We start from the raw sequence: 57671 nt of genomic DNA, 5'->3' as shown, positions 1-57671 counted from the left end.
TTCTTTTTTGAGCATGTTGAATTTGGCTTAAGGGTAGACCAACGGCCTACACAAGCTGCTTTGATGTTATTGAATGCTTTGCATGAGCCAGATGAAAATAAGGCCTGGAATATCATTGCAGATGCTGCGGTACCGCTAGAAAAATTAGAAGTGGAGATCTTAAGAGCTGAACGACCACCATTCGACAAATGGTATATACCAACTTGGATTAAAACGCCCGCAGCTCCGTTTAACATACACCGTTCTTATACACAAATACGAGAATTTATAAGTTGCAACGGCACGCAAACTCCTATAAACCCTAAACCCAATCTAGGGCATAATATTGAAGGCGCTAAGCTTTGGACTGAATATTTAGAGGCGTCTGATCGTATAAAGGCTACTTACTAATAAATCAAAAAAGGCTTATTCAAATGAATAAGCCTTTTTTGATTGTGATTAGGTAGGTAGAAAGTCAAGTATTAGCTTATGGATTTAGCAGAACCAATGCTACTGAGTTGCCCTCCAGCTTCAAAGGCATATTAAGAGTTGCCGCATAGTTATACGCCTGGTCTGAAGAGGATTTAAGCGAAGTTTGCGTAGGATTGCTGTAAATGTTATTATTCTTAGAATCGATCATATAAACTTTTGCATTTACCTTACCATTAAAAGCACTTTGTGGTATGTTGTTTATTTGCACATTAACCTCTTGGTCGCCAACAAACGAGGTATAGTTGTAATTCCATACCAAAACAGCAATGCCCTTGTTGTTGCCCATTGCGGCCAACGCGTTAATACCCAAGCCCTGGGCATTAAGTTTACTCGCGGTTGCTTTCACCCTCGTGCCTCTCGCTGTAACTTCCCGGCCAAACACCATTGCATAACCATAGGGATTGGGATAGGCATTGGTCAAATCGGCCAGTTCGCTTTTGTGCAAAATATCGGCATGATTGATACACCAGTTAAATACACGGTCAGCTCCTCCCTCGTATAAATAAAATGCTTTCGCTATTTGTGCGGGAGCCCATGCTGTCATGATTTGGGCCTGGTTCCATACGGTTGGAATAAAGTTGCCTCCGGCCAGGCCATACTCGGTTACAAACACCTGTCTGGCATTTATTCCTTTGGAGGCCATAGCTGCAATAATTTGTGGCTTTGCAGTTTCAAAAAGCTTAGGATTACTTTGTTCTGTGTAGCAATTCATGCTAAAAAAATCTAACCTTTTACTGGCGTCAGCATCAGCCGCATAAAACGTTAAAAATTGGTTAGTGTATGACACCAACTCACTAAAAGTAGTTGTACTGGTAAATGCGCCGTTACTAAGCATAATACGGTTGGCACCCGTTAAGCCTAACTCAATGTTGGCAGCGTTAATAGCTTTGTAATAATCTTTGTACACTTCATAATAGTCGGCCGCGCTCTCGCCGTTATAATCTGGCTCGTTACCTGCCTGTATGTATTTTATTTTAGGAAATTTGTTCTTGTAATAGATTACCGTTTGCTTAATAAAGTTTTGAAATGCGGTCCCCTTGCCATTACCTGGCAGCGGAAAAGTTGCAGACGGCGTATAAGCCGTTAAGGCAATAAGCAGTGAGTCGGCACAGGTTGAATAATAAGCCAACGAAGTTTCGGCGCCAACGTTTCCATCGTATTTGTAATTATACCCTTCTTTGTTTATAGTTCTCAAAGCCAACCAAGTACGTATAGTTTTGTGATTTAACGCTTGCAGCCAAATGCGTGCTTTCTCGCCCGGCAGCGCCGATGTAGTTGAGTGCACATTAGCCTGTTCCAATCGCATTACATCGCCCTGGGTTTGGCTACAATCAACCGTTATAGCTGTATTCAAATTACTTGCGGGAGCATTACTGCTGGTTTCTACAGGTGTTGGCGGCATAATTCCCGGCCGTTTGGAGCAGGCCGAAATTATCCCAACCATCAAAAAAATAATAAGGAGGTTATTCAATTTCTTCATAACAAGGGTTGTTTCTAATTAGCACTGTATTTTTTAGCATCAAATAATGCTTTCTGCACACCATAATATGCCGGTTTCCGGTTATAGCTCTCGTCGTATAAAAGCGGATACTGCCCAAAACGCCATCCTGGATCGTTGTTATCTCTTACACCCCAAAGTGAAATCAAGCTAACGCCGGCCTCAACTGCGGCTTTAACAGCATTGTAGTAATCAGTCTTTTGTTGGTCGGCAAGGGCAAGGGTCCAGGGCTGTAAGGCATTATTAATTTTAGGGGCTATAATATCCAGCTCCGTTAAATGTACTTGTACATTGGTAGCTTTAAACTTCTCAATAGTTTTCTTAAACAGCTCATAACCACCGCCAATTCCACTGCCTAAGTTGTAATGCGCTTGTATGCCCACAACATCTACCGGATAGCCTTTGGCCTTTAGGTGTCTCAATAATTGGTAATACGCTTTGTGCTTGGTATAATAGGCTGATGCAGAAGTATTGTATTCGAAATCATGATCACGCAGTTCGAGCAAAGCTTGGGTCATTTGCCTGCTGTACATAAAAGCTTTACCAATAAAAACCGGATGCTTTAGGTTAATCTTATCTGTACCGGTTAAGCCCGATGCATCGTCTTCCCAGCCCATGTCGTTCCATTTCATATTTACGTAGGTACCATCATTACTAAATACTTCATTGGCTACCCCCCATACATCCACTTTTGATTTGTTATCATTGGTTTCCATAAACTCCTTTACTAATCCTTTCAGAAGGCCATCCATTTCAGCGGGTGTAAAAGTTCCGTTCTTAAACCAATCGGGCATATAGCCGTTAGGACCAACTATTAATTGTGCAAAAACCTTATTGTAGTGCGCCTTACTCCAATTTATTACTGCATTAACGTCGTTAAAATCCGATCCTCCATCTCGTTTCCAGCGAGTGCCTCCCCATGAGGCCTGACCAAAATTGAATTCATTATCGCAAATTTGCTTGTATATGCCGTTTGGCGAGCCATCATTAACCACACCGTGCGTAATACCATTACCATAGCTAATTAAACTACCGAATAAGACATTCTTAGCTTTGGCTAAATCCTTAAGACTGCCCGTTGTAATCGCTTCAGACCTTGTGTCAGCATAAAAAGTATCAATAGCCGTTGCCGGTATGTAAGCGGTGCGGTATTGTAATGCAGTAGCCAATTCACCAGGTTTCACATTCAATAACTTGCTGGTGTCCTTTCCCTGAGCAGCCTTTACACGCCGTTGCACGTTATTATTGTCAGTATAAATCACCTCGTTAAAAAGTTCGGCGCCTGCGCTACCCCAATAAATGGTTGCATTGCCGTTTTCATAAAATATATCCTTTATTGGCCGGTTGGCCAAGGTATGCGCATAATTTGGTCCTAACGCAGTTGCTGTAATTTTTATAGGCACTGAAGTGTTGGCCTTATTGTCGTAAGTAATTACTTCAAAACTGTAAGTACCTTCTTCAAGCGGACCGATGATCGTACTTACAGTATCGTTAGCCGAAGCAACATGAATTGGTATTTCTATGAAATTGCTACGGTTGTTCCAGTAGATTTTAGCTCTAACGGCGGCCGTGTTGGAAACGTTGAACTTTAACTGCAGCCTTTTGTACCCAGAGTAGGCATTTACGCTGTTAGCAGCACTTATGTATTCTCTTTTATCGCTCGCATCAAACATCTCTTTATCCTTACAGGCATAAATACCTGATATAATTATACTTATGACGAGTACGCGAACTAAAGTATTATGTAATGTCTTCATTGTGATTAATTAATGGTTATAGTCCTAATGCGCCTTTCCAGGTAGTGGCTACTCTGATACCGTCAACAGTGGCACTTAAAACACCATCCGATTGCCTGATAACCACATCGTTTAAGCTGGTTGGTGCAGTGCCGGTTGCAGAAAGTATAGTTGGAGAGGCAGGCTCTACATCTGTTACAGCACCGTCTACCACATACATAGCAGTAGTTTTGGCGGCGAAATCATATTTAATGACTACCAAATAAGTGTTGTTATATTTATAACTTCCGGTGCCGTACTGAACCGTGGTGTTCTTGCCCACGCCAAACACCAGTTTCCCTGTGCCATCATCCTTAGCATAAAAACGATTAAAAAAGCCACCGGCTGCATCTCTAAGCGCAAAAAAGAAATCACCAGCACCGGCCTCAGTAACGTTGACTAACAACGCAGCATATAAGTTGCCGCTGTTTTTAGGCGCAAATGTTCGGGCAATGTCTTCTCTCGAAAAATCTCCGTGTTGAATGGTTACCGCGCCACCAATATTAGAACTGCCATAACCTGTGTACGAAAGGCCTTGAGGCACATAAATAACTGGGATTGCCGCCGGTGCAGAATAAGCTACCCAATCTCCAGTTAAACGGGCTATAAAGTCGGATGCCCCACCGTAATTGAAGTTTTCATTCAACAAAGGCACTTCGGGCACGTAAGGTATGTTACCGTCTTCAGCACCGCTTACGTTAATGCTAACATCATTCATGCCGGCTAAACTGTGCACAATGGCACCTGTAATACTTTGATTTTGGCCCATTGCCGGGCTAAACTTCACATAAACAGTCACCGATTTGTTGTTCACGTCGGCCGTTAAAAAGGAACTATAAGTAGTGTTATCGGTAGATATTTTAAAGCCGGCGGGTGCTGTAATGGAAACAACTCCACTTAAATTTTTACCAGAAAGTGTATAAGACTTTGCATCAGATAGCGTATTCACTTTAACAGAACCAAAGTTGCCAAGTGTAGCAACCGAAGTAGTCATTTCAGGGGTAACCCAGTTATTGCCTCTCATAGTTAAGGTGGTACTTAAGTTGAGATCGTTTAGCACAGCACTACCGGTGGCCGACATAATTCTGAATACTATTGTCTTGCTATCATCAAAATTATGTGCGGACTGCACAGTAAACGATGCTGTTGTAGCGCCTTGTGGTAAATCTAAGGTTATGAGTCCCTCTTTAGCAGAAGGACTGGTATTGTAAGTTGTATTAGCTGCTGTACCGCTTGCCTCAACCTTTATAACCAGGGAGCTTGCTTTATCAAGAGGACGTGCAATTTTAACTGTTACAGGAAACGGATCTGCATTATCTTTCTCAATGGTAAACGCGGTACTGCTAAAGCTTGCACGTGATGGTATTTTGAGCTCGTCCTGCTCCTTTTTTTTACACGAGCTTATTATCATGAAGCAGGTAAGCAAGCATATTCCAAACAAGGCTGTTAAACACCTGCCGGCTCGTATAGTGAGTATTGTACTCATACTTTTTATCGGTTTAGATGAATGTGATCTTATAAATTATCTGTGTCAGATACATTAATATTAAAGGCCTACGGCTTGCTTCCACGATGTGGCTACACGTATACCGTCCATTGTTGTGGTTAAAACGCCGGTATTTTGTCTGATAATAATGTTGATTAGCGATGCCGGGCCAGCACCAACATTTGTAGTGGCATCAGCAACCGCAGGTTCGATTAAAGGTGGTGCAGACGACAAGATGTACAGTGACGATATGCCTGAAGCAAAGTCATATTTAGTAACCAACAGGTAGGTTTGGCCATATTCATAAGCCGTGGTTGAATAAGAAGTGGTAGCTGATGATTTTGCTATACCTAAGTTTAGCTTACCGCCGTTATCCTTTACATAAATACGGTTGAAATAAGCCGCAGCAGGATCACGCCATGAAGTATAAAAATCTCCTGCAGCCGGCGAAGATGCAAAATTAACCAGTTGGCTTGTATACAGTACGCCGTCGCTTTGAGCCGTAAAGCTACGGCTGTAATCTTCTCTTGAACCGGCACCATTTTCAGATATTACAGCACCGCCCTTTCCAGAGCCAACGTAACCCGGAAAGGTTAAGCCAGCGGTAATATACCTGGCCGGATTAACCGTGCCCGAAAATAAAGTCCAATTACCGCTGCTCAAATCCTTTAGGTTACCGGCGGTTGAACCATATTCAAAATCATCTTTCATAATCAGCACACCTGCCGCCGCATTGCCATATTCGACCCCAATTACGTTAACTACCACGTCTGGCAGCGTGCCTGATGAATGCGTTATTGTACCTGATATACCTTGGTTGCTGCCTGTATTGGGTACAAATCTGGCGTACACGGGCACAGGGCTGGCATTGGCTGTTGCAAACGGAATGGAAACCGTATTAGTGAATGTTATATTGTTTAAGGACACCTGGAAGTTGGCAGACGCTGTAATTGTAACATCAGCACTTAGCTTGACGCCAGAAACAGTGTACATAGACGAAGCAGAGGCTGTTGTGGTAATTACATTACCAAAGCTTGGCAGATCTGTAACCGAAGTACCAATAGACGGCAGTATAATAGGCTTGCCCTTAATATTAATTACAGCAGAAGCATTCGTGCTTGAAACTATGACACCACCCTTTGCAGAGGTTATTTTGAACACTAATGTCCGGTCGCCTTCAAAATTGTCGGCGGATGCTACCTGAAAGGTTGCCTCTGTAGCACCCTTTGCTAACTTCATTTCTATACCAGTGGCAGCAAGAGAGGGCGTTACAACATATTCAGAAGCGTCAGCAGTGCTGGAATTGTCTACGGTAATAACTGCCGTTGCATCCTCTTCTAAAGGTAATGACAACGGTAATCTCACGGTTAACGGCTCCAAAGCGTTGCGCTCAATCGTATAGGCGCTCTCACTAAATCTTATAGTGGCGGTATTTACAGGTACGTCGAACTTGTTTTTTTGGCAGCCCGAAAAGAGTATGCAGATTAACGCTATCATGCAAACAGTAGCATATTCAAGCTTCATCAACTTAAAGTTTTTTAAACTCATGGTTTTAATGTTTTATGATTGGCCCTTTGTTACCAACCAGGGTTTTGAGTTAGATCAACTGATTTGTTAACTTCTGATTGCGGTATGGGCCATAAGTACCATTTCGGCGCAACAAATACCGGCGTACGTATGTCAATCCGCTCATAAGTATATCCATTGCCAACCTTTGTTATCCTCATGCCGTGCAGGGTTTTGTTCGAGATGTTCTCTGCAATTTTCCAACGCCTTACGTCCCAGTAGCGGTGTTCTTCAATAGCCAGCTCAACCCTTCTTTCATTTTGGATGAGCACACGCATATCTTCTTTACTCATTCCGGCAGTTAATCCATACATACCGTCGGCACCTGCATTAATACCGGCTCGGCGACGGATGGCCACAATTTGCGTATAGGCCGTATTGATATCACCGCTTTCGTTAGCGGCTTCGGCATAATTAAGCAGTATTTCGGCGTAACGTATTAGCGGAAAGCAACGCTCAGTGGTAGACGATGTGGCACTTGCAATAGTGTTTTCATCCAAAAATTTGCGTAAAAAATAGCCCGTTTTAGTAAGTGGAAAGCCATCCTGTGCTGCATTTACATAGGTATTTACCGGTGATATGGCTTTGTTTGTACCCAATCTTAGCCCCTGATTAAACAGTATGGTGTAATTTAATCGTGGATCACGGTTGGCATAGGGGTCAGCCGGATTGTAAGTTGGATCGGTTGCAATAGGTTTACCATTTTTGGTTCCGAATGCATCAACTAATTCCTGGTAAGGGTAAGCACTGCCGCTGCCCGCTCTTGAAGGCGGATCCCAAATGGCCTCAAGCGTGCGGTTGTTTCCGGCCATAGCAGCTAATATGTATTCTGTGTTTTTACGGAGCGTAAACACCTTTTGAAAGCCGTAACCAGGGGCCGGTGTAGATAATTCTAAAAGCTGGTACTGGTTTAAGTTAATTACATCTAAAGCGGCCTGTGCGGCTTTATTCCAGCGCTGGGCATCAAACGTTGTGTAACCCAATACACCGTCCATCTCTGGGCGGGCATTAAATAAAGGACTTGCCGCATATAATAATAGCCTCGATTTAAGCGCCAAGCAAGCACCACGGGTAATACGTCCGTAGTCTAAGCCATTTTGCGTAAGCGGCAACTGGTTTGCTGCAGCGTTGCACTCCGATTCGATATAGTTTACACAAGCTTCAAAAGTTGCTCGTTTGCCTGGTACATCATCTGTTGCTTCATAAACGGCATCTCCTATCAACGGAACACCGCCATAATGTTTAAGCATGATGAAATAATACCAGGCACGCAGAAAGCGCGCTTCACCGGCCAGCTTGTTACGCAAGCCTGGCGATAGTGGTGTTTCGGGCAGGTGTTTTAAAAACACATTTACCCGTCTTATATTGGCGTAGCTGGTTACCCAAGCATCGGTAGGTATGTTAATCGCACTTACCGCACCGGTTTGAAAGATAACGTTATAAGCAGTGGCTGCCAGTAAAGAGCCTTCAACCTCATCTGTTATGCTGTATACTCCCACACTACTGCCAAACCTCCTAGGGTCTGCGCTGAACCCGATATCACTATAAATCCGTGTAAGGAATTGTATGGTACGCGTACTGTCAGAAAACGTTTTTTCTTCGTTCAGATCGGTTGTTTTAACCTGATCTAACACACCGCCTTTTTTACAAGAGGCTATAGCTAACACGGCAAATAGTGTAAGCAAAATCGTGTACTTATTTTTCATTTCCATAAGTTTTGAGGGATTAAAAGCCAATCTGCAGTCCGAGGTTAAATACTTTTTGTACAGGATATGTTCCGGCGCTGCCGTTACTGGCTACCTCCGGATCCTGAGAGTACAAGTCGAAATTTGCCCATGTAATGAGATCATATCCGCTCAGGTAAAGCCGTGCTGTGCTCACGCGTAACTTTGTTAGCCATCTTTTTGGAATCGTGTATCCCAAATCAACCGACTTTAGCCGAACGTATTTAGCATTCACCAGCCAGAACGACGAAAGGTTGGATGGACTGCTCGGGCCAGCCAAATTACTGCTTAGCCTGGGGTACGTAGCAGTTGTTGCTGTTGCAGGCGTCCACCTTCCTAAAGCCGATTCCTGCAAATTTCCCTGAAACGGTATAACACCGGCTGTTGCTATACGGTAGCTATAGTCGAAACTTCCCTGAAAGAGTACATTTACGCTAAAGCCGCCGTAGCCTAAGCCAAACGTTGCACCCAGCACAGTTTGCGGAAGATTAGGTTTACCTATAGCCCTGTAATCTTGCTGGTCTATCACGCCGTCGTTGTTCATGTCTTCATATTTCAAATCGCCGGGCTGGGTATCAGCAAGGTGTGCGTAATTATTAATTTCATCCTGAGTTTGGAAGAAGCCCAACGCATTATAACCAAACCCCTGTCCTATGGGCAAACCGGTTTTGGCCAGGTATGCGTACCTTGGAGGCGCTTCGCCCTGATCGATAATCTTGTTTTTTGAGAATGAGAAAGTAAATGAGGTGGAATAATCAAATTTGCCGGCTTTATCGCTATACCTGATCTGTCCGTCATACCCTCTTTTTTCGGTGACAGCAGAATTGGTGTAAGGGAGTTTTACGCCTATAACCTGCAATACATTCTCTCTCTGGTACAACTGATCGTACCTGCGTTCAAAGAAATAATCGGCAGTTATAGAGAGCTTGCTTCGCAAAAACTGTGCATCGAAACCGATGTCCGTTTGACGGGCTTTTTCCCAGGTAATGTTTAGGTTACCCAACGTGCCTTCCTCTATACCTATGGCTGTGTTTGATGTTTCGCCAAAATTATATCCAGTGCCGGTTACATATATCTGCTCGGTTTTGTATGTACGGTCGCGGGTAATGTCAGATCCTACCAACCCTACAGATCCCCTGATTTTCAGCAGGTCTAAGAATTTAATGTGCTTTTTGATAAAAGGCTCTTCTGAAATATTCCACCCAACCGAAACGGCCGGAAAAAAGCCCATCGACTTATCGCCAACAAACTCGCTGGTACCGTTATATGCACCGCTAAAGTCAATCAGGTAACGTTGTTTATAGTTGTAATCGGCTCTAAAAGTTAAACCTTGTGATGAAACCGGAGCATATTCTTGCACAGCTGTAATACCTGTGGCACTATTATAAGATGCTGCCGTGGCTGAATTTAAATTATAAAGCACCAACCCGCTAATGCGATGGTCTCCAAAGGACCTGTTGTAGTCTAGCCGGGCAAGGGTATTAATAGTTTTGTTGGATATGCTGTTGTTAGCCGTACTAGCCAGCGTTAATGGTTCTAAACGGTATAGGCCGTTACTATGTATGGTGTAAGTGTTGTTAACCGGATTGTAATAAGACGCCGGTATATTGCTGCGATAAAGGCTCCGGTCGTAAGAAACGTCGCCAGCATAAGCTATACGCCCGGTTACCGACAAACCCTTGGTTAAAAAATCGAGCTTATGGCTGGCATTCACTAATATGTTAAATTCATTGCGATAGGTTTTATCGTAGCCTTGCAAAGCCAAACGACCAATTAAACTGGTTTCATAAAACGACGGCCTTGATCGGAATGCCCATGGATAACTGCCGTCAGGGTTCAGTAAAGGTTCGGCATAAGGCGGCAGGCGTTGAAAGCTGTATATAGTGCTTAATGGTGCAGTAGTAATGTGGGGCTCGGTTATGGTTCCAATACGGCCGCTTACGTCTAAACGTAACGTCAGGTCCTTAGTGGCCTGCATATCTAAATTCGACCGGAAATTGTACCGCTGATATTTATAATTATTTTGCGGCGCATCGGTTCCCTTACTGAAATCTCTCAGCAAGCCGTTTTGCGTTAATTGCCCGGCAGACAAGAAATACTTCACACGCTCGTTCCCGCCCGAAACGTCTACGTTATTACGCATTTGGTAAGCACTATTCTTAAAAACAGCGTTGTACCAGTCGACATCGGGATGCCCGTAAGGATCGTCACCAACGCGCCAATGTTCAAGGTCTTCGTCGGTAAATTCGGTTGCAAGTCCGTCATTTCTTAATGCCTCATTCCTTAAGAGTGCCACGCTGTAAGCATTTAGGAATTTAGGGTTGTTTACCGCCTGCTGCAACCCCGATTCGGTATTAAAGTTTACGCGTGCTTTGCCAATTTTACCCCGGCGGGTTGTAATTACCAATACGCCGTTTGCACCTTTTATACCGAACACAGCTGTGGTTGATGCATCTTTTAACACAGTGAACGATTCAATTTCATTAGCATCTAATTGCGCCACCTGGTCATAAGTGTATTCTACGTCATCAACCATAATCAGCGGCTTTTGCGATTCTGAGGACAACGAGTTTACACCTCTGATAAAAAATTCGGCCCCGGTGCGCCCTGGCTGCCCAGACCGTTGCTGAGACACAAAACCAGGCGCACGGCCGGCCAGCGTATTCTGAATATTGGCGGTGGGTGTATTGCGAATATCAGCGGCAGATACGCTACTGGCCGCGCCTGTGTTGGTTAATTTGGTTTTAGTGCCGTAGCCTACAACTACTACATCCTCCAGGCCTTTGGCGTCATCTTTGAGCGTTATAGTAACATTTGTACGTCCGGCTAAATTTAGCTCCTGAGTAACGTAGCCAATTGAAGTAAAGATTAATATTTTGGAATTGCCTCTTAAAGTGATTTGAAAAAGGCCACGCTCATTGGTAGTGGTACCGTTTCCTTTTGAATCTTTTTCCAATACTGTTACGCCGGGTACAGGCCCTAAATTATCTTTCACCGTTCCGCGAACGATTGTTTGTGCGTATAACAGGCACGGAGACAAGCCTAATACAAGCAGAAATATTTGTAGTATTTTCTTCATATCAATATGATTTAATCATCTGTTACCAGATCATTATTTAATATCCTTCGTTTTGAGTTAGGTTAGTGTTTTTTACTACTTCGCTGTATGGTATGGCGTAGCGATACATGCGGGGTGCAAAAAACTGGAAAGGTGTGTTTAGCTGTTCAACCTTATAATTCAACACATTACCAGCTTTTGTTATGCGTATACCGTGCAGGGGCTTGTTGTATATCGATTCAGCTATTTTCCAGCGGCGTATATCCCAAAATCGCTGCTCCTCAAAAGCCATTTCAACACGGCGTTCGTTGCGAATAGTGTTACGCATGTCCGCTACGCTCATACCCGCTGTAAGGCCGTATGTATTTTGGCCGCTACCTGCTTGTATACCGGCCCGCCTCCTGATGTCTCTAACAAAGTTGTAAACAGAATCGGTAGCTGCGCCGGGCCCATCCACTTCGTTCTTGGCTTCGGCAAACATCAAAAGAACATCTGCGTATCTAAAAATTGGAAAATTGTGCGTTTGGTTAGAGTAAGCCGTACTTGAAGCCAGCTCACCCAAAAACTTGCGCATATAATACCCGGTTTTGGTTTGGATTACGGAACCTCCGGGCCGGTCTCTGCCCCCATCAAAGGTTTCAACACCACGGCTTAGCCAGGGCAAGCCGTTGTAAAACACAGTTTTGTCCAGGCGTGGATCGCGGTTGGCATATGGATTTGCTGCATCATATCCGGTTAAATTTGAAGCTGATTTAATATCAGCAGTTATGGGCAAACCTTTAATTGTAGTAAAAGCGTCTACCAGTTCTTGAGTTGGGCTGGTGCGCCCCCGGCTTGTGGTACTGCCACTCACGTAACCTATAGGTGCATTATTGGTCTCCAGATCGGTAGTTACATTGCGCTGGTAGGCCAGTATAACTTCACTGTTCTTCCTGGTCAGAAACACGTTCGAAAAACTGGGCTCGAGCGAAAATACTCCAAGTCGAATCACATCAGCAGCCGCATTTTTAGCTCTACGCCAGCGAGCTATATCGTTCGACGGATTATTTAGCGGACTTGCAGCAAGCAGTAAAGCCTTTGCCTTTAGCGTAAGCGCAACGGCTTTAGTTATGCGACCGTAATCTGAAGCTGGTACAGGGTCGGCCCGCAAGCTGTCCTTTATGGCATCGCACTCACTTGCTATGTAATTTATGCACTCATCAAAACTATTACGCGGCAATTTAAGGTCATCATCCAGGGAAAGCACCTTATCGCCCAGCAGCGGAACGCCGCCGTAACGTTTTGCGAGTTCATAATAAAATATGGCTCTCAAAAAGCGATTTTCTGCCCGCCAGTACTGGCCTTGTATAAAAATTGTCGGGTCCTTTTTAAAGTGAACCTTGTTAAAGTTCTGTACAAATAAATTGCATTTACGAATGCTGGCATAATTGGACTGCCATGAATTATCTGCGTTTGAGATTGCACTGTAACCACCGTTTGTAAACGAAGCAATGGTTGTTCCATCCTCAGTAGGCACGGCATCATCTGTGGCAGCATCCAGCACATTGCCACCAATACGGTTATAACCAGTTGGCAGATCTGCGTAAATGCTGTTTAGAAAGTAACCTGCGTTAGTGCCTAATGAGTCTTTAGAATCCCAAAGAAACTCTTCTGTTACCAGTTCAAGCGGCCTGTCTTCTAACTTTTGGCATGCAGTAAACAGTATAGCAGTACCAATTAGTGTAAACAGCGTATTTATATACTTTGTCATGAGTCGTACGTTTTTAGAATTTGACATTCAGGCCGGCGTTAAAAGTTCTGCGAAGTGGAAAAACCGAGTTGTTGTTTTCCGGATCATTATGATCGAGCGAATCAAACGAGTAAAGGTTAAAGCCATTGGCAAAAACACGTATACTGCTTAATTTCATTTTATTGGCAATTGATACCGGCAACGTATAGCCTAAATCAACATTTTGCAACCGCAGGTACGCTGACGAGTGAATCCAGAATGTTGAATTACGTTGATTTAAATTATTTGCCTGCGCCGCAAGTGATAGCCTCGGATAAGTGGCATTAGTAGCGTTAGATGGTGTCCAACGGTTAAGTTGATGCTGAAATATCTGGCCATTACCGCCTGTTTGAAATTCATACTCCTGGGTACCCGACAGCAGAATATCTCTGTTAGCCACACCCTGAACAGACACACTCAAGTCGAAACCTTTAATGTTAAAGCCGGTGGTTAAGCCGTAAAAAATTAAAGGCTTTTGCGTACCAATTGCAGTCTGGTCAAACTGATTAATGACACCATCATCGTTTAAGTCGCGGTACTTTAAGTCGCCCGGTACAGGCGTAAACCCGTCAACACGCGGACTAACATTAATTTCGGCCTGCGATTGGTAAAAACCATCGGCTATGTAGCCAAATGTTTGCCCAACCGGCAACCCTGTGGATCTTTGATAAGCATAAGTTTGCGCTACCTCATCCTGATAAATTACCCGGTTTTTCAACAAAGACAAATTACCGCTCACAAAATACCCGAACGCCCCCTTCTTGCCGTTCCATGAAACGCTGTTCTCCAAACCTGTATAACGATTTTTGCCAACATTTTCTGCCGGATAGGTTTGCCCTATAATTTGCGTAGAGGTTCCGCGCACCTGCATTAAATCAAAGTACGTGTCGTTAAAATATTCCGAAGTAAGGCTTAAATGGTTGTTAAATAAGCTCACATCTAAACCTATGTTAAGCTTATTTGCTTTTTCCCAGGTCGCACTCGGATTAGCCAGCGCTAACTCGGTGTATCCGCGGGCGCTGGTAGGAGTTTGGCCAAAGTAGTAAACAGCAGTTGTGCCGCCATATTCGTAGTACTGGTCGTAGATGTAATAGCCCACGTTTGAATTACCTGTACGGCCGTAACTTACCCTGGGTTTTATTGTATTCACCCATTTAACATTCTTTAAAAAATCCTCTTTTGCTATATCCCAGCCCAAGCCCATTGCATAAAATAACCCAAAGCGACTGCCCGGTTTAAAGCGGTTAAAACCCCCGTAACTTAAGGCAGATTCAGCAAAATATTTATCCTTAAAGCTGTAGGTTACACTGCCGGCAAAGTTGGTATAAATAGCAGGCAACTGAAGATCGAGCGTGGTTGATTGCTGGTCGGCTAATACAAGCGCCTGGACTTTGTGATTGTTAAAAATCTTATCGTATCCCAAGCTTAATTTGCCATAAGTGTATGTTCGGCGCGAATTGAAAGAAAACGTATTAAGTTGACTGCCGTTAGTGCCTACCTCATTATATGTTTGGTTCGCCCCGTTTTGCAAGGTGTAAACCGCAAAAGTTTTTGACCGGTTGACGGTCTGATCGACAGTATTGTTGTAAGATATACTGCCTTTTATCCATAAACCCGGCAGCCATGTTTCAAGCTTTTGAGTGGCCTCAATATCTGTTGAAAGATCTCGGGTGGTGCCTTTAGTATAACCCGAATTATTTAAAAGCCCCCATAAATTTTGATTGTAGCGGGTGCTACCTCCCAACGATGCGTTTTGATTGAAAATTGGATAAGCATTATTTGGTGTGGCACTTATGGCGCTATATATGGCAGATGTGGTGCTTGCCGTACCAGGCTGAGTTGCATTTTGTATACGGCCGAAAACATTGAGTGAAACATTTAAGGTTTTACTCAGGTCGATACCGATGTTAGACCGAACGATATAGCGGTTAGTGTTATTATTAGTACTGTATGAGTTAACGTCTGATGTTCTTAAAAATCCATCCTCGTTTTGATAATCCAACGCTACATAAAAGCGAGCAATATTATTGCCGTTCTGTATGTTAATGTTGTATCTGTCCAGGTATGCGTTCTTATTTAAAAACAAGTCTTTATAATTATTATCGGGATGGCCTATGGGGTCGGTTCCGTTCCTGTAGGCCAGTATGTCGGCGGCGGTGTATGTTGGTGCCAGTCCATCATTGTTACGGGCCTCGTTATACAATATGGCATAATCGGCGGCCGAAACTGTTTTGGGCAGGTTGATTTGATTTTGAACCCCATGCTGAGCAGTTGCCGATAATTTGAAGGCGGTTTGCACCGGTCTTTTGGTAGTTACAAGGATGATATTATTTGATGATCTCTGCCCATACATTACAGTTGATAATGCATCTTTTAATACCGTTATCGACTCGATCGATTCGGGCTCTATTGATGAGAAGTTGCGAGGAACACCATCTATTAATATAAGTGAGTTCTGCCCTCTTATCCTAAAGTCGATTATTGAGGAGGGATCATCATTATCCTGAACACCGCTACGCTGACGGGTGTATAGCCCTGAAAGTCTTCCTGGCAGGGCCTGCAAAAATGAAGGTGCCGGCGTTGTGATCAACTGGTTGGTGTATACAGTAGCCGTTGATTGGAGCAGTTGCGATTTTTGCTGGCTTTTATTGAGCAAAGTGATCTTCTCCTGTCTTAACGAACTGTCCCGCTTACTAAAGGCCGTATCAGTTTTATTTTGTGAAAAAACAGTACCTGCCTCTGATGTTAAAATCAGTAAAAATAGCAAACGCACTATTTTTTTATATAAATAGTAGTTACGCATAAATAGGTTTAATAGGTTATGGTAAGTTTATAGGTATACCGTTACTCACAGCTATCAATGCTGGAGCAGGAAATCAATGAAAACTAAAATTTGAGGAGCTTAGCGTAGCGGGGGCTACCCATCTAAACATGTAGTAATTGGAGTAAAGATTTTGTTCATAATTAGTTAGGTTTAATATGTTTAATTGGTTTGTTTGCAGGACTGTTTGACCTACGCTGGCTTAGTCTTCTCACGGGCGTTGCACTGGCTTGTCAAAAACATATTTCAATAGTAGGCTTTAAAGCGCTTGTTCCAACATGACTAATCGTTCATATATACATGTTACACGATAAAAAAAAGCCGTTTTTGTGCATTTGACAAGATTTATTGTGTTTTAAGCAGTTTTATAAAGATGATATCATTATGCCTTACATTCAGTTGATGATCGAACCTGCCGTTAGTTATGTTAACAGTAGCCTGTTGTACCGGTAAGCCTGCCGCCTTTTTGCTTAATTGTAACACATCGTTGCGGCTTAATTGCGCCGGCCTACCCATTTCGAGGTAGCTTGTGTAAGGGTCGTTTTGTTGGTAGCCTACTTTGTAAATTTCAAGTTTATATTTGCCATTTTTAACATTGTTTACCTTTATGGTAACGCTTTGCTTTACTGCCGAAGGCTGTTCTTTGTTAAAGTAATCCTGATTAAAACTGTAACCTGTTGCCGGATGTGTGTAATCCCAAAGCAAAATTTGCAACCCTTGTGATGATTTGCACAAGTATGAACTCTGATCATCATTTTGAAGTTCGGAAGGCCCCAGTTGGCTCATAAACTTGTATGCGTAATAAGATGGCTTAGCAATATTCTGCAGATTTATTAATCCGAAGCCGCCGTGAAACGGTGTTTGACCTGGACCGGCTTCCTCAAAAATATCGGTAAATGTCCAGTATGACATAGAATTGGCGTAGCCTGATGCTTTTTTGAGCACATGCAAAATGTATGCAGCATTCTGATAAGTATCGTGTATAGGATCGCGCGATGATGGCGAGGTGTTCCATTCCGTAAAATGCAGCTCAGCTTTTTTATAGGCCGATTGCCGAATCAAGTCCCGGATGCGTTGCACATCTCTGGCGATGGTATCGCGCATACTTTTAAGCTGTTGCTTTTTGGTACCCATTTCATCCAATACAGATGTAGTGCCATAGTCGTGTGTTGATATAAAATCAACAGGAAGTTGATTGGCATCACAAAAGGTTAAAAATTCGGCAATCCATTTTGTTGCAGATGTAGCAGGGCCGCCCACACGATATACTGGAGATATACTTTTGACTGCTTTAGCCGTGTGCGCGTAAAGTTCAAAATAGTCTGCCTGCGTTCCATCAAAAAAGCCCCGTAAATCAGGCTCGTTCCAAACTTCGAAATACCATTTTTTTACTTCCGCCTCGCCATAGCGTTCTTGCCAGTGTTTAACCAGACCGGCAATAAGCGCATCCCACTTGGCGTAGTCTTTAGGTTTACTTACGTTAGCTTTCCACCAAAATATAGTTTTTGTGCCCGATGCCAGATCAGCAGGCATAAAGCCAAACTCTACAAAAGGTCTTATGTTTATGCTCAGCAAATAATCAAACAGCTTGTCAATGTATTGCCAGTTATAGATAACCTTCCCTGTTTTGTCCTCTGCATAAACGCGCATATCATCGTGCAATAATCCGTGAAAACGGATATATTTAAACTGAATGTCTTTTTGCACCCTGGCTAGCTGTTGTTGCCAATCGGCGCGCAAGCCTTCATTTGCCCTGCCGGCACCTATGCACTCATTGAATACCGTGCTGGTATTCCCTGCCAAGCGGTTCATATCTGCTTTTATATAGCGTTTCTGAAGCGGTTGCGACACAGCTATATTCAAAAAAAGCAGGAATGTATAACATAGTCCTGCTTTTTTATTTAAGATTACTTTAATCATTTCTTACCTAAGTTTTTGTATCTCAGCATGGCTTCTACAAAATAATAATCGGCATAGGTTAAAGGCACATCAATCATGGCGCCTTTAGGCAAATGACCAACACTATGCTTTAGTATAAACCCTCCGTTTTCGCCCGGTGCCGCTTTAAATTTATCGCTCGAAAGCGTACGGATAATCGTTTCGGCCACGTTGATATACTTTTTGGCGTTAACAGCGTCAACATATCCGGCCAGCTCAATTAAAGCTGAAGCATAAATGGCTCCGGCCGATGCGTCGCGATAGGCGTTAGGAATATCGGGAGCGTTAAAATCCCAATACGGCACCTTATCGGCGGGGAGATTGCGATGGCTTAGTATAAAGTTTGCTATATTTTTTGCCTGGTTTAAATACTTCTTATCCTTAGTTTCCCGATACATCATGGTAAACCCATACAATCCCCAGCCCTGGCCGCGCGCCCATGCCGAGCTATCTGCATAGCCTTGTACAGTTTGCTTTTTGTTTATACCGCCTGTTTCGGGGTTGTAATTAACCAGGTGATACGAACTGTAATCGGGCCGAAAATGATTTTTCATAGTTGTATTAGCATGGCTTATTGCTATTTTAGCATACGATGAATCGCCGCTTACTTTGGTTGCCCACATCAATAACTCCAGGTTCATCATGTTGTCAATAATCACTCTAAACTCACCAGGTTTCGAACTCCATGACATGGTGCATCCTACTTTTGGATTGAAGCGTTTAGACAAACTTTGAGCACTGGTGAGCAATACGTCTTTATACGCCGCGCTTGGCTTAATCTGGTTAGCATTGCCAAAGCTGCAATACATCATAAAGCCAATATCATGCGAATCGATGGTTTTCATAGGCTCCATAACCGGAAGCTTTTCCAACCCGGCAGTATACATAGCCGGCTCCTTGGTGCCTTTGTACAAATAGAACAAAGTACCAGGGTAAAAGCCGCTTACCCAGTTTTTGGCCGAAGTGCTTTTAGACCTATTGTTTTGAAATGTTTCTGGAAGGCTGTCCTTTGGCACGTTTGTCATCAACACTTTGTACTGGGCGTTGGCATCTTTTAAATTTTTATTGATGAGCTTCACCAGGTCGGCTTTTGGTTTTAAGGCAACCGTTTGTGCCTGCAAGTGAAAGCTACAAGCCGCAATAGCAGCAGTAATTAATATTTTTAGTTTCATAATATATGGGGTTGTTGGTTAGTTCTCTTTATCTACAATGGCGTGATCAATTTGAATCTTTTCACCTTTCCACGCTTTTTTTGCTGTCCAATCGGCATATGGCAATTGCCAAAAGCTATCATTCACTGGTAAACCTAATACTAAGAATGCCTCCGAGCATAAGTATAAACTTCCTGTGGATATGTAATTCTCCCCTACCTCGGGCTGATGCCCGGCGAGACCTATTTGCAGCCAGCCATTCTTATCGAAAGTTTCAGGCATTTCGATTTGCCGCTTAACAACTGCATACAAGGCCGACCTAACTTGTTGCGGCGTTACGTGTTCAGGCAATTCTTTCATGAGGGCTATTTTGGAAAGCAGTTGAAAAGCCCCGAAGCGATAAGCCAGTGACCTTCCAATAGGCGGGTAAGTGCCTTCCGGAGATATTAGCCGCTCCTGAACCTCAGCGTATCGCCGAGACCGCTCGAGCATTAATTCGTAATACTTTTTAGTATCCAGATTGGCATCTTTCAGCTCTTTTGTAACTTCGAGGAGCATGGGCTGTATTACAAAGCTGTTGTAATAGTCCCAGTGAAAGTTAGGCCCATCGCCATAAGCACCATCTCCCTTGTACCAAAGCAAATGTTGCCTTAAGGCATAATCAATACGCATTTTATCGCCTGAGTTATCAAATTTCTGCAAAGCTGCCTCTATAGTAGCACTAAACATTAACCAGTTTGAATAAGATGGTGAAATTACACGGCTGGATCTTAAAGCGTTGATTACATTCTTTTTAGTGATCTCATCCAAATTTCCCCACAGTTGTTTTGGTGCGCGTAATAACGCCTGAGAAAAAAAAGCGGCATCTACCAAGGGCTGCCTGCCTTGATTAAAGTTCATAAAGTCGGGGGCCTGAGGGTTTGTCGAATTTTTGATGCACTGCACCGCAATATCGATGTACTTTTTGCGCAGCGTACCCTCAGGCGTTTCATCAGGGCCAAGCTCAAGCCACGGCGCCATACCGGCAATTAAACGGCCAAAGGCTTCCAGATATGTGCTGTACACACGGTCTTTGGCTACCTTCGCTTCAACCGGCATCGTCTTTTTAAGCTCATTCTTACTCAGGGCAACCAGAACAGGGTCGGCAATGCGGGTTAAAGTTTTTACAAAGTATTCGCGTTCGCCCAACCCATTGGCCGGATTTATTTTTTGTGCGTTAACCAGTGTGGGAACGGATAACAGCGCTATAATTAGCATTCTTTTGAACTTCATAATCAGTTATTTGATCAGGTTTATTTTTTACTAAAAGCTGTTTCGAGTACTACTAATCGCCTGTCGCCGGTGTAGGTTATATTGACCTCATTTTTGTCTACCGGGCAATCTAAAGCCAGCTTCTCTCCTGCTTTTATGGTACGGCTAACTTCGGCGAGCGCATTCACCTTAACCTTTATTTCAAGTGGCTCTTTGCCCGGATTCCAGACAACAGACGTTACATTATTTTGCCCTGTGGGTATGCGGCACCAAAATTTACCAATGCCAACAACCGAATTTTTATCGCTAATTTGAGGTTGGCCACCAAAGCTGTGTACGTACGGACCGAAAGGCCTGCGACCGTTGGCAACATATTGTATACCAGGGCGAGAATTGAAGCCAGAGCGGCTGCCGCCAGCTAACTGATACCCCTCGGGAGTAACACTTACGCCTTTAGTAAATGATTCGGGCAAACGAGGGGTTGAATTAACCAGAAACCCGCTATAAATATCGGTTACTACGCCTTTTTCGGTTTGATACTCGCCCCAAATGATTGGGCTGGTGATGAGTTGGTAAACCTCATGACCGACTGGAGAACCGGCATAGCTTACCATATTAAGCAGTAGTCTGGATGCCACCGGATCAACACTTACATGCTTAGCCAGGTCCAGGCCACATATCATAATACTGCCTTTTCCAGAATACTGCTCGGCTAAGGTCACGCCTCGTAATCCAGAACCAAAATTTGCCAAAATAGCCGTGTTCAATATATCGTCGCTGTTTTCAAACGTAAAGCCATCTGTTACCGGCCTGTTGGCTGGAAAACCTTTTTGGGTAGCATCCCAATCAGAATAATCGCTCCACACTCGTAAGTTAGCTCGAGTTATTCCGGCAAAAATTGGATGGTCCGGACGCTCGGGATTTACATAATAGCCGTTACGGGGTGATTTATTGCTTACCGGATAAACTGGGTTGTCAATATTGGTATTGGTGTTACCTACTGGATTGACCAATAATGCGTTTAGCATTGCCATATGAACGCTATCTTGACGGAGACTTATAACCCTGCCCCCATTCGAAATAAATTTCTTAATACCGACAGCATTATCTGATAAGCTTTTATCGGCCGAATTTTCACCAATAACCAGCACGTTTTGTCCTTCAATAGATTTATTAAAAGAAGAGGCTTCAGTGTACTTTATTTGCAGATTATCAAATGCCTTTTTAGTTGCGCCTGCTTTATCATACAATAAGACAGGTGTGGTTGTAACGGCTGTAAAAAGTTTGTCAGCAACAAATAGCTTATAGGTATTCTTTGAAATGGTTTCGGCACCTGACATCACTTTACCTACCAATTCGTAATCACCTGTAGTTAATTTTTCGGGCAATTTAATATTGAGGCTTAAGCTTTGTTCAGCGTAATACGGCAGATCTTTGAGCTTTACACTGTCTTTCAGTACCACAGTATGAGTTTTGTCTTTAAGCTCATATATCAAGGTTGCATTTTTAATGTCACTAAAATCATTATCATCGTTAATAATATGAGCAATGGTCTTTACTGTTGCCCCTGCGTAAACGTTAGGTGTGTAGCATTCCCAGCTTAACAGCACAGGCTGATAGGATATTTTAACTTGCTCTGTTGCCGGTTTTGGTTTCATGTCTGCAAACTTTTCGATACTATCCCAATTATAAAAGAGTATGGTAAACGGAAACACACCGCTCAGGTCGGGATTGATATTACGGAACTGCCTGAATGATTCTGTTGCCTGCCGAATGGTGAATTTCTGGTGCTCATCGGCCAGTTGGGATTGCAGAGCCTGTTGTTCGTGCCCGGTCCAGGCCAGTTGCGATGAAGGATTTTTGTGCCAAGGCGTTAAATTATAACGGCCATCAGGGCCGGTATAATTGCCCACGCATTCTGTAAACGTTATAGGCTGGCCTTTCTTTGCGAAAGGAATTATGGCTTCATTGTTTCTGATATTAAGAAATGTATACGGCGAACTATAATACCAGCCCCAATAACGGTGAAGGTCGCAAATGTCGCCAGTTTTTCCATAACCATAGCCCGCGTTGGCAATGTAAACGCGGGTCTCATCCCAACCTTTAAGCTTTCCAAATGCATAGGTCAGGAACTTTTCCCACATCTCAGCACGCTTACCTACAAAAGGTGTTTCATTGGTCATAGCATACACCATAAGGCTTGGGTGATGGGCAATGGCTCCCAGCTTTTTGTGCTCGTACCAGGCAACCCCTTTATCGTAATCTTTTGGAAACCCACCATCAGTTTCGTCGCCAACGGCCTCAAAATCTTCCACCTTTTCGCCTGTACCAACCTTTCCGCTGTAGTTACCGCCAAAAACCATCATGCCTAATTCGTCGCATACGTCAAACCACTCTTCAGCATCAGGTATACGAATAATATTTACGTTGATACTTTTCATAAACCTAACATAATCCAAGGCAAAAGCCCGGCTTTTCTCCAGCTTGTCGGGTATACCGCGGCCGGGAGGATTAATGGCTATGCCGCGAAGAAAAATAGGTTTGCCGTTGAGAAACAGGTTACCTCCACGCCGCTCAAATGACCGAAATCCAGCGCGCTCATTGAGCTGGTCTTTCAGTTTCCCTGCACTGTACTGCTCTAAAGTTACATTGTATAAAAAGGGATTGTTGGGCGTCCAAAGAACCGGTTTAAGGCCGGTTATGTTAAAAGCTAATTGCTTTTTACCTGCATTATCAACCGTTTGTGGCTTTACAGCTCCTTGCCATAAAATACTACCGCCAGCCGCAGCTTTAATTATCACTTTAAAGTTATTGTTGCCGGCCGTTTGGTAGTCGGCATCCACCACAAGACGCATGTAATCTGTACCTGTAAATGGCGTAAGCCGCTTTTTGGCTTTATCCTGAGCAAGTGAAATGTTTGCACAGGTAAAAATAAGCAGGCTAAATAGCGCAATTCTTCTCATATATATTATAGTTTAATTGGTCTTTTGTTGATGTCTGATAAAGATGGAGGCAAATTTTGAGTCCCCCAGTTGGAAGGCTTGCTGCCCATCATCAAATTCAGTGTGGCTCCGTTAATAATATCACCGTGCCTAAACCAGGCTTTGTCCCAGTTTTTGCCGTTTAATGTGGCCGATTGGATATAAATGTTTTGCGCAGTTAGATTGATAGCATTAACTATCAATTTTTTACCCTGTAGCAAATTAACTGTTACCTTTTTAAACAGTGGTGCCGTAACCAAATAAACGTCCTGCCCCGCGTTTGTGTAAAAGCCCATAGCATGCATAGCAAACCAGCCAGACATCGCTCCCGAATCATCGTTACCGGGCAGTCCTCCCCGGAGCGTGTTGTAATATTGGGCACGAATGGCATTTACCCGTTCACTTGTTTTATCTGGCCTACCAGCCCATATGTACAAGCATGGTGTTAAAAAGCCCGGCTCATTATTTACATCATAATATTTGTTTGTAAAAAAAGTGTCAAGCCTGCTGATGAATGCCTGTTTGCCGCCCGAAACTTCAATTAGCTTTTTTACATCCTGCGGCACGTAAAAAGAGTATGTCCAGCTATCACCTTCATACAGGTAACCCTTGAATGTTCCGCGCTTAAAAAAATCAAAGTCGGGTTCCCATTCGCCGCTTTCATCTTTGGGCCATATAAAACCGTTTGCACCATGATTAGTTACTGGCCGCCACAGATTTTGCCAATTAGACGCTCGTTTCAAATATTTTGCAGCGTCAGCCTCTTTTTTCAACCGTTTAGCAACTGAGGCTACAGCAGCATCGTTATTGGCATATTCAAGAGTGCGTGAACCGGCTATCGAAATCCCGTAAGGCACATACCCTAACGCTTTGTACTTGCTTATACCCTCGCGACCTTCTTTTTTAGGTCTTACAGGCTCCGTTTCAGCATTCTTCGCCATCGCTTCATAAGCCATGGCATAATCAATATTAGGCAGTTTTTTTGCCAACGCATCGGCAATCAGCATATCAGAATTTGTTCCACCCTGAATTAAGCCATTGTCATTTCCGCTACGTGCGTCGGGCATGTAGCCTTCATGGTTATAAATATCAATTAACGACCGTATAATATCCTCTTGCCGTTTTTGGTCAATCAAAGTAATCAATGGGTTTGATACTCTATAGGTATCCCATATAGCGTAGTAATCGTCATAGTAAGGTTCAGTCGACTTCCATAAAGGATTTTCGCCGGTACGATTTGACGGCATTAGCATTACATGGTATAATGCGGTATAAAATCTGATTTTCTCTGCCGTGTTTTCCCCTTCTACTTGCACCCTGTGTAAAAGCTGGTTCCATGCTGCTGATGCGCTCTTTCTGATTTGGTCAAAACTCTTTGTTAACGACTCTTTCTCCAGGTTTTGTTTGGCTTTCTGGGTGCTGATAAATGAAATACCCACTTTCACAATTAGCTGCTCGCCTGCTTGTGTTGTATAGGACAATACCGCGCCGCTTAATCCAATACCATCTGCCTTAACAGGCTTTACCTCGCGGTTGGTTGAAAGTACGCCGTTAAGCCATGTTTGGATGCCTTTGGCCGGTTTACTTACTTGTGCGTAAAAAAACACGGTATAGGGGGCGCCTTCATTCCACCCACCGGCTACCGTACCGAAACCTTCTACTTCGGTTGGTGATATTACTTTTATTGATGAGTTTACCAGTTTTTGCACAGTGCTGCCCTTCACCAAAAATGAGGCTGCATCAATCAAAATGTGAGCGTCTTGAGTTTCAGGAAAAGTGTAGCGGTGCAAGCCAGTACTGTGCGTAACTGTTAATTCGGCCTTAATAGTGTAACGCTCCAAAAAAGCAGTATAATAGCCTGCTGCAGCGCTTTCTTGTGTTATGGAACTCTGATGATCCTTCAAGTTGACGGCCCCTGTTATAGGCATAATTTGGATATTGCCATATTTGGCGCCGCCGCCAGTGCCGCTTACATGCGTATGGCTAAAACCATAAACCTGCCCACCGCTTACGTAACCAGAGTTGGTATTAGGAGATTTGCCATTTACAACCTGGCAGTCGGGACTGAGCCTTACCATACCAAAAGGCATCGACGGACCAGGAAAAACGTTGCCCGAGTTTTCGGTACCAATAAAAGGATCTACATATTGCACTATACTGTTCTGTGCGTATGCCTTTGGCAGTACTGTAATAAGCAGTAATAAATAGATGCAGTATTTTAACTTGCTCATCATACAATTACTTATTGCCAAATTTTAAGTTGAGGCGCTGCTACGGAATTTGATATGATAACCGTTCTGCCTTTATCTTCATCATCTCCCAATTGCCGGGTTTCTCTAACCAGTACAAACGTCATCCCACTTGCACCATGTTTTTTAACCAGATCAGTAACATCAAGGTAATGGCGTTTCTCTATCTTGCCAAAGGCTATCTCACCAGCCACAAAGGCATCTTTGCCAACGTTATGTATCAAGGCCTCTTGTTTATCCAGTAGTGGGGCACTGTTCCAGCTTAGTGTTTTAGCATTCCAGTCTACAGTTTGAGGAATGCCGTAAACATGCAGCCGGTAAGGTCTATCACCAACATTTACATGACCGCTAACAGACAGGATACATCTCTTTATAGTTGTGCGACTACTGGGTAAGTTGAATTTAACGTACGCCACCTGGTTGTTAGCTGGGTTGGCGGCGTCCAACTGCACCGACATAAATTTATTTAAATTGAAGTTCTTAACGGCATCTTTTCCGCCTTTAACAGTTACAGCGGCAGTGGCTTGTAAGGTATTTACAACTGGCTTAATGTTAGATGGGATGGTGAGGAGCATTACACTTTGAGGAGGCAGGGTAAGATTGAACCTACCCGTGTTGGCCAGATTAATGAGTTGTGTTACTTCACCATAATTAGTACCATTTACCGTTTCAGCAGTTATAGGTGTATTAGCGCTAATTTTGAGCTTTGAAAGATTGATGCTAAGCTGGTAGCTTTGCAAACTACGCTGTACCAACCACATGTAATAATTGCCAGATATGGCATCATAGGATGTGTAAGTATCCAGGTCGGTATCATCAGGCACTGAATTATTTGTTTGAAGTAATTTACGCTCGTCCTTAAATCCTTTAGCAAAAAGCCGTACTACCTCCCCTGTACGTTGTATTCCCGAAACGTTATAGTCGGGAGCCGATGACGGCTCATCGCCTTTAGCAAAAAGCTTAATCTCTCTAATTTTTAAATTACCGGCATCTGTACTTATAAAGCGCACTTTGCTCGTTCTTACAGCCGATTTAAAAATTGTGAAGATCTGACTGTATTTACTTGCTTTTTCTTCCATGCCCGGAATATCAAGCCAGGAGCCGTTTTGCAAGTATTGCAATTTGAAGTTTTTAATACGGTCAGGGCTGGTATAAACACCGTCGGCCGAACCTGTATACACTACTGCGCTCCCTATTTCCTGAGGTTTTCCAAGGTCTATTTCTACCCATTTCTCTTTTTCCGCACCATTACCCGATTGCCAAGCCGAATTGTCCCCTTTATTACCATCCGTAACAAATTGGGCTGAAGCGGAAGAAGTACTGGTTTTAACCGGCTTGTTTAATGCTAGGTTTTTATACGCATCTTCGATTATGCGCCGGCCCTGCCAAATATAGTGGTGACCAGACTTTATCCCCCTGGGGTACGGTCCGCTTGCGGTATTGGCAAATTTAAAAGCCCACATACCGTAGCCTCCGTTTTTCATATTATTGGCATATATACCGGCCCACTCTGTAAATAATGACGGCGAATCCATCGTCTCTTCCTTATCGATGAGGTAAGCATTCATCCACCTGCCAATTTCGGTGTACATAATGGGCATTGATTTTCCCTCAGGATGATTTTCTTCAAGTATCTTTCGGATGTTACTGATGCGCGACGCATATCCTGCAGCGGGAGAGTTATAGGAATGGGTGGAGAACAGGTCTACCAGATTGGAGGCAACCGTTTTGCCGTGATAGTCGGTATGAGTGGCTTTAGCTACAGCCGCCCACCAGTCCGTGTTCTGCCCGGCGGTTACTGGTCCTACAAACTTGCCCTGCAAATGCTTGCCATAAGCTTTGTTCACGTCCTCTACTGCGCAATGTATAGCATCAGAAACGATCTGTGCGCCCGATATCCATTGATCCAACTTCATTGGACCAGAGTTTTTGTGGTTTGGTTCATTTTGCATGGCAAACATGGTTACATCGCCAGTTTTAGCCGAATGGTAAGCAAGTGCATAATAACGTTGCCACTGCATCCATTTATTTTTCCAGTCATTGCTAAAATCAGTGCTGCCAATTTGCAATATCACGTCAATACCCAAGCGCTTTGACTCGGTTAAAGCGTAATTATATACCATTGCATTTGTTGATGATGAATCTGGCTTGTCGTAAAGCGGCGTCAGCTCTTTCCAATTAATGAATGGGTTATGTTCAGGAGACGAGCGTAATTCATTCTTCCTTTTGTCAAACTCTTCTACCGTTGTAACCTTGCCATCAACCTGGACGGTATTGGCCGGAACAAATGCGTTAAGCGTAGCCCATACCCTTAAGCTATTTACATTAGCATATTCTAACCAACCCGATATGTTGCTACCCGGAAAATAATAGCCCTGGTTATAACCTACATATTTTAATGTTTTGCCAACAACCTTATTGGTTACTGTTATTGTAGCTTTTTGTAAACCGCCGGCTTTTTTTACACGGGAAACTGCCTGCGTTAGGGTTGGCGGAGCTGGCATATTAGGCGCTTCTGCGCCAAATACCTCAATTTCCATAATGTTAATAGGCTCGCCGTCATCACAAATCAAACGAATTTTATAACTTGTAACGGCAGGCTTGAATGGAAACGCGGCTGCTACCAAACGATTTTCATGTACCTCTCCTTTAGGAAAATCGGTCCAGTTGGCATCGTCCCAATATTGCAGCTTAAAGTTTTTCACCGACCAAAACCCGGCAGCTTGTGTCATTTCATCCTGCTTTTTTTCCTGGTCGGTTATCCCGCTGTGTACAGTAATTGCAGTGATATTATAATATTTCTTAAGGTCGATTTCTACTGTATGGGGCGCTTTACTGGTGCCCGCTTCCCATTTGCCGTTGCGCGAGATAACGCCATCTGTTATCCTTGAGGCGGGAAATGCTTTGCTTTCTGATGATGCCAGAACCGGTTTGTGCAAAGCAATGTTATTTTGCTGTGCATAGGCTCCAAATCTGCAAAAGCACAACAAGTAGAATAAGGTTATCGTTAAACCGCGTTTGATCATGGTTGTAGTCGTATTATTTCTTTAAGACGGTTTCTATTGGTTGGCCGGTAGTGTTGGGGCTTTTAAAAGTAATGCCTAAAAGTGCGGCCATCGTTCTTGCATATTGATTTTGGTACACCTGTATGTTCTGAGTTTCGCCAATGGCTTTAACACCGGGGCCAATTACCGCAAACCAAACCTGGTCAGATCCAGCTTCTTTGCTGTTATGGTGAGTCCAGTTATCAGCCTGGTCATTTCCTCTTCCGTGGTCGCTAACAATAAACAAGGTAGTCTGATCTTTATAAAAAGGATCCCTTTGGATATAACTCCATACATCCTCAATCATCTTATCATTATTATAAGCCGACGACAAATACTCATAGTACAGGTTGCGATGCGCGTAAGCATCTGTTTCTATAAAGCTAATTTGCAAAACTTTTGGGTGGTTCTGCTTCATGTACTCCTTCGCTAAAAAATAAGTGACAGCATCAGGCCTTTCGTTATTTCCGAAAGTTTTAGGTAGCAAAGGTTGAACATTATTTAGTGCCTTCTGTGCTTCAGTTAGGTTTTTATCCATAAACGTGGTATACCCTGCATTCACTGGAAAACCACAGCGATCTTTGTTTAAGATACGGTCAAAAGCGGCCCAAGACGCGAAAGCTGCTACACTATTTTTATAGCCCGGTTGCTGATTGATGAATTCTGGCAGCGTAATGTTAGGGTTAGGCCCATAATCATTCGAGTTTATGCGCTTATCGGCAAACCCGGTAAAAATTTCATTATACCCCGGATAAGAGAACCAATACGGATTTGTTACATTGACGTTACTATTTAAATTGCGATTACCGTACAGCTGACCTTTGGCCTTGATTGTACTCCATAAAAACGGCATTATTTGCGATCTGCCTACCTGCGGAGTTCTACTCCAAAAGCGGGTTATACGCTGTACTGAATCTTTTGCCTTTATAGCCTGGCTAAACAGCTTTGCAGAGTCGGCCCCACTAAACACTTCTTTCCAGCGTAAACCATCAAAAGTAATGATAACCATTTTGTTACTGCCTTGCGGCTGGGCAAGTGCGGTAAGGCAGAAGCAGGCAAACATTATAGTGAAATTAATTTTCTTCATGTTTGAACATAGTTTAATTAACCGCTCTTAACCGAATTCCGGATAAAGTTGTCTTGCCGGCCTTAGCATTAAAAGAGACGTTGATGCCCTTGTTGTCAGCGGCAGTAATGATAAACTTTTTGCGTAGCGCAACCCCAAACCCACAATCACCACTCAAATCCAGATCGCTTATCAGGCGGTCACCGTTCACCAAAACATCAAAAACCCGCTCCGTTTTCTGTATCTTATCGCTTTCTATAAAAGATAATTCCAGCTCGTAAGTGCCGTCGGCAACGTCAAAACGGTAACCTTTAATACCATCCTGGTACGAATAATAAAGTGGATTATCGGCTGTGTTCTTCTTAACAGTTTTAATGTTAAGCATGGCAGGGGTGCCGCCTATGTGCCCAAAGCTTCCGCTTTTATAAGGCCGATCTTCAATCCAAATATGGTTTGATCCGTCAATATATTGAACATCTGAGCCCACGTTGACGGCAATCTCTCTAAAAGGACCGGCTGATAAATTCTCATCATAAATCCGGTAGTTTACCGTAAAATTATCCGTAACATCCTGCTGTGTATTACTACCCGAAGCTGCAATTTTGTTTTCTCCTGACTGTAGCTGAATGGTCCAAACACATTTATGTAATGCATCCGGCTTTTTGGTGCCTACTTGCTTGCCATTTAAGGTAAGCACGACCTCATCGAGATTGCTATACACTACAATAGTTGAAGTTGCGTTTTTCAAACCGGCCCTTGTTTGCCAGTCGCGCGAAGCAATGTAAACCATAGGCTGGGGGTTCCAGTTAGCTTTGTACAGATAGTAAACATCTTTTGGCTTCCTATCCCAGGTTACCATGCCTTTTTGGTTCATGTTGTTGCTCACCCCGCCCACATTAGGCTGCGAAAAATCAAATTGGTTCCAAATAGCGGTTCCGGCAAGGTAGGGCATTTGTCGCATTTGCATAATGTACGCTTCGTGAAATATGCGTTGGTATTGTCCGGTAAAATCAAAGCGTACGGGTCTTTCCGTATTTACCTGATTGTCACTTTCGGCCCCGTACTCACTTATAAAAAGCACCTGCATGGGGTTAGCCTTGTGCTTGGCATCTATAATGGGTTTAAATTCTTCGGGCTTGCCACTGTACCAGCCGTTATAAATATTGTAACTGGCCAAACCCGGAACATCTGATAGTTTGAATTTGTCATAATCATCGCTCATGTGCATAGCCATTGTGCTGGTACGTAATGGGTCTTCTGCTCTTACAGTACTATCTAATTTTACAGCATATTTTTTGAGCTTGTTTATATACTTCATATTATCCTGAACCTGAATGCGTTCAGCCTTCTCGCTCCATAACAAAACCTCGTTCATGGAGCCCCAAACTATCACCGATGGATGGTTGTAATTTTGCCTGATCATTTCCTTGATCATGTTGCGCGAATTACTAAAGAACTCCGGCACTGGGTTCATATAGTTCACCAGTGGAATCTCCTCCCATATGAGTAACCCCATTTTATCGGCCAGTTGCAGTACTTCAGGAGCTTGAGGATAATGGGCCAAACGCAAAAAATTACACCCCATTTCTTTAATCAGTTTCATGTCGCGGTAGTGGTCCTCAGCTGTGAGCGCATCTCCCTTGTCTTTAAAATCCTGGTGGCGGTTTGTTCCTCTCAATACCAGCTTTTGTCCGTTTAAGCTAAATCCCTCATTGGGCGAAAATGAAAACCAACGAAAACCCAGCGGATTATCAATCTCATCAATAACCAATGTGCCTTGCCTGATAATACTTTTTACATGATAAAGGTTAGGGTGATCGGGCGACCATAGCTTGGGGTTCTTAATTTCCGGAACATCCAGTTCGTTCTTAATGCTTTGCCCAGCGCCAACTGCAATTTGTTTTAATACACTAGCTATTTCCTTATTTTGCGCATTATAAATGATGTGCTGTATTTGAAATTTCTGCTCAGTTTCGGCGTCATTCACGATGGTGCTTTTTATTTTTACAGAAGCCGACGATGCACTAACAGCCGGTGTTGATATATAAACCCCTTTTGAACCATGATCTAAGAGATCAAAATGCAACTTACTAGCTGCCACCAGCCAAACATCCCTGTAAATACCTCCGTAAGACGCATAACCGATAGATAATGGTGGTAAAAAATCATTTTGTGCATTGTTAACTTGTAGGGCAATTAAATTTTCAGTTGGCTTGTCTGATAACTTTACAAGGTGTGTAACATCAAAAGTGAAAGCGGTATACCCGCCTTTGTGCTGTCCGGCAAATACGCCGTTTACATAAACGTCGGCAACTTGCCCAACACCTTCAAAATTCAGATACAGCTTTTTATTCTTAAATCTACTGTCGAGCATTATTTTTTTGCGGTACCAGCTAATACCTCTGCGCGATGTTTCGTCATCATCGAAAGGATCCTTCGCATTCCAGGTGTGAGGTAAATCTACCGTTTCCCATTTACTGTCATCAGCTTTTGGCCGTTGTGCAAAGTCGGCACCATTAGGAAGGTATTTCCAACCGTCATTTACCGACCATATCAATCGCGACTGCCCTTTAACAAATGGGCATGACAGGGCCAACAATAAAACAAAGAGTAATAACTTTCGAGTCATTATTAATTAAAGTATATAGGATTATTGAGAATTATAATTGTAAGGGCAAGATATATATATGGCTGAGGCTACGTACAGGTTAAATGAAGCACATATACCCTGCTAATGAACATCTGCAGCGATTTTTTAAGCAACAGTATGCTGTGCGATGTATTTGCTTATGTAGCATTTAACCCGCATTTATGAACCAATTAACTGCCTAAATATGTAATATTGGTAGCTAATTTCGATTGATGCAAGCAGAAGCTCCTGCTACGTTAACCAATTTACAACCAGCACCGAATACAATTTTCAGATTGCTAGTTTGATACCGTAAATGCGGAGCTTGTGTGCTTACGAAACCAATTATAAAACCAAGATTAAACGCATGAAAAACCTCATTAAAAAATGGGTTACGCTTTCTTTATTATTAGGTATTTCAACCGTTATGCCGGCACTGGCGCAAGATATTACAATAACGGGCAAGGTAACCGACCAGAAAGACAAGAGCTGGCTGCCCGGGGTAACGGTATCGGTAAAAGGCAGATCGAAAGTAACTACCACTGATGGCAACGGAAACTACAGCATAGCAGCGCGCGCAAGTGAAGTGCTCATTTTTAAATCCGTTGGATTTACATCCAAGGAAGTCGGCGTATCTACAGCCAATGGAAACACCTTAAATGTAGCGCTGGTTTCGGATGTAACCAACCTTAATGATGTAGTGGTTGTGGGATATGGTACGCAAAGGAGAAAAGATGTTACAGGCTCTGTTGCTTCGGTTGACAAGAGCCGTTTGGAGCAATTGCCCAACACTAATTTTGCGCAGGCCTTGCAGGGGTCTTTACCCGGTGTAAGCGTTGATCAAAACAGCGGAGGTGCGGAGGGCAATAACAACTCAATTGTAATTCGGGGTAAAAATTCTATCACTGCTACCAATGATCCGCTGATAGTGTTAGACGGTATTCCTTATAATGGCAGCATCTCAGACATCAATCCGCCCGATATTGAGAATATTGATGTGCTTAAAGATGCTTCGGCCACTGCTATATATGGCTCAAGAGGTGCAAACGGGGTTATTTTAGTAACTACAAAGAAAGGGAAAAGAGGTAAGCCGAGTATTTCTTATGATGGCTTTTACGGCATACAAAAATTCACCAATCTACCTGATATGCTCAGCCCCGAAGAATTTTATACTTTTAAAAGAACCCGCGAGCCAAATACAGCGATTACCACATCAGAACAAGCTGTTTATGACTCCAAGAACTTTCCAAACTGGGTTGATCTGGCAACACGTACAGGCAGTCGCAGTCAGCACACATTGGGAGTTACCGGAGGCAGTGATAATTCCCGTTATTATGTTTCGGCAACATACCTGGATGTTAAAGGCGTTGCCCTGGGCGATAATTTTAAACGGTTATCGACCCGTATAAATTTAGAGACCAATGTTACCTCCTGGCTAACCTATGGCACAAACACACAGCTGTCCTATAATAATAGAAGCGGCCTGGCTGCATCTTTTAACGGGGATTACGGCGCTTACCGTTTTAATCCGTTAACAACAGCTTATAATGCCAACGGTACGTTAACCGTGTATCCATGGCCCGATGACACCTTCTTTGCTAATCCGCTGGCCCCTACGCTCGCGAGCAACAACGACGAAACCTATAAAGTGATCAGTACAAATTATTTAAATGTGCAGTTACCGGTTAAAGGGCTCTCCTATCGCCTCAATACAGGTATTGAATATACAAGCCGCGATCAAAGTACTTATTATGGCCGCGACACCCGCACCGGATTTAAAGACAACGGAAACTTAAGCCTCGGCACCAATCTGCAACGTAATGTACTGATTGAAAACATTGTAAATTACAATCGCAGCTTCGGCAAACATGCCATTGGCTTTACAGGCCTATACAGTTACCAGTACGACAATATCAAAATAAATGGACTTGATGCAACTGGTTTTCCTAATGATGTTCTTACTTACTACCAGGCTAACGTTGCCTTGTCAAAAACGCCATCAGCCAATTACTCTAAACAAACGCTTATATCTCAAATGGGCCGTTTAAATTACTCCTATAACGGCAAATATTTACTAACGCTAACCGGTAGGCGCGATGGTTTCTCAGGTTTTGGCGCTAATAAAAAATTCAGTTTTTTTCCATCCGTAGCTTTAGGTTGGAACATATCTGAAGAAGATTTTGTTAAAAACATTAACGCTATTTCTAACCTGAAACTGCGCTTATCCTATGGTAGCAATGGTAACCAGGCTGTAGGCACCTATCGTACTTTAGCAAGACTGGCCGAAAGATCATACGTTAACGGCTCTGCCACCGCACCTGGTTATATACCAACTTCTTTGGCCAATCCAGACCTGGGCTGGGAGACAACTAAGAGTTTGAATGTTGGTATTGATTTTGGACTATTTAAAGGCCGGCTAACCGGCACCATTGACGCTTATACAGCTAAAACACGCGATCTGCTTTTAAAACGCCAAATATCGCCTGTTCATGGCATTGATACTATTACGCAAAACATAGGCAAAACTGCCAATAAAGGTATTGAACTGGGCTTAAACAGCATTAACATTAAGTCTTCAAAATTTACATGGACCTCCAATGCCAACATATCTATAAACCGGAATAAAATTGTTGAGCTGTATGGCAATGGCAAAAGCGACACATTGAACAATTGGTTTTTGAACAAGCCAATCGATGTAAACTTCGACTATACCTATGGAGGTGTTTGGCAAACTACAGATGATTTAAGCAAATCGCCGCAGCCAAACACTAAAGCTGGTTATGCCAAAGTTGTGGATTACAATAACGATGGAAAGATTGATGCCCGGGATAAAACCATTATTGGTAGCAGGCAACCCGACTTTACCTGGGGGCTTGGTAACACTCTGACTTACAAGAACTTTTCGCTATACGTTTTTGCGCAGGGCGTTGTAGGTACAAGCCGTCGTAATACCTTCCTTGCAGATGACGTCAACTCAGGCGTAAGATACAATACCACCCGTAAAAACTGGTGGACGCCAACCAACCCAACTAATGAATATTATGCAAACGACGTTAATGCGAACATCTATGGCGTTCGCATTTTTGAAAGCGACAGCTACCTACGGGTTAAGGATATTTCACTATCCTATAACCTTACTGGAAAGTTATTGAGGCAAATAAAACTTAGCCGGGTAAAGGTTTATTTTAATATGCGCAACGCATTTACCATCACTAAATGGACCGGCCTTGACCCGGAACTGAACACGCAAGACGCTATACCGCTTCAAAAAGAATTTATACTAGGCTTAAACATTGGTTTATAACCATTTATTAGATCTGTTATTATGAAACTGATTACCCAAACCATACAACTTGTTATAATAGCATTGATACTAACAGGCTGTTCAAAAGATGCATTGAATGAATCATCGCCAAGTATTCTTACGGCTGATAACTTGTACAAAGACAAAGCCGGCTTTGATGCAGGAATAAACGGCCTGTATGACGAGGCCCGCCGATCAAGATCGGGCAGTACGTACGGTGGCTCAACTAATTTAATGTTAGAACCTGCCTTTATTGGCGTGGATAACGCTTATGGCAACTATGAAGACGCATATGAGCGGGTTTTTAATAGTTGGGGGGCCAACAACAATGCATCAGTGTTACACTATCGCTATATATGGTCATGGCTATATGAAACCATAAACGCCGCCAATACGATTATCAATAGAGCAGGTCAACCCAACAACCTATCTGAAAATGATAAAAACATGGCAATGGCAGAAGCCCGCTTTTTCAGAGCCTGGGCTTACCGGCATTTAACCTACCTGTGGGGCGATGTTCCGCTGACGCTTGAGGAATCATCGGGCACCAATATTAAAACTGACTGGCAACGCACACCGGTTGCAGACGTGCGCAAGGCGATGGAAGCCGATTGGTTGTTTGCAGAACAATACTTGCCGGAAACGTCGCCATCAAACCCTGGCAAAGTACTTAAGGGAGCCGTTCAGCACTACCTGGCCGAACTGTACTTAACAACCAATCAAAATGATAAGGCGCGTGATTATGCCCTTAAGGTTACTACTAATGGAAATTACAGGTTAGTTACCACGCGGTATGGCGCCAACGCTACCAAACCCGGAACACCTTTTACCGATCTATTTTTAGATGGCAATGCAAACCGTACCGCCGTAAACACAGAGCCTTTATGGGTTATACAAAACGAATTGAATGTGGCAGGTGGCGAGGGTAGCAATATTATGCGCAGGTATTGGGTAAATCGTTACTATTCATTAGCGGTAACCGGCACCGATGGTAAGTCTAAAAACCCATTTGCAGTCAGTGCCGATTATGGCGGCCGCGGCATAGGCAGGCTCGCCCCTACTAAATTTGCATTGAGCCTGTACAGTACTAACGATGATCGCGGATCGGATTATGCCTGGCGCTTTTCATATGCCATTAATAATCCAGCCGGTATACCAGTAGGTCGCAGTCTTGGCGATGTAATACAGTTGGACAGAACATCAAATGAAAAAACAACCAATCCTAACTGGCCCAGCACTCGAAAATGGGACTATGTAAGCCCTATTGACGTTACCGTTGACCGCCAGTATAACGATCAGATAATGGTACGGTCGGCCGAAACTTACCTCATACTGGCCGAAGCTTACTTAAAGTTAGGCAACCTCGATCTGGCTGCTGGTGCAATTAATGCATTGCGCGACCGTGCTCATACTGACAGGGTTACAGCCGGCCAGGTGACGTTGGACTTTATATTGGACGAAAGATCAAGAGAACTTTTCTCAGAAGAAGAGCGGCGCTATACACTGCTGCGTACAGGTAAATGGTTAGAACGAGTTAAGCTTTATAACAAGCTCGCAGCGCCCTTTGTAACCGACCGCGACAAGCTGTTACCTATTCCTCAAAATGTAATTGACGCTAATTTAACCAGTAAAATGCCGCAAAATTTGGGGTATTAGGATTGACTAGCGGCCACCGACTTATCGAACCTGTTATACCGACGGCTATATTTAAACTCACATTAGAAAATCAAACTTGCAATTTAAGTAAGATGTGCAGCAGCAGTTTGCATGTAAAACAACTCAAATCACAACTTGCGTTGTTACCTTTACAATAACAACATAAAAAAAAGGATGACCGGGTGGCCCGGTCATCCTTTCAATAAAGCCGATGAATTAGTATTTCAGGAATACTTTACAACTTTTTTAAAGCCTAAAGTGAAAATATCAAATTCGATAATTTCCACTTATCTCCCGGTTTTGAACCCGGCAACGCTTGTTGGTATTTCCACATCAGTTGCTCCCATTCCTGAACTTTTATATTATTAGCATCGGCCTCCGCCTTTTTCTCAAATGAAAAATCCTCAGTTGCTTCAATTATCATAGTTAAACGGTTATCACACCTGTATATCTCCATTTTTGTTATACCGGATGATTTAATGCTTTCCAAAATCTCAGGCCAAACAGCTCTATGAACAGATTCGTATTCAGCAATTAGTGCAGGATCATCCACTAAATCGAGGAGTAAACAATATGTCTTCATCATCATTATCTAAAGTTAAACATCTTTGTTAAGCTGATAGCAAATTTGGCCTTTCTTTGTAAACCTTCCATATAAATTCTCCAAACAGAGTATTGGCCCAGGCAAACCAACTACGTGTAAAATTGGTTGGATCGTCCTTATCAAAAGACTCGTGCATAAACCCTTTTTGCGCATGGCTGTTTTTCAGCATTTGTATACATTGTTTAATTTCAATATCACTGGCGCTGGTTAATCCGCGGCAAATAATACTCAATGGCCAAATCATATTGGCCGCTCCAACATGGGGTCCGCCTATACCCTCTCCCGCTTTACCTTTGTAAAAAAACGGATTACTGGCCGACAATACGAATTTACGCGTATTCAAATACACCGGATCATCATGTTTAACTAAACCTAAATATGGCATAGATAATAGTCCGGGCACATTCGCATCATCCATCATATTATAATTTCCGAAGCCATCGACTTCAAAAGCATAAATGCTACCATAAACTGCGTGTTTTACAACCGCATGTATGCGCAATGCGCCCTCAACTTCGCTGGCCAGCGCTTTTAGCTTTTGAACCAGTAAGTTATCTTTAAATATAGCAGATACCATTTCTGCTGCCTGCCTTAAAGAAACAACCGCAAAAAAATTAGACGGTATCAGGAAAGGATATATAGTGGCATCATCACTGGGCCTGAACATGGAGCAGATAAGCCCGGTTGGTTTTATCGGAAAACCATATCCATTCATCGGTAAACTGTCGGTCGGTTTAACCGTCTCTCGCTGAAAATGGTATGGCCCTGCATTTGTTTTACGCTGCTGTACTTTAAATACATTTAAGATAGACTCAACCGCACTTTTCCAGTTTTCATCAAAGGGATGATTGTCGCCTGTTATTGTCCAATAATTATAAGCCAGCCTGATAGGATAACATAACGAGTCGATTTCCCATTTACGTTCATGCACGCCGGGCAACATCTCTGTTTTATCGTTTTTCCATTCGCTAATCTGCTTTTCATTTTTATAAAACGCATTAGCATAAGGATCTTTTAAGACACATCTGGTTTGCCGGTTTATTACACCGGCTATCATATTTCTTAACTTCTCATCTTTACCGGCAAAAGTTAAGTAAGGCCAAACCTGTGCACAACTGTCGCGCAGCCACATGGCATCAATGTCGCCGGTAATTACATAGGTGTCCGGTCGGCCATTTACAGATTCATAAAATACAGTTGTATCTAAAGTGTTAGGGAAACAGTTCTCAAACAACCAAACTAATTCTTTATCCTTAACTTTTGATTTGAATTCGGCAATGGCATTTTCGACCGCCTGGCTATGAAACCTGCGTGAAGCATACGGTATCCTTACCACCGGAAAATCGGGTTTAAAAGCATAACTATATTTATTTAGTAGTGTTGCGGAACATAGTAGCCCTGCATTCTTGATAAATACTCGTCTTTTCATAGGTATAAAATCTCAATTAATAACTGGTATATCGGCTTGGTAAACATAACACAAAAAGAGGCACTTATTAAAGTGCCTCTTGGTAACCAAACTAATTGCCTGATGTACAAGTTAAAAAGCATGATATCTTGTATAATTTTTCTCCCTAATTAGCTTGATATACATCAAACTCTGTAAGGAACAGCAAGGTTGATCTCCACCCTAAAATATCGATTCTGATATAACGTGCTGTTACCGGCGAGTAGAACTTAAAATATTGATAGGCTGACGCAATAGATAGCGTAGTAGTACCCTGCGATACCCAATCAACTCCATTAACGCTGGTAGATACCATAGCCGATGTAAGTGCATTGGCCGTACTGCTGGTATGAATACGTATGCCAGTAAGGTTACTTCGACTACTTGCCATATCAACCGTTAGCTTAGCGGCTTTAGCCGGATTTAGCTGCCAGTTAGTATTGGTACGTGCATCAAACATGTTGGCTAAAGTGCCCGAAGTTGGCACTGCATCCAAAGTAGCGGTCCAACCCGTTCTGCTTGCAATAAGGGTACTACCTGTCATATCAGCCAGTACAGGACTGCTATATAGGTTAGTTACCTTGGTATTGATAAGCATGTATGCTGTATTTTGATTGGTGCTGATCTGTGTTCCATTGCCGTTTACCGACGTAATTTTGAAGGGAACTATGTAGCCGGCTTCGGTTAATTGGGGCAGTTTGCTGGCTGCAACCGATACTTTTACAGGCTCTGCCGAAGTTGTCTTGCCCTGCGGAATCGTCAGGGTAAGCGCTCCTATAGTTAAAAAACCATCGGGCAGCTTAATGTATTGGGTACCATTGGCCGAATTGTAACTATCAATTAAAGAATTATCAACCGTATAAGTCACTTGTACATCGCTACTCACCGCTTGTGTAGAACGTACAGGAAAAGAGGCCGTAACATCGCCTAAACTACCTGTGGGTGTGTGTATAACCGGAAAAACAAAACTGTTATAACTCTTAACCGTATAATTTTCGGTATTGAAAAACACCCGGTTAGTTTCATCGCCAACTACGTCAAAACTATCGTCCTTACTGCATGAGGGCAGAATAAACGCCATTAATACTAAAATACCCGTATATATCTTTTTATAATTCAAACTTTTCATACGCTTATTTTATTGAGCACATTTGTTGTTAATATCAGTAATCCAGGTTACGGCTTTAGGCCATGCCATATCTCTGCCATGTCCGCTGCGGTCAAAGAAAGTATTGCCCGAAGCCTCGTTCATTTTCCAATAACCCATTAAGCCATTGGCACCAGCGTCAACGCCGCAAAGTCCTTCCTGTATTTCAGTTAATGATAGTGGTCTGTCCCAGAATCTGATTTCGGCAACGCGGCCTAAAAAGCGTTGTGCTGTTTGATAGCCTGCATAAGACATGCCTATTTCGAGTGCACCTAACTGGTAAGTTTTAGGAGCGCCCTCAAAGCTTGCATCTAACTTTCCGTTTACATACATACGGTAAGTACTGCCATCAAACACACATGATATGGTGTACCATGTCTTGGTGGCAAACTCGGTGGTTGAGAAAGCACTGCCACCAGCCGATACCCATTGTAACTGGTTTATTTTGCTACCAGCTTCACCAAAACGCAGCAAGTTGGGCAATGATTCGTCAACAGGCCCCCAATTGCTCAAACGGCTTATTTGGTTGCTTCCAGGATGCCAGTCGTTAATGTAGCATTTAATCTCAAAAGTATATTTGGTAATATTATTCAAAGGCTGCGCAAATGCATACGGATAGTAAAAATTTGGATTGGAAATATCTATTGAGTTGAAATCAAGAACACGGGCTACCTTTAAATATACCGTACGAGATGCCTCCAATACACTTGTTGTACCGGTTACACTCTTAATAGTTACCGGTATTACATACGATCTGCCGTCTACAAATTTCGCGGTAGACAAAATTTTAACCGAAACTGCGTTAGATACATTTGTTCCGGCCTTTATAATGCCGGTGTTGCCAACCAATTCGTAACTACCTTTTGGCGGTATAGCATACTTGGCAGATGTTTCGGCATTATAGCCAGCAATGAGTGTGCTATCTATTTCAAAATTAACGGTAACATCTTCGCTTACCTTTCCGGTAGCCGTTGCGGTTACACCATAAGTAGCTGTAGTTCCCTCAACCGTAAACTTAATGAGTTTGTTGGTTTCGGTACCTGTTATCATAATTACATCCTTGAAATCGACATACTTTTTACATGTAGCAAATAGTACCGATACCAGGCCAAGCACAACAGGCAATGCGAGCCTTATTTTATAGCTTAACTTTTTCATAATGACTTATTTTTTTATTTAAATATTATTAGGTTACCGCACCGATGGGTTAGCGATTTGAATACTGCGCCTTACATTACCATACGGAACTTGAGTGTTGTAATCACGATCAAAATAAAAAGCTCCCCAGCCGGCTTTTTTACCCTGTGTAGGGTTCCAGCGGGCCATTCCTTCTAATGAGTACATCTGCTTTCCATCCTTGTTAAACGTATTGCCATCGGCCTCGGTAAACGGCGAGCCACCGTTCTCCCACCATTCGCCCAGGTTTTCGGTAACAATATATTTTTTTGTAGGGCACCATGCTGCTACAGAGTTGTAACGGCCTTGCAAAAAAGTAGCCGAAGTTGTTGTTGTACCCTGGGTGTAAGCCTGGTTTACTAAATAATTTATGTAAGGCTCTACCGCAGCTGCCGGTAACTGGGTGTAATAATCAATTATCAGATACTTATCAGGACGGGACGATTTTGGCCCGAACTGCTGACCTATGAGTGCCACCATCTTTGTAAAGTTATCACCGGATATCCAGTCCCCTTCGGGTTCATAATCCAGATCCAAACCATCAAGATCATTGTCAAGCACCATTTTAACCAAGTAGTCGGCATACATTTTTATACCATCATCGTTCTTTGGAAAATTAGGGTACTTTGCAATGCGGGTAATTTCCGGAACAAGCATTTTGGTTCCTTTAATTTCCCTTACCTTGCGCATTTCTTCGTACGCTATCGGGTTATAAGTGGTAACCGCATCATTCTGCTTATTTGACGGTATGCCCATCCAAAGGCTGCAAAAGTCTAAACTATCAGGCATGCCGGCAATGTGCTCACCCCATGAGGCAGACTTTTTATACTCCGCAACAACCCCCTCTTTGTGGCTGTAAGCGGCAAACCATCCATAAAAAATCTGGTGATCAGACTTCTTGTAGGCGCGTAAGTTTTCGTAATACTTATCATTATAAGTATAGGGCTTTTGTATCTCGATAGCCTCAGGCATATTTTGTTTATCACAAGCCGTAAAAGCACCAGCCAAACAAGCAAGCAACAGATTCAATAATTTCTTTTTCATTCTTAATTGATGATTAAATGTTCTCAATTACTACTTCTTATCCCACCATAGTTTGGTGTTGCCGTTATCGGCTCCCCCAAGCAATGATATGGCTTGCGCTATGCCTGCCGAATTGGTTTGATACTCGGTGGCAGGGAAAGGTAAACGACGTATCTGGGTTGCTGTGTTGATTAACCCCTGGCTTGTATTTAACACCACCGGGAAAACCTTCGGATAGCGGGTGCGTCTAAACTCTGTCCAAGCCTCCTGACCGTCAGGGTACATAGAAAGCCACTTTTGGGTAATAATGCGTTCTAAATTTGCTTCAAAGGCGGCCGTTTCATCGTACTTAATGGTAATCTTGCTTAAATCGGCACTTGTTGCAGTTACGTTGTTTCCACTATTACGCACATCGGTATAAGCAGCAGGAAGGCTCACCGCATCACTAATATATGCATCGGCGCTTGCAGTTACGCCGCTTACAGTGAACGACGTACGTATCCCCGATTCATAAAATGCCTTAGCCGTACCTCCCATGTTCCAACCTCTTAATGCCCCTTCGGCCCGCAAAAAATGAACTTCAGCTGGATTCATCCAAACTATTGGTGTGCTTGATACCACATTTAAACCCGAAAACGGGCCCTCTGCGTAGGTAGCTTTATTGGTGATGGTAATACCATTACGAATACCATGGTACAAGCCATCAGACGCGGCGTTAAAGTAGCGAGGCAGGCGCGGGTCTTTATAGCCGCTCAGGAACGACTCCATGTTAGCGCCCATTCTTATATCATTAAAGTTTGTTGATATAATATACAGCGGGTGGTTATAAACGAGATTAGAAGTATGCTGAAGCGCAGCTATTTCGCTGGCATCTGTCATTACGCCTATAGGGTGGTTAACCGCAGACTCAGCCTCAGTACGAGCCTTAGCTGCATCGGCATAAACAATACGCATGGCTAACCGCAACTTTAACGAATTGGCAAACTTGATCCAATTTTTCACGTTTCCGCCGTAAATAAAATCATACTGAGCAAGCGCAGTAGCGCCCGGAAACTTAACAGAGAAATCGGTTAGCGTTTGTATAGCCTGGTTAAGTTCATCAAAAAAAGCGTAGTACACATCTCTTTGGCTGTCGTACTGGTTTTGCAGCGCGCCATTACCAAAGTTTTTATAGGGTAGCGGACCATACATATCGGTAGTGCGGTGTAATGCTTCCACTTTTACAATGGTAGCAATAGCAAGTACCTGTGGTGTCTCAGTTTGTGCCGCTTTTCTAATTGCACTCCAGGCAGGCATAATGCCTACAAATGCTCTGTTGAACGCCTGGCCGTACCATTGTGGCACTAAACCATAAGTAGTATTATTTACACCTGAATAGAAGTTGTTAGTTGTACCCATGTAACCCGAGTAAACATCTCCCGCCAGGTTTTGCATGGTTTGGTAAACTTCGTCGCCAAATTCTGGCTGCTGTGCTATTGGGAACACATTTTTTTGCATCTGCACAAAAAATGTTCCTGTTGCCAGGTTATCAGCCTGTAACATCTCTGCAGTGGCCTGATGCTGGTTGGTGTTATAATCTTCAAAATTGTCGGTACAGCTGCTGCTTAGCATTAACAGCATTGCTGTACATAATGGCAATTTGCTTATATAGGTTTTAATTGTATTCTTCATCTTTTTCTTTATTAACTATTAAAACTGCAGCCTTGCCGAAAAACCCAAACTGCGTAAGCTTGGCTGCATAAAATAATCTATACCCTGGTAGTAGGTGCCTGTATTGGCGGTGTTTTCCGGATCGTACGGTGCTTTGTTGTAGAACATAAACAAGTTACGTCCAATAACCGAAACGTTTAAGCCTTTAACCCATTTTGCATATTTGCCTAATGGAATGGTGTAGCCTACCGATGCTTCGCCTAACCGAACGTTGGTTGCACTATACACGTACATGGAACCCACACCAGATGTACCGCCGCCAATGGTTTGGTAGTAAGGCTGTGCCGGAATTTTATAACCATTCACAACAGCTCCACCATTGTCGCGGGCTAAAGCAGAAGTTTCAGACACACCGTAGGCATCCATAACTGCCTGGGTTACCGAAACACCTACACCGCCAATTCGCGCGGTAACCAAAAAGCTCACGTCTACACCCTTGTAGTTAAAGCCGTTGCGCCAGCCCAGGTTAAACCTTGGATTGGCGTTACCTGCCTTTACATACCGATTTTGATCAGTAGCTACGGTTTGAGATGACGAGTTTACATAAATATAACCGTGCTCATCCGTTTTAAGGGTGTTTACATATACATCGCCCATTGAGCCGCCCTTAACCAGTATCATTTTGTAGCTGGTGGTGCCACCCATATCTAAACTATCAATAGAAACTGTCTCGCCGGTTGCCTGATTTTGGTAGGCCGGCAATAATTGTTTGATCTTATTACGGTTTAGTGAGTATACCAGGTTTGAGGTCCATTTAACCGGACCAAGCTTTTGGTTCAATGAAGCAGTTACTTCGATACCTTTGTTATCTATGCGGCCTGCGTTCACATAAAAGCTGCTGTAGCCCGAACTTGGTGAAAGCGAGGGGTTAAATAACTGGTTATAGGTAGATGAGCTGTAGGCGGTAACGTCTAATTTAACCTTGTTGTTCCAGAATACGAAATTTAAACCAGCCTCATATGATTTGGTTCTTTCTGGAGTAAGATTGGACGCCGCCAAATAAGTAGTGGTTTGCGGGTATCCGTTTGTTAAAGGATAGGTTGGGTTTGAAAGAAACCTGGTTGGCGGATTGCCCACCTCGCTATAAGAAACCCGTGCCTTTAAAAATGAAAGCACATTTGACTTGATGTCAAATATATCAGTCATTACACCCGACAAACCTACGGACGGATAAAAGATTGCCTTAGTACTGGTATAAGCTAAAGGTGATGCCCAATCGGTACGGCCTGTTAAATCTAAATAAACCTTGCTTTTGTAGCCAACTTGTGCTGTTGCAAATGCAGCCTGCAATTGTTCGTGGTAACCGGTTTGTAACGGCCTTGCATTCGAAAGATTAACGTTTCCATAAGTGAAAAGATTAGGCACACCCTGCAGATTACCACCAAATGATGTTTCATCGTATACGTCATCTGTTAAACTGGCACCAACGTTAGCCGATATAGAAAAATCTTTAACCGTTTTATTGATATTCAGCAACAGGTCAGCATAAGTTTGACGCGTGTTGTAGTTATAACGGTAATATGCACCTGCATCACTGGCAAACAAACCCGCAGTTGAGGCATAATACTTCCGTTCATTTATCGAAGTATTTTGGTCCATTTTTACACGACCAGTAATGTTCATCCAGCTGTTAATGTTGTACTGCAAATTAGCGGTAAGCATGTACCTGTCTTTGTTGTTTTCAAACAAATCGCGTTCGGTTATCCAATATGGGTTTTGCATCTGGAAACCCTGATCGCCGAATGGCCAGAACTGTGTTTTGAAGTTACGGGTTGGATTGTAACGTTCAAATGCCTGGTATTTACGGATATCATCGCCACGAGGAAATAAATAGATAGGAATAAGCGGATTAAAATATTGCCCTTGTGCAAGCATATTTTGCTCTTTAAGCTTCACGTACATGGCACTTACGTCAAGGTTAAGCTTATCATTCAAAAATTTGGTAGTGTTGCGGAATGAAAAGTTGTAACGCTCAAGGTCGTTGTTGTGGATAATACCATTAGCATTAACTGCTGCTGCCGAGAAATAAGTTTGGCTTTTTTCGGTACCGGTTGATATGCTAAGCGCCGTAGTGGTGTTAACTCCTGTCTGGAAAAAATCTTTGGGTTGGTAAGAAGTTGGCGTGCTCAATTTTTCCCCCCAGCTTGAAAAGCTGCCGACCTCAGAACCATAAGTGTTCTGAAAGCGGGGCATTACAAACGGCGATGTAAAAGTGGTGTTATTAGATACCGTTGCAGAAAAGCTTCCTTTTGTACCCCTTTTAGTGGTGATTACAATTACACCATTAGCTCCACGGTTACCATACAAAGCGGCGGCAGATGGACCTGTTAGAACCGAAACCGATTCAATATCCTCGGGGTTGATGTTAGATATAGCATCGCCGGTTTGACCAGCACCCGAAAACACATCGCCCGGCTGCCCGCTTGACAGCGAAGGCATTGGAATACCATCAACCACATACAAGGCGTTATTATTGTTACTGATTGATTTGGTTCCGCGAAGTACTACCCTTGTACTGCCGCCCGGACCGGCCGAACTGCTATTAATTGTAGCACCTGCCACTTTACCTGCCAGCGCATTTACAAAGTTAACGTCCTTAACACGGTTAACCTCTTCGCCATTGATTTCCTGTACATTGTATGAAAGGCTGCGTGCCTGCTTTTTTATACCCAATGCAGTAACAACCACCCTAGTAAGCTCGTTTTGCGCTTCTTTTAACACAATGGAAAGAACAGCTTGATTGCCAACAGTAACCTCTTCTGTAGTGTAACCTAGGTAAGATACAACAAGTACATCACCGGCTGAAGCATCGAGCGTAAACGAGCCCGTTGCATCGGTTACCGAACCTTTAGATGAACCTTTTACTTTAATGGTAGCGCCAACTAATGGCTCGCCCTTGTCATCGGTAATCTTTCCTTTGATAGGTTTGGCCACTTCGCTTTTAACCGTTGTCTCACTTTCTCTTATTACAATGGTTTTGTTATCGATTGTATAAGTAAGCTGAGAACCTTTTAAGCATTCTGTTAAGGCTTGCTGTATAGTAGCCTTGTTCAAATCCACATCTATTACCTTGTCATTCCTTATGTTTTTGGATGACCACAGGATGTTATAGCCGGTCTGTTTATTTATCTCGTTAAAAACCTGTTTTAAAGTGATGTTCTTCTGGTTAATGGATACTTGCTGAGCAAATCCGGCTGCTCTAACCTGCATTAATGTTGCAAACATTAATACCGTAATAATTTTTGTGATTACGAAGCGCTGGCCAGTAACTGCCGGTGAATTACAAAAAGAATTAGTAAAAACTTTATGCATTTATGTCTATTTTTAATATTAATACGTTATTTCAAAAGAAAATTGAGTACAGTCCTCCTCTCGGGTGTTTTGTATAGCACTTATGATTGAAGTATATACTCATAGAGATTTCAAGCTTTAGGTTGAGTCTTTCATAAGTTTTCTGTTTTGGTTTAAGTTAATTGGTTAATCAGTATTAGTTCTTTTTATCGAAGGCTTGTATTTTCCGGCCTTCAATTTTAAATTTAACTTCGCCGGTAAGCTCAAGCATTTTTAGTAGTTCGGTTACGTTTGCAAAACGAGTGGTTACGCCTGCAAATAATTTCTTTTTAAGCGCTTCATTCTGATAAGCCACGTCTATATCATACCATTTTGATACTTTACGCATAATGCTCTCCAAGCTTTCGTCATTGAACCGGAAGTATCCGTTTTTCCAGGCTACGGCGGCTTCTGTATCAGTAGGCACTACCGTGAACCCTCCGTTACTTAAAACAGACTGCTCTCCGGGTTTTAGCATAGCATAACTGGCATTAGCTTGCTGATTGGAACTCAACTGCCTTACGCGGACGCTCCCCTCTAACAACGTTGTCTTTACAACGCTTTCATCATCATAAGCGTTAACGTTAAAGTGGGTGCCTAATACTTCTACCAACTGCCCATTTTGGCCGGCTACAGGCGAAATGGTTTTTACCGTAAACGGCAACCTTTTACCACCCGGCGCATTTACGTGCGCAACTTCAAAATACCCCTCGCCCGATAATTCTACCATGCGTTGTTTTGTGTTGAACCGGAGAGGGAAACGCAATGACGAGGCTGCATTTAGCCAAACCTTACTCCCATCGGGTAAATTAATTTGGTATTGGCCGCCTCGCGGGGTTTGCAGTGTATTATAGGCTAATTCGCTGCTATCTGCCTGGGTAAAATTGCCGGCTACAGAATAAATAAGCTGCCCATCGGCCTGTTTGCTGATACGTATCCCAGCCTGGTGGGCGATTTGACCATTCGATGCCTGATTTAATATGATTTGTGTTCCGTTGGCAAGTATTAAAACTGCGTTATTGCCACCTGGTTTAATTTTGCTGGTAACGGTCACTTTGTTTGCGTTGCTTGCCTTATTAGCTACATTATTCAACAAAAAGTGAGCTGCCAAACCCAACATTGCGAATGCCAGTACAGCTGCTGCAGCGGGCCAATAAAAACGCCGGGTTAGTTTTTTAACAGGTTTGATATTATCCCACATTTGATCGTGCGCTTCCATCATGTCCTGTTCCGAAAGTCCAGAATCTCCCTGTTGATTAAGATGATGAACCCAATAGGCTATCATTGCCTTTTCTTCATCAGTGCAAGTCCCTTCTTTGAACTTTTTTAATAAGTCTTTGAAATCTTTGTTTTCCATTAGATGTAGTTCACTTCATGAAAAGGCTGAACGGCAAAGATTACTTAGCTTAGCCTTATTATATTATTGAAGTTATGTATAAGACACGCGACTTAAGCGCATTGGGTATGCGCTATCAAAATAATTATTTTAAAAAATCTATATGTTAAGATGCGGATGTATAAACCGATTCTGAAGCGAATCTGTTAACCGAAAATGAGATATAAGAATGCCGATACAACACCAAAACGCACTCTTAAAACCCGGAGGGCTTTTTTCATTTGCGTGGATACGGTATGCTCTGATATGCTTAACCGATCGGCAATTTCCTTATTAGTCAAGAACTCTTTCCTGCGGAGTTCAAATACTTCGCGCATACGGGGAGGCATCGAAGTAATTTCTTTTTCAATAAGCCCTGCAATTTCCTTTTCCCTAATGAGGTAGTCAGTAGTAGAGTTTGCACTCATCATACTTTGCAACTGATCGGCGTAAGCATCACAAAAGCCTTTATGTCTGAATATGTTGAGCACTTTATTCAGCACAGCCCGGTACAAATAGCCGGATAATGTGGTTTGGATAATTAAAGAGCAGCGGTTTGTCCATAAAGTTGTAAAAACCTCCTGCACGACGTCACGTGCTTCTTCTTTATCGCGCAATTTGCGATAGGCATAAATATACAGCAGGCTATTATAACGATCATAAATTTCCTTAAACGCAGCATCATCATCCTCTCTTAACAAGGATATCAGATTATAATCGCTGAGTTTATTGAATTGGCTCATAAATAGCTCCAACGAATTTATGTAAAATTAACTTCTAAGTTATATACAGATAATATTATTATGTAACAAAATTATACTCAAAAACACAGTGTTATTTCTTACCATCGCCAATACTGAAACTTCCGGTTAGTTTCACATCGGCCGATGAGGCGCCAACCATTACCGAAAAGCTGCCCGGCTCAACTACCCATTTCATATTCATATCGAGTATTTGCAGGTCTTCCTCGTTGAGTAAAAATTCAACAGATTTATCTTCATAAGCTTTCAGGTGTATACGACTAAACTTTTTAAGCTGCTTGTTGGCGGTTACTACGGAGCTAACGTCGTCGGTCAGATACAACTGTACAACCTCGTCCCCCTCACGATTGCTTACGTTTTTGATATTGAATTTTACACTGATAGAAGAACCTGATGCACCTTGTATTTTACTAATCAAAAGGTTACTATAGTCAAATTTTGCATAGCTTAAGCCATAACCAAAAGGATATAGTGGTTTAGAATCAGTTTCGATATAGTTATGCGGGCTGGGCTTTTTGTAGTTATAATAAACAGGGAGCTGCCCAACAGATTTAGGTACCGAAACAGGCAATCGCCCGGCAGGGTTGTAATCGCCAAAAAGCACATCTGCAATAGCATTGCCACCTTGCATGCCCGGGTACCATGCGTTAATAATAGCCGGAACATGTTCGGCCGGCCAGTTTATATCAAGCGGCCTGCCTTCTATCAGTACCAAAACCACAGGCGTACCGGTTTTAACTATTTCTTGTAAAAGCTTTAGCTGCTTACCCATTAGGTCAAGGGTAGATCTATCAAAGCCTTCACCGCTTTCCATATCACTTATGGTGTTTGCAGTTACCTGCGCTGCGCCAGTGCTTTCATACTTGGTTTTAAAGTCACGTGCGCTCGATCCGCCTAATACTACAATAGCTATCTCAGATTTCCTGGCTACCTCAACCGCTTTTGCTATTTCATTAAAAGAAGTATCCCTAACAGAACATCCTTTTACATAGCTAATATTTGTTGTGGTCGGCAACTTGGCTCGCAGCCCTTGAACAACGGTAATTACACTTGCTTCATCCTGCGGAGCCGTATAGTCACCCAATTGGTTATACATATTATCTGCATTAGGACCTATTACGGCAATGCTCTTCAATGTTCGTTTAAGCGGCAGCGTACCCCTATCATTTTTAAGCAAAATAATAGACTCGTGTGCAACCTGTCTTGCTAACTGGATATTTTTAGCCGTCTTAACTCCATTTTTTGCTAGGGCTACATCCACATAAGGCTTTTCGAACAAGCCCATTTCAAACTTAAGTTTTAGTATGCGGGCCACAGCTGTATCAATTACTGCTGTAGCTACGCTACCTGCTTTAGCTGCTTTTATAAGAGCAGGCCCATAACCATAACCACTCAAATCAGCATCAAGGCCCGAGTTTATGGCCAATGCTGCGGCAGCTTCGGCACTTGCCGCTACTTTATGATTAGTTTCAAGCCCGCTTATACTTCCCAAGTCAGACACAACAAAACCGTTAAATCCCCAATCGGTGCGTAGCACATCTTTAAGAAGCACCGGGTTAGCCGAGCAAGGCACCCCATCAATAGAATTATAAGCCGTCATTACTGATAATGCTCCAGCTTTTACGGCGGCCTTGAAGGGCGGCAAGAACGATTGGTGCAGCTCCCTGTTACCTATGCTTACACTGCTGCCGTTATGCCCTCCCTCGGGTACCCCGTAAGCCGTAAAATGTTTGAGGGTAGCAATTACATTTATACCCGACGACAGGCTATTTCCCTGAAAACCTTTAACCACAGCCTGCCCCATGGCACTATTCAGAACGGCATCTTCGCCATAAGTTTCTTCTAAGCGCGACCAGCGAGGCTCGCGTGCCAGATCAAGTATGGGCCCATAGCCTATATGTGTGCCTTGTAAACGCGCTTCTTTAGCAATAACAGTTGCCATATTTTGTATAAGAGCAGGATTCCAGGTGCTGCTTTGGCCTATAGCAGTCGGAAAAACGGTAGTCCCTATGGCCATATGTCCATGTGGGCACTCTTCCGCAATAAAAACAGGGATGCCTAAACGTGTGTTTTCTATTGCATATTTCTGAATCGCGTTGGTAGCACGTGCGGCAAGCTCGGGGTTAAGTCCGTTTAAGAGTGTTTTTTTTGTCCAAGGGTCGGCACGCAGCGTAGCCCAAAGCATGCCAGTATACTGCTCTTTTAAAGCTTTTTTAAACACTGCGCTTACCGTAACCTGGTTGCCATTCTTCTCATACATCTCCCAACCTAAAAGCACCGATAGCTGACCAACCTTTTCTTCAAGTGTCATGCGGTTTAATAAATCGGCTACCCGTCGGTTCACGGGCGCAGTAGCATTTTTATATAACGGCTTATTTTGAGCCTGTACGTTAACAGCAATAAGAAGCGTGAGCCATAAATAAACTATTTTTCTCATGTACGTTTATTTAATAGTGATTTTTTGCTCATCTACGTTCCAGCCCTTCACTGAAAGCGTCGGTAAAGTTGCACCTGTTTCGGGTGTGTAATCTATAGTAACTATTTTGTTTTTGCCCGGTAATACTGATACATAATTATCACTGTAAAATACCGGAAGCAGCCGTTTACCCGTTTTGGGATCAAGTAAAGACAAACGGTTAAAGAACGCAACGGGATTACCTGCCACATTGCTCATCGTTACCTCAATTTTTCCTTTTTGCACTTGACGAGCAGTTACCTGCGGCGTTATCTTTTTCATCATATTAAGGCCCGAGTACATGCCTTTATCATCAGGGAACCAGTATAAATTTTCACCTATTGATTTTTGGTTCTCATCAAACAGCTCGAGGTGCAAAAAGCCGCCATGATTTTTCGCCATTACTTCTATTTCTTTTTTTACCGACGAGATCTTTTGAACGCTGCTTGGCCCCACATAGGCAAATATGCTTGTAAACAGCTTTTCTTTACCCGTAATATCATATGTTTTAATAACAAGCATTATGTTACGGCGCGGCTTAAAATCGTTGTTGGCAATCATTACCATACCATCAACCGGGTTGCACATTGCGTTTAAAGGCTTACTGCCGGTTTTTAACCCGTATAAGCAAGCATTTGGGTCCAGGTAATAATCATACATCTGCCCGCGCATGGCCGTCCACGGGTTCTGGGTTTTCCATATGATCACACCCGTATACCAATCCCACATGTGGGAGCTAAAGCCCTCTATCAATCCGCGATACTGATCATAGTTAACCAGCTGAGCCTTGCGCGTAAAATCCTCTATATCTGCCGGTTTTCCGTAGGGTTCAAGCATTTGCTCATACCCTACGCCTGTATAGGTATGATACGTCCATACAGAATCAGCGTCTTCGTTAGGATTTTGGCCGGGGCGTGGAACCGGTACCCGCATGTTTTCCTTCGGTATAAAGCGTTCTAAGGATTCGTAGTCACCCACGCCTACCGAACCAACTTCGGAATTAAAAGGAAAGGTTCTTTTTTCCCAAAATGTACTAATAGGTTGTATGGTATACGGACCATCGCCGTTGCCACCAATGCTATTGTACGACATTTCGTCGGAGTTGGAAAACTCAATGAACCAGCGTGTACCATCAAGTTTGGGCAGTATTGAATCGCGCAAAGGGGTTAGAATGTCTCCGGGCGGTGTGATTTCATTTCCACCGCACCATATAGCCAGTGAAGGATGGTTACGCACCATTTTTATCATATCCGCAGCCGACTCGAGGAACAAATGATGATCATCCGGATATTGCCGGCGCGTCCACTGGTCTTCAAGTTTCATAGGGTCAACCCAACGGCCATTGCAATCGCCCGACATCCAAAAATCCTGCATTACCAGCAGTCCATAGCGGTCGCAGGCTTCGTAAAACTCAGGGCGCTCCACCAATGCACCGCCCCATATCCTCAGTAAGTTGAGGTTCATATCCCGATGGAACCTGATCTCGGCATCATAGCGTTTTTCAGAGAACCGGAGCATGGCATCTGAGATGATCCAGTTGCCGCCTTTGATGAATATTTTTTGACCGTTTACCAAAACTTGCTTACTCATAGTAAGCGGATTCCATTCGGCTTGTATCTCGCGTATACCAAAAGTTATCTTTTCTGCATCCGATGCCATACTCCCCTTTTCAACGAATTGCAGGTTAATAGTATATTGTTCTTGTTTACCATAACCTGCGGGCCACCACAAATGCGGATTATTAAGCTTAAATACAGGCAGTTCCACATCAGCCTGGGTATTAGGCGCAATGCTTACCTGTTTGGACACCATTTTGCCATCTATTGAATATTGCAACACACCTTCTACTTTTTTGGACGAGGTATTTTGAAGTGATGCCGACACCTGGATCAAGGCAGGTTGCTGTGGTCCGTCGGGTAGTCTTTTACCTTTTACCAAAGTGACAACATGTGGGTCCTTCAAATTTACAACTCCTGTTTTTTCGATGTAAACTTTATCCCATATACCTGTATTACGATCTGCAATGGGCCTTATCCAATCCCAGCCGGCCGTGTACTGGTGCGACACATTCCGGGCTATAGTTCCATCGCCTCCTTGCCCGCCGTTAGGATTGCCGGGTACATCGGCAGGATAAACTATTACTGCTAAACGATTATTGCCATTGGCCGAAAGCAAGCTGGTTACATTGAAAGATTTACGCAGAAACATCCCTTTAAAGGGTGTAGCATTTACTTTTTTGCCATTTAGATATATGTCACAGCTGTAATTAATACCCCTAAAGGTTAGCCAAACCTGCTGCTTGCCTGAGGGCTGTTGTTCCTTAAAATCCTTTACAAACCAATAAGTATAGTATTGAGCGCCTGTGCTGTAAATATCCGGGATTTTCTTGTTGTTCATTCCCCAAAAAGGGTCAGGTATTTGTTTGTTGGCCAGCATAGTGGTTAGCACCGTTCCAGGTACTACGGCAGGCTGCCAACCAGCCAACGAATAAGTGGCCGATGATATCATATTACCCGTTTCAGTAACTTTGCCAACCGGATTACATTTCCACCCGCTATTAAGTTCGTACCGGTTTTGGGCAAAAGATAAACTACTCCCCAAAAAAGCCACAAGCGTTATCAAGTAAACTATAATTATCCTGCCTTTGCAAGCTTTTAATTGTGTTAGGTTCATATTATGTGTTACCGTTTTTAACATCTTTACTTGATAGCTGACTTATTGATATACTTTGCTTGATACAGGTCTGTCTTGCTTGTTTACCCCCCATATTGGCGAAGGTTTGCTGCCCATTACTATAACCATATTGCCACCAGCAACTATTGTTTTATGCGGCAGGTATGATTTATTGTAGCGTACACCATTAAGCAAAACCTTTTGTATGTAGATATTGACAGGGCTGTTATTTTTTACGGAAATGTTGAACACCTTACCGCCAGGCAAGTTTAAAACTGCCTCATTTACCGTAGGGCTGCCAAAAACGTAAGCTCCATTAGCAGGGTTAGCCGGATAAAATCCTAAACTTGAAAATATGTACCAGGCAGACATTTGCCCCACATCCTCATTACCTATAATTCCGTCGGGTTTGGTAGTGTAAAATTTGTTGAGTATGTACCTTACCTGTTTCGCTGTTCTCCAGGGTTTTCCTGCATAAGCATATAAATATGCAATGTGATGGCTGGGTTCGTTACCATGAGCATACTGGCCAATTAGTCCGGATATATCGCCCGAAACTTCTTTACCCATATCGCCTTTCGCTAAAAAGAACAAATCGAGTTTAGAGCTAAATGCTGTTTGGCCACCTAACAATTCGGTTAAGCCTTCTACATCATGAGGCACAAGCCATGTATATTGCCAGGCGTTTCCCTCCGTGTAATCATCCTTCATGTGCCGTGAAACAAACGGACTAAAGGGAGTGCGCCATTGTGTGTTGGAAACCCGCCCTTGCATAAAGTTGGTTTCCTTGTTAAAGTAATTACGATAATAAGCGCTACGTTTTTTGAAATATGCGTAGTCAGACGGTCTATTCATCTTCAAGGCCATTTGCGCTATACACCAGTCGTCAATGGCATATTCCAGCCCCATCGCTACGGATTCTACAGTACTATCGGCCGGAATATAGCCTAAGGTATTTACAAAGTTCAATCCCCTGTCGTTTCGCATGGCGGTGGCCTTAACAGCTTCGTAGGCCAGGTTTTTATCAAAGCTCTTTATGCCCTTTAAAAATGCATCTGCCACAACGGGTATGGCACTATTGCCTACCATTGTGTTGGTTTCGTTAGCCATTAAGTGCCATACCGGTAATTTTCCTTGTTGCTGGTATATAGCCAGCATTGAATTAATCATGTGGCCAACTTGCTTTGGTTGGGTAAGGGTGTAAAGCGGGTTAGCTGCCCGGTAGGTATCCCATAAGGAAAACGTAGTTAGGTTGGTAAATGGTGCGGTATGTAACTTGCCGTCTGTACCCTGGTACTGCCCGTTTACATCGTTAAATACTGAAGGCGCCATTAAGTTATGATACATGGCGGTGTAAAACTTAATCCGCTGCGTTGCTGAATCGGTTTTGATGAAGATAATTTGTAATTGTTTATTCCAGGCCTCATTAGCAGCGCTAACTGTTTGCTTAAAGTTCCAGTCGGGCAACTCCCTATCAATGTTAAGTAAAGCATTTTCAGCGCTTACCGGCGATATGCCTACCTTAACCAGTATTTTCTCACCAGGTTGCACGGCATAGCTTACTACGCCTTTTACATTAACACCCTTGTGCTGAATGCCTGTAATACGCGTAGTATCTTCATAAATGCCAAACCCTGATGGTGCTTTGGAAAACACAGCAGCAAAATAGATACGTTGTTTACTGGCCCATCCTTTTGAAAATCGGTATCCGGTAACCGTAGTGGCATTTACTTGTTTAATGTAAGTTTCGGTAGCATGATCGGCTATGCCTGCACCCAAATCAATAATAATGTGCGCCTGCGACGACTTTGGAAACGTATATTGATGAAAACCAACCCTGGTTGTGGCCGTTAGTTCCGCCTGGATGTCGTATTTGCTAAGCCTTACCTTGTAATAGCCGGGTTTTACCACTTCTTCTTCGTGAGAAAACAATGAGTAATAACCACCAGCTTTATTTTTAAGACTGCCTTTAAATACATTAATGGGCCCGGTGATTGGCATGATGGAAATGTCGCCTAAATCGCCTATGCCCGTGCCGCTTAAATGTGTATGCTGGAACCCTACTATAGTAGAATCAGAGTAATGATACCCTGAAGACCAGTCCCACCCTTCACCAATATTGGTTGGCCCGAGTTGCACTGCTCCAAAAGGAACATTAGCCCCAACAAACACATGACCATGAAAACCTGTACCAATCATTGGATTTACGTACTGAGTTAAGTTAGGCACTTGCGTTACTGCTTTATGCTGTGCCTGTGCAAGGCTGCAATTGAGAACTAAGGCTATAACTATTTTATACCACTGGTTCATGCTGTATTATTTGATGTTTACCCCAATTTCAGCTATCGTAATGCCGCTGCCACTAACCACGTGTTTGCCGGTTAGCTTAAAATAACGGGCGCTTACCGGTGCGCTTAACTGCACTGTTTGTTCAATGGGGTTAGATTTTATATTAGCAAACTCACCTTCGGCAGCCACTTTCCAGTTTACGCCATCTGTACTAACAGCGTAACTATAATTATCAATGATGCCGT

The 57671-nt window shown here is 43.1% G+C and carries 32 protein-coding genes (2 of these 32 running past the window's edge); 3 read left to right on the top strand and 29 right to left on the bottom strand.

Annotation, left to right across the window (positions count from 1 at the left end; genetic code table 11):
* A protein-coding gene (locus ABDD94_RS10335) for a glycosyl hydrolase 115 family protein (RefSeq protein WP_345955799.1) crosses the window boundary here: on the top strand, window positions 1-390 show its 3' end. The gene continues 1824 nt to the left of window position 1, outside the view; only the last 390 of its 2214 coding nucleotides appear in the window; the start codon falls outside the window, past its left edge; the stop codon is at window positions 388-390.
* Window positions 391-466: 76 nt separating this feature from the next.
* On the opposite strand, the gene ABDD94_RS10330 is transcribed toward ABDD94_RS10335, so the two are convergent.
* The 16 genes from ABDD94_RS10330 to ABDD94_RS10255 form a co-directional block, all read right to left on the bottom strand.
* Window positions 467-1951, bottom strand: a complete 1485-nt coding sequence (locus tag ABDD94_RS10330) for a hypothetical protein (RefSeq protein ID WP_345955798.1) — start codon at window positions 1949-1951, stop codon at window positions 467-469.
* Between the two features lie 14 nt (window positions 1952-1965).
* Window positions 1966-3726 (bottom strand): DUF4998 domain-containing protein, encoded by a 1761-nt coding sequence (locus ABDD94_RS10325; protein WP_345955797.1) that lies wholly within the window; start codon window positions 3724-3726, stop codon window positions 1966-1968.
* A gap of 16 nt (window positions 3727-3742) precedes the next feature.
* On the bottom strand, window positions 3743-5230 hold the full coding sequence (locus ABDD94_RS10320) for a hypothetical protein (protein ID WP_345955796.1): 1488 nt from the start codon (window positions 5228-5230) through the stop codon (window positions 3743-3745).
* A 60-nt stretch (window positions 5231-5290) separates the two neighbouring features.
* On the bottom strand, window positions 5291-6778 hold the full coding sequence (locus tag ABDD94_RS10315) for a hypothetical protein (protein ID WP_345955794.1): 1488 nt from the start codon (window positions 6776-6778) through the stop codon (window positions 5291-5293).
* 29 nt (window positions 6779-6807) lie between these two features.
* Window positions 6808-8502 (bottom strand): RagB/SusD family nutrient uptake outer membrane protein, encoded by a 1695-nt coding sequence (locus ABDD94_RS10310; RefSeq protein ID WP_352432895.1) that lies wholly within the window; start codon window positions 8500-8502, stop codon window positions 6808-6810.
* 19 nt (window positions 8503-8521) lie between these two features.
* Window positions 8522-11599, bottom strand: coding sequence for a TonB-dependent receptor (locus ABDD94_RS10305; protein WP_345955792.1), 3078 nt, complete (start codon window positions 11597-11599; stop codon window positions 8522-8524).
* Between the two features lie 37 nt (window positions 11600-11636).
* Window positions 11637-13328: a RagB/SusD family nutrient uptake outer membrane protein gene (locus ABDD94_RS10300; RefSeq protein WP_345955791.1), complete on the bottom strand. Its 1692-nt coding sequence runs from the start codon at window positions 13326-13328 to the stop codon at window positions 11637-11639.
* 13 nt (window positions 13329-13341) lie between these two features.
* Window positions 13342-16149, bottom strand: coding sequence for a SusC/RagA family TonB-linked outer membrane protein (locus tag ABDD94_RS10295; RefSeq protein WP_345955790.1), 2808 nt, complete (start codon window positions 16147-16149; stop codon window positions 13342-13344).
* Window positions 16150-16512: 363 nt separating this feature from the next.
* Window positions 16513-18087: a glycoside hydrolase gene (locus tag ABDD94_RS10290; protein ID WP_345955789.1), complete on the bottom strand. Its 1575-nt coding sequence runs from the start codon at window positions 18085-18087 to the stop codon at window positions 16513-16515.
* Window positions 18084-19277, bottom strand: a complete 1194-nt coding sequence (locus ABDD94_RS10285) for a glycoside hydrolase family 88 protein (RefSeq protein WP_345955788.1) — start codon at window positions 19275-19277, stop codon at window positions 18084-18086. Before ABDD94_RS10285 ends, ABDD94_RS10290 begins: the two co-directional genes overlap by 4 nt.
* A gap of 18 nt (window positions 19278-19295) precedes the next feature.
* Window positions 19296-20528 (bottom strand): DUF2264 domain-containing protein, encoded by a 1233-nt coding sequence (locus ABDD94_RS10280; protein ID WP_345955787.1) that lies wholly within the window; start codon window positions 20526-20528, stop codon window positions 19296-19298.
* A gap of 20 nt (window positions 20529-20548) precedes the next feature.
* A complete protein-coding gene (locus ABDD94_RS10275; protein WP_345955786.1) occupies window positions 20549-23470 on the bottom strand; it encodes a glycoside hydrolase family 2 TIM barrel-domain containing protein in 2922 nt (973 codons plus the stop codon).
* A gap of 5 nt (window positions 23471-23475) precedes the next feature.
* Entirely contained in the window at window positions 23476-25722 is a 2247-nt protein-coding gene (locus tag ABDD94_RS10270; RefSeq protein ID WP_345955785.1) for a GH92 family glycosyl hydrolase, read from the bottom strand.
* An 8-nt stretch (window positions 25723-25730) separates the two neighbouring features.
* Window positions 25731-28763 carry a discoidin domain-containing protein gene (locus ABDD94_RS10265; RefSeq protein ID WP_345955784.1) on the bottom strand — a complete coding sequence of 1011 codons (3033 nt, stop codon included), beginning with the start codon at window positions 28761-28763 and terminating at the stop codon, window positions 25731-25733.
* Between the two features lie 13 nt (window positions 28764-28776).
* On the bottom strand, window positions 28777-29868 hold the full coding sequence (locus ABDD94_RS10260) for a sulfatase-like hydrolase/transferase (RefSeq protein WP_345955783.1): 1092 nt from the start codon (window positions 29866-29868) through the stop codon (window positions 28777-28779).
* 13 nt (window positions 29869-29881) lie between these two features.
* The gene (locus tag ABDD94_RS10255; RefSeq protein ID WP_345955782.1) at window positions 29882-32476 is read right to left on the bottom strand and encodes a glycoside hydrolase family 2 TIM barrel-domain containing protein; all 2595 of its coding nucleotides are present in this window, start codon (window positions 32474-32476) and stop codon (window positions 29882-29884) included.
* Window positions 32477-32843: 367 nt separating this feature from the next.
* Between ABDD94_RS10255 and ABDD94_RS10250 the strand changes: the two genes are divergently transcribed.
* Window positions 32844-35780 carry a TonB-dependent receptor gene (locus ABDD94_RS10250; protein WP_345955781.1) on the top strand — a complete coding sequence of 979 codons (2937 nt, stop codon included), beginning with the start codon at window positions 32844-32846 and terminating at the stop codon, window positions 35778-35780.
* Between the two features lie 21 nt (window positions 35781-35801).
* On the top strand, window positions 35802-37436 hold the full coding sequence (locus tag ABDD94_RS10245; RefSeq protein WP_345955780.1) for a RagB/SusD family nutrient uptake outer membrane protein: 1635 nt from the start codon (window positions 35802-35804) through the stop codon (window positions 37434-37436).
* 253 nt (window positions 37437-37689) lie between these two features.
* Here the strand turns inward: ABDD94_RS10245 and ABDD94_RS10240 are convergent, their stop codons facing one another.
* From ABDD94_RS10240 to ABDD94_RS10180, 13 genes are all read right to left on the bottom strand, one after another.
* On the bottom strand, window positions 37690-38019 hold the full coding sequence (locus ABDD94_RS10240) for an L-rhamnose mutarotase (protein ID WP_345955983.1): 330 nt from the start codon (window positions 38017-38019) through the stop codon (window positions 37690-37692).
* Between the two features lie 28 nt (window positions 38020-38047).
* Complete coding sequence (locus ABDD94_RS10235; RefSeq protein ID WP_345955779.1) at window positions 38048-39469, bottom strand: glycoside hydrolase family 125 protein; 1422 nt, start codon at window positions 39467-39469, stop codon at window positions 38048-38050.
* 145 nt (window positions 39470-39614) lie between these two features.
* A complete protein-coding gene (locus ABDD94_RS10230; protein ID WP_345947625.1) occupies window positions 39615-40616 on the bottom strand; it encodes a DUF1735 domain-containing protein in 1002 nt (333 codons plus the stop codon).
* Between the two features lie 9 nt (window positions 40617-40625).
* Window positions 40626-41792: a DUF1735 and LamG domain-containing protein gene (locus ABDD94_RS10225; RefSeq protein ID WP_345955778.1), complete on the bottom strand. Its 1167-nt coding sequence runs from the start codon at window positions 41790-41792 to the stop codon at window positions 40626-40628.
* Window positions 41793-41825: 33 nt separating this feature from the next.
* The gene (locus ABDD94_RS10220; RefSeq protein ID WP_345955777.1) at window positions 41826-42854 is read right to left on the bottom strand and encodes a glycoside hydrolase family 18; all 1029 of its coding nucleotides are present in this window, start codon (window positions 42852-42854) and stop codon (window positions 41826-41828) included.
* Window positions 42855-42884: 30 nt separating this feature from the next.
* Window positions 42885-44504 (bottom strand): RagB/SusD family nutrient uptake outer membrane protein, encoded by a 1620-nt coding sequence (locus tag ABDD94_RS10215; RefSeq protein WP_345955776.1) that lies wholly within the window; start codon window positions 44502-44504, stop codon window positions 42885-42887.
* 18 nt (window positions 44505-44522) lie between these two features.
* On the bottom strand, window positions 44523-47768 hold the full coding sequence (locus ABDD94_RS10210) for a SusC/RagA family TonB-linked outer membrane protein (protein WP_345955775.1): 3246 nt from the start codon (window positions 47766-47768) through the stop codon (window positions 44523-44525).
* Between the two features lie 262 nt (window positions 47769-48030).
* The gene (locus ABDD94_RS10205; protein ID WP_345955774.1) at window positions 48031-49230 is read right to left on the bottom strand and encodes a FecR domain-containing protein; all 1200 of its coding nucleotides are present in this window, start codon (window positions 49228-49230) and stop codon (window positions 48031-48033) included.
* Between the two features lie 185 nt (window positions 49231-49415).
* Entirely contained in the window at window positions 49416-49991 is a 576-nt protein-coding gene (locus ABDD94_RS10200) for an RNA polymerase sigma-70 factor (protein WP_345955773.1), read from the bottom strand.
* Window positions 49992-50082: 91 nt separating this feature from the next.
* Window positions 50083-52446 (bottom strand): glycoside hydrolase family 3 N-terminal domain-containing protein, encoded by a 2364-nt coding sequence (locus tag ABDD94_RS10195; RefSeq protein WP_345955772.1) that lies wholly within the window; start codon window positions 52444-52446, stop codon window positions 50083-50085.
* 6 nt (window positions 52447-52452) lie between these two features.
* Window positions 52453-55137, bottom strand: a complete 2685-nt coding sequence (locus ABDD94_RS10190; RefSeq protein ID WP_345955771.1) for a glycoside hydrolase family 2 TIM barrel-domain containing protein — start codon at window positions 55135-55137, stop codon at window positions 52453-52455.
* 42 nt (window positions 55138-55179) lie between these two features.
* Entirely contained in the window at window positions 55180-57447 is a 2268-nt protein-coding gene (locus tag ABDD94_RS10185) for a GH92 family glycosyl hydrolase (RefSeq protein ID WP_345955770.1), read from the bottom strand.
* 6 nt (window positions 57448-57453) lie between these two features.
* A protein-coding gene (locus tag ABDD94_RS10180) for a discoidin domain-containing protein (protein ID WP_345955769.1) crosses the window boundary here: on the bottom strand, window positions 57454-57671 show its 3' portion. The gene runs 1903 nt beyond the window's last position; the window shows 218 of its 2121 coding nt (coding positions 1904-2121); its start codon lies beyond the right edge, outside the window; its stop codon occupies window positions 57454-57456.

The sequence above is a fragment of the Mucilaginibacter sp. PAMB04168 genome (genome assembly GCF_039634365.2).
Classification (GTDB): Bacteria; Bacteroidota; Bacteroidia; order Sphingobacteriales; family Sphingobacteriaceae; genus Mucilaginibacter.
Note: the sequence above shows the minus strand (reverse complement) of the source record. Positions and strands in the feature narration are given on the sequence as shown.

Excerpts from the sequence above, each read along its gene's own strand:
- ABDD94_RS10330 (WP_345955798.1), bottom strand. The coding sequence starts at position 1,951 with ATGAAGAAATTGAATAACCTCCTTATTATTTTTTTGATGGTTGGGATA.
- ABDD94_RS10325 (WP_345955797.1), bottom strand. The coding sequence starts at position 3,726 with ATGAAGACATTACATAATACTTTAGTTCGCGTACTCGTCATAAGTATA.
- ABDD94_RS10320 (WP_345955796.1), bottom strand. The coding sequence starts at position 5,230 with ATGAGTACAATACTCACTATACGAGCCGGCAGGTGTTTAACAGCCTTG.
- ABDD94_RS10315 (WP_345955794.1), bottom strand. The coding sequence starts at position 6,778 with ATGAGTTTAAAAAACTTTAAGTTGATGAAGCTTGAATATGCTACTGTT.
- ABDD94_RS10310 (WP_352432895.1), bottom strand. The coding sequence starts at position 8,502 with ATGAAAAATAAGTACACGATTTTGCTTACACTATTTGCCGTGTTAGCT.
- ABDD94_RS10305 (WP_345955792.1), bottom strand. The coding sequence starts at position 11,599 with ATGAAGAAAATACTACAAATATTTCTGCTTGTATTAGGCTTGTCTCCG.
- ABDD94_RS10300 (WP_345955791.1), bottom strand. The coding sequence starts at position 13,328 with ATGACAAAGTATATAAATACGCTGTTTACACTAATTGGTACTGCTATA.
- ABDD94_RS10295 (WP_345955790.1), bottom strand. The coding sequence starts at position 16,149 with ATGCGTAACTACTATTTATATAAAAAAATAGTGCGTTTGCTATTTTTA.
- ABDD94_RS10290 (WP_345955789.1), bottom strand. The coding sequence starts at position 18,087 with ATGATTAAAGTAATCTTAAATAAAAAAGCAGGACTATGTTATACATTC.
- ABDD94_RS10285 (WP_345955788.1), bottom strand. The coding sequence starts at position 19,277 with ATGAAACTAAAAATATTAATTACTGCTGCTATTGCGGCTTGTAGCTTT.
- ABDD94_RS10280 (WP_345955787.1), bottom strand. The coding sequence starts at position 20,528 with ATGAAGTTCAAAAGAATGCTAATTATAGCGCTGTTATCCGTTCCCACA.
- ABDD94_RS10275 (WP_345955786.1), bottom strand. The coding sequence starts at position 23,470 with ATGAGAAGAATTGCGCTATTTAGCCTGCTTATTTTTACCTGTGCAAAC.
- ABDD94_RS10270 (WP_345955785.1), bottom strand. The coding sequence starts at position 25,722 with ATGATGAGCAAGTTAAAATACTGCATCTATTTATTACTGCTTATTACA.
- ABDD94_RS10265 (WP_345955784.1), bottom strand. The coding sequence starts at position 28,763 with ATGATCAAACGCGGTTTAACGATAACCTTATTCTACTTGTTGTGCTTT.
- ABDD94_RS10260 (WP_345955783.1), bottom strand. The coding sequence starts at position 29,868 with ATGAAGAAAATTAATTTCACTATAATGTTTGCCTGCTTCTGCCTTACC.
- ABDD94_RS10255 (WP_345955782.1), bottom strand. The coding sequence starts at position 32,476 with ATGACTCGAAAGTTATTACTCTTTGTTTTATTGTTGGCCCTGTCATGC.
- ABDD94_RS10250 (WP_345955781.1), top strand. The coding sequence starts at position 32,844 with ATGAAAAACCTCATTAAAAAATGGGTTACGCTTTCTTTATTATTAGGT.
- ABDD94_RS10245 (WP_345955780.1), top strand. The coding sequence starts at position 35,802 with ATGAAACTGATTACCCAAACCATACAACTTGTTATAATAGCATTGATA.
- ABDD94_RS10240 (WP_345955983.1), bottom strand. The coding sequence starts at position 38,019 with ATGAAGACATATTGTTTACTCCTCGATTTAGTGGATGATCCTGCACTA.
- ABDD94_RS10235 (WP_345955779.1), bottom strand. The coding sequence starts at position 39,469 with ATGAAAAGACGAGTATTTATCAAGAATGCAGGGCTACTATGTTCCGCA.
- ABDD94_RS10230 (WP_345947625.1), bottom strand. The coding sequence starts at position 40,616 with ATGAAAAGTTTGAATTATAAAAAGATATATACGGGTATTTTAGTATTA.
- ABDD94_RS10225 (WP_345955778.1), bottom strand. The coding sequence starts at position 41,792 with ATGAAAAAGTTAAGCTATAAAATAAGGCTCGCATTGCCTGTTGTGCTT.
- ABDD94_RS10220 (WP_345955777.1), bottom strand. The coding sequence starts at position 42,854 with ATGAAAAAGAAATTATTGAATCTGTTGCTTGCTTGTTTGGCTGGTGCT.
- ABDD94_RS10215 (WP_345955776.1), bottom strand. The coding sequence starts at position 44,504 with ATGAAGAATACAATTAAAACCTATATAAGCAAATTGCCATTATGTACA.
- ABDD94_RS10210 (WP_345955775.1), bottom strand. The coding sequence starts at position 47,768 with ATGTTTGCAACATTAATGCAGGTTAGAGCAGCCGGATTTGCTCAGCAA.
- ABDD94_RS10205 (WP_345955774.1), bottom strand. The coding sequence starts at position 49,230 with ATGGAAAACAAAGATTTCAAAGACTTATTAAAAAAGTTCAAAGAAGGG.
- ABDD94_RS10200 (WP_345955773.1), bottom strand. The coding sequence starts at position 49,991 with ATGAGCCAATTCAATAAACTCAGCGATTATAATCTGATATCCTTGTTA.
- ABDD94_RS10195 (WP_345955772.1), bottom strand. The coding sequence starts at position 52,446 with ATGAGAAAAATAGTTTATTTATGGCTCACGCTTCTTATTGCTGTTAAC.
- ABDD94_RS10190 (WP_345955771.1), bottom strand. The coding sequence starts at position 55,137 with ATGAACCTAACACAATTAAAAGCTTGCAAAGGCAGGATAATTATAGTT.
- ABDD94_RS10185 (WP_345955770.1), bottom strand. The coding sequence starts at position 57,447 with ATGAACCAGTGGTATAAAATAGTTATAGCCTTAGTTCTCAATTGCAGC.